A 47,273-nucleotide genomic window follows, 5' to 3' on the forward strand; every position below is an offset into this window, starting at 1 on the left:
GGCCGAACGGGCCGGTCGGCGGCGGACCGCGACGCGGGAGCTGACCCGGGCCCGCGCGGACCTGGACCGGGCCGAGAAGGAGCTGGCGACGGCCGACGCGGCCGAGCGGGACGGTGCCGCGACGCTGGACCGGATCGAGACCGAACTGGCCGAGCTGGAACGTCGCCGGGCCGTGGCCGAGCAGGAACTGAGCCGGGCCCGGCTGGCGCGCCGGGGCGCGGAACGGGCGGTCACCGCGGCCCGGCGCCGGGCCGGTGAGGTGGAGGCCGTGTTGGAGGCGCTGGACGCCGAAGAGGGGGATGCCGACACCGGTGACCACGCGGCAGACTGAGCGTGATGAATGGCTACGGTGGAGTCACGGCGACGGGCGGCCGATGACTCCGGAACAGCTCGCCGCCGCCTGCAAGCCGCTGGTGCTCGAACTCGGGGAGGCGTTCGCGCGCTGCCCGTCCACGCTGCGCCGGGCGCGGCTGCTCGGCATCTCCGGGTGGGCCTTCTACATCACCGGGCGGGCCGGTGCGCTCGGTGACGTCCGCGCCGAGACCGTCGCCGCGGCGCTCGGCTTCATCGCCCCGGAGGCGGTCACCGACGGCTGGGACGCCGCCGCGCGCACCGTCCCGCCGCTGGAGGTGGCCACCGCCAACCTCGCCGAGTGCTGCCGGTGGGGCACCGCCCGGCTGGGCGACGGCGCCGAGTCGTCCCGGCTCGCCGCGCTGCTGGGCCGGGCGGTCGACGCGGCGGACGGCAGCGGCATGCCGCTTTTCGCCGCCTGGCGGGCCATGCCGGTGCCCGACCCGTCGCCGGGTGCGCGGGCGGCTGTCGGGATGCTGCTGCTGCGTGAGCACTTCGCCGGGGCGTACCTGCTGGCGGTGCGCGCGGCCGGGCTGACACCGCTGGAGGCGGTGCTGGCCGGGCCGGAGGGCGAGGCCGGTGCCGCCGCGTGCGGCTGGGTGCCCCCGTACCCGCCGGTCGGGCCGCTGGTGCGGCGCCGGCTGTGGGCCGAGGCGGTGACCGACCGGCTGGCGTCGGCGGCGTTCCGCGTGCTGGAAGCCGCCGAGGGCGCTGAGCTGCTGGGTCTGCTCGGCGCCGCGCGGCAGCGCGCCCGCGGCGGATAAATGGGAGGCGATCCGGCCGGTGCGGCTGCCAGGATCTGGCCCGTGACGCTTCCCGCCGGCTGGTCGGCCCGCCGCCCGACCCTCGACGACGTGCCCGCGATCCTGGCGGTGGTGCACGCCGCCGACACGTTCGCCGTGGGCCACCCGGACTTCGACGACGAGGACGTGCGGTCCGCGCTGACCGCGCCGTTCGTCGACCCGGCTCGGGACTCGTGGCTGGTCGCCGACCCGGACGGCACGGCGGTGGCCTGGTCGATCCTGGCCAACCCGAGCGGTGTCGGGCGGGAGTGGGTGGACGTGCTCGTCGACCCCGACCGCGGCGCCGACCTGCGCGCGCCGCTGCTGGCCCGGCTGCTGGAACGCGTCGCCGAACGGGCCGCCGAGCGCGGCCTGCCCGCGCTGACCGCCCGCGCCGGGGTGTACGCGCCGGAGACCCGCTGGGCCGGTGAGCTGGCCGAGGCCGGGTTCACCCGGATCAAGCGCTACATCCGGATGAGCCGCTCGCTCGCCGACCTGCCCACCGAGCCGGCGCCCCCGCCCGGGGTGACGGTGCGGCCGCTGCGCGCCGACGACGAGGACGACCTGCGGCTGTTCCACCGGATCTACGACACCGCGTTCCGGGACACCCCCGACCACGACCCGCTCGACTTCGCGCAGTGGCGGGACCTGCTGCCGTCGTACGGCAAGGTCTGGGACGAGTGGTTCCTGGCCGAGGTCGACGGCGAGCCGGCCGGTGCGCTCCAGTCCTCCGACCAGGCGCTCGACCAGGACCGGGGGTGGGTGCGGACGCTGTCGGTGCTGCCCGCGTACCGGCGCCGCGGGGTGGGCGCGGCGCTGCTGCGCCGGGCCTTCGCGGTCTACGCGGCGAAGGGCCGCGCCGGGGCGGGGCTCGGCGTCGACCTGGCCAACCCGACCGCGCCGGTCACGCTCTACCGCTCCGTCGGGCTGGTGGAGGAGCACTGGGCCGACATGTACGAGCGGAGTGTGCCCGCCTCGCGGGTGTGACCCGGCACCCCTCGTACCGGGGTCGCCGAGCGCGGGTACGGCCGCCCGGCGCACACTGTGGGTGTGGGAGACGCGCTACGCCGACGCGGTGCCGGTGGGGCGGGACCGCAGCTCGGTGACGTAGTCGTCCGGCGCGCCCGCCTTCTCCGCGGCGTTCGCGAGCTCCGAGAGGTACCACGCGGTGGGCAGCCCGCCCTCGTACCCGTCGAACACGTAGACCCACGCCGTCACGTCGCCGTCGAGCGTCGAGACGCGGACGGTCAGCTTGCGGTACGTCCCGGAGGTCACGCCCTCGATCTCGTCGAGTTGCGCGGCGTCGTACGGGTGGATGTCGTAGAGCGCCACGAACACCCGGTCACCCGGGGACTCGACAACGGTGCTGACCGAGCCCTCCCAGCCGATGACGTCCTCGCCGGCGAAGGTGAGCCGCCACCCCTCAAGCCAGCCGGTGCCCACCATCGGCGAATGCGGGCAGTAGGCGCGCATGCGGGCGGGATCCAGGTTCGAGCCGTAAGCAGCGTAGAGACCCACGGCGACGACGATAGCCCGGCTGGCGGGTGGGGGAGAATACGACAGTGCGTGTCGGACGGGACGGGGAGAAGAAAGTCACTGTGAGCACTGTGAGCTTCGACGAAGGGATGGCTCGGTGAGCCAGATCGTGATCATCGGCGGTGGACCGGCCGGGTACGAGGCGGCTCTGGTCGCCGCGCAGTTGGACGCCGAGGTCACCGTCGTCGAGGCGGAAGGGGCCGGTGGCGCCTGCGTGCTCTCCGACTGTGTGCCCTCCAAGACGTTCATCGCCAGCTCCGAGGTGGTCACCGGCTACCGGGACACCGAGGAGTTCGGGGTGCACTCCGACGGCCTGGAGGCGGTCACCGTCGACGCATCGGCGGTGCACGAGCGGGTCAAGCGGCTCGCGCTGGCCCAGTCCGCCGACATCCACACCAAGCTCGTAAAGGCCGGCGTCGAGTTCGTCGCCGGCACCGCCCGGCTCGGCGAGGACACGCTCGGCCACACCCACCGGGTGATCGTCACCCCGGCCGACGGCGGCGCCGAATACTCGATCGCCGCGTCGACGGTGCTGGTCGCGACCGGCGCGACCCCCCGCCAGTTGCCCACCGCCGTACCGGACGGCGAGCGCATCCTGACCTGGCGCCAGGTGTACGACCTGCCCGACCTGCCCGAGCACCTGATCGTGGTCGGCTCCGGCGTGACCGGCGCCGAGTTCGCCAGCGCGTACCTCGCCATGGGCGTCAAGGTCACGCTCGTGTCCAGCCGGGACCGGGTCATGCCGCACGAGGACGCCGACGCCGCGATGGCGATCGAGCGGGTGTTCCGCAACCGGGGCATGAGCATCCTGAACAACTCCCGCGCCGAGGCGGTCCGCCGCGTCGGCGACGGGGTCGAGGTGGTGCTCTCCGACGGCCGGCAGGTCACCGGCTCGCACGCGCTGATCGCTGTCGGCTCGATCCCGAACACCGCCGACCTGGGCCTGGCCGAGTACGGCGTGGAACTGGCCCAGGGCGGTTACGTGACGGTGGACCGGGTCTCCCGTACCAACGTGCCGGGCATCTACGCGGCGGGTGACTGCACCGGCGTGCTGCCGCTGGCGAGCGTCGCGGCCATGCAGGGCCGGATCGCCATGTGGCACGCGCTGGGCGAGGCGGTCCGGCCGCTGCGGCTGCGTACCGTCGCGGCGAACGTCTTCACCGACCCGGAGCTGGCCACCGTCGGCGTCTCCCAGGACGAGGTGGACGCCGGCAAGACCCCGGCCCGCCAGGTGATGCTGCCGCTGTCCGGCAACGCCCGGGCGAAGATGGACGACCTGGCCGACGGCTTCGTCAAGCTGTTCTGCCGGCCGGCGAGCGGCCAGGTGATCGGCGGCGTGGTGGTGGCACCGAAGGCCAGCGAGCTGATCCTGCCGATCACGATGGCGGTGGAGAACAACCTCACCGTCAACGAGCTGGCGCACACCATCACCATCTACCCGAGCCTGTCCGGCTCCATTACGGAGGCCGCCCGCCAGCTCATGCTCCACGAGCTGGAGTAGCCCCCCCTTTGCTCGTCGATCATGGAGTTGCGGCCCCCGATCCGACCGGTACGCCCGGTCTGTGCGGGGTCACAACTGCATGATCGACGACTCTGGTCAGGGTGAGGTGCACGGCCAGGGTGGTCAGGAGGGCCGTCTCGGTCAGGATCAGCGCGCGCTCGATCAGGCCGAGCAGGGCGCGGTCGCCGGGGTAGGCGGACCAGATCATCGCGCCCGACAGCACCAGGCTGGCCACGGTCAGCCCGCGTAGCCAGGCGGCGGCTCCGGCGACCGGGTGGCGGGCCAGCAGCCAGCCGGCCACCGGCAGGGCCAGGAACGACAGCACCGAGGCGTACCGGTGCACGTACGCGGCGGTGTCCATCGGCGTACCCGGCTCGTTCGTGGGCACCACGGCGGCGGCCAGCAGCCCGGCCGACCAGGCGGTCAGCAGCGCCAGCGGCACCCGGCCCGCTCCGGCCCGGCGCAGCGACGGCAGCAGCACCAGGCTGGCCGCCGCGAGCACCGCCATCGCGGTGTCGATGACGCCGCCCCGATCGGAGACGGCGAAGTCGCTGACGGTCAGCGACCAGGGATCCAGGTCGTCGCTCACCTCGAGATGACCGACCATCGCGAGCACCGCCGCCAGGACGATCCCGCCGAGGGCCAACAGGCCGCTGCTCCGCGTTCCAGGCATACGGCCAGCCTGTCGCCGTAACCGCCCCAGACGGATCCGGGACCACCACCCACTTCGCTCCCCGGGTCGTCCCCTACCGGACCCCCGAGAACCGCGTCAGGTGAGGTCGGGTCGAGATGGATCGTCCGCCCGGTCTCCCGCCGGTTGCGCGGCGGCGATCGACGCCAGCATCTGTTCTCTGAGCTGCCCGCGCCGGGTCACGCGCTCGGCGTCATTCCATGCGGGATCGATTCGCCGAGCCCTGGCCTTGACGTCGTGCCACGCCGCCGCATCGCTCATGACCTGTTCTTCCTTCACGTCGATCAGGTGCTCGGGGGTCAACTGCCGGTCGAGTCGGCGGTGGCCTCGGCGCGGGTCTGCCGGTTGCTGCTGATCCAGGTCATCGCCCACCCGGCCAGCGCGAACCCCGCAGCGGCCACCCCGCCGATCAGCAGCAGCCGCCACGCCGAGTGGGTCAGCGCCGTACCGCCCAGATGGCCGACGAGCGCGCCGTAGCTGGACCATGCGAGCGCCGCCGCCGCCTCGTAGGGCAGGAACAGCCGGTACGGGTAGCGGCTGCGCCCGGCCGAGAAGCAGGCCGCCATGCGGCCACCTGGTACGAAACGGCAGAGCAGGATCACCATCGGCCCCGGCTCGCGCAGCCCACGGGTGACCCGGGTGACCGCCCGGCGTGCCCGTCCCGGTGTCGTGGCGCGCGCCGCGCGCCGGGTCGGCGTACTGCGGCCGATCAGGTAGCAGGCCAGGTCACCGATGAACACACCGGCAGCGCCGACCGCGATGGTGAGCGGCAGGCTGAGCCCGCCGTACACGGTCAGCGCCCCGCTGGTGATCATGACGAGCTGGGTCGGCACCACCGGGACGAAGGCGTCGGCGATCAGCAGGATCAGCAACAGCGCGTACGCCCACATGGGCGACGCGACGTCAGAGATGAGCTCGGCCACGACCGCCACCTCGCCGGAGTTCTCCGTTCGACCGGATCGAGCCTGACGCCGTGTCCGGCGTCACCACCACCGGCCCCGCCGCACGGTGACAGTCGACACCGGCAGGCCGTAGGTGTGAAACGAGGCGGCCCGCCCGCGAGTGACGGGCCACCGGCGCGTACACCACGGGGCGGGGCGGCGCATCGTCGATTCCCGGCGTACCGTTGGTCGGACGCGGCACCGGAGTCGTCGGGTCCCCCGTTCCTGACGACCGGGCCGCCGCGGGTCGCCGGCAGGTCCCGTGCCGGCGACCCGCACCCACTCTCCGAAACTCAGGTGCGCCGTCGATGCCCGCGCGCCTACGGTCGGGGCATGCGCAGCGCGGTAGTGACCACGACGCCGGGTGTTCCCGGCGCGCCGCACTGACGTTTCCGTCGACGAGGCCCCGGGGCGATCCGCTCCGGGGCCTCGCGGCGTACCGGGCCTGCTCGCCTCCGGGTCGTACCCGATCAAGGAGAGCGACATGATCGACCACCGCAGGCTCGGCCGGGACCTGGAGCTGTTCGTCTCCGACCCGCTCGCGGGCGCCGGGCTGCCGATCTGGCTGCCGGCCGGCGCCGCCGCCCGGCACGCCGTCGAGGAGTACGTCCGGGAGTTGGAGCGCCGGGCCGGCTACCGGCACGTCTACTCGCCGCCGCTCGGTAAGCGGGAGCTGTTCGAGCTGTCCGGGCATCTGGGCTACTTCGCCGACGACATGTTCCCGCCGATGCGGCTGAGCGCCGACGACGAGTTCGTGCTGCGCCCGGCGCTGTGCCCGCACCACGCGCTGGTGTTCCGCGCCCGCGGCCGTTCCTACCGGGAGCTGCCGCTGCGGGTCGCCGAGCTGGGCGGCATGTACCGGGCGGAGCGTTCCGGTGTGCTCGGCGGGCTGTCCCGGGTGCGGGCCATCTCGCTCAACGACGCGCACAACTTCTGCGCCCTGGAGCAGGTCGGTGACGAGGTCCGCGAGATCCTGCGGCTGATCGGCGAGGCGCACGCGGCGCTCGGCGTCCGTCCCGCCGGGTTGCGGCTGTCGCTGCGCGGGCCGGGCCAGCGGTACGTGGGCGACGACGCCGGCTGGGCGCGGGCCGAGGAACTGCTCCGCGCCGCGCTCGACGGGGTGGACGTCGTCGAGGCGCCGGGCGAGGCCGCGTTCTACGGCCCGAAGATCGACATTCAGATCGTGGACGCGGCCGGCCGGGAGTCGACCATCTCCACCGTCCAGCTCGACTTCGACAAGCCGGAGCGGTTCGACCTGTCGTACACCGACTCGGACGGCCGCCGGAAACGGCCGGTGATGGTGCACCGCAGCCTCGTCGGCAGCATGGAGCGGCTGTTCGCGTACCTGATCGAAGTGCATGAGGGCGCGTTCCCGGCCTGGTACGCCCCGGTGCAGTTGCTGCTGCTCCCGGTCGACGCGGCCCAGGCCGAGGCGGCCGTCGGGCTGGCCCGCCGGGCCGAGGCGGCCGGGCTGCGGGTCGAGGTGGACCACGCCGGTTCGCTGGGTGCCCGGATCCGGGACGCGTCCCGCCGCCGCGTCCCGTACACCGGGGTTCTGGGCCCCCGGGAGGCGGCCGACGGTTCGGTCTCGCTGCGCCTGCGCGACGGCCGGGTGCTCGACCCGATGCCCGCCGCCGAGGCGCTGGGCCTGGTCGGCGCGGTGGTCGCGAGCCGGTCGGCGGCGCTGCTCCCGGCCTGACCCCGGCCCGTCCGGGTGCCGGTGAGGCGCCCGGACGGGGACCGGTGTCGGACCTGTGGCCGGGTCCACGTCAGTTCCCGACCGGCGTGCCGGCACCGGCCCGCATCCCCGGCGGGCCGGCCGGGGCGGGCGCCGGCACCTCGTCTTCGATGACCGCGCCGCTGAACTGCGCCCGGTAGAGCCGGGCGTACGCGCCACCGGCGGCGACGAGCTGGTCATGGGTGCCCTGCTCGACGATCCGGCCCTGCTCCATCATCAGGATCAGGTCGGCGTCGCGGATGGTGGAGAGCCGGTGCGCGATGACGAAGCTCGTCCGGTCCGAGCGCAGCGCCGCCATGGCGCGCTGGAGCAGCACCTCGGTCCGGGTGTCCACCGAGCTGGTCGCCTCGTCCAGGATCAGCAGCGACGGCTCGGCCAGGAACGCCCGCGCGATGGTGATGAGCTGCTTCTCCCCGGCGCTGACGTTGCTGCCCTCCTCGTCGATCACCGTGTCGTAGCCGTCCGGCAGGCTGCGGACGAACCGGTCCACGAACGTCGCCCGGGCGGCGGCGAGGATCTCCTCCTCGGTGGCGTCCGGCCGGCCGTAGGCGATGTTGTCCCGGATGGTCCCGCCGAACAGCCAGGTGTCCTGCAGCACCATGCCGATCCGGCCGCGCAGGTCGTCGCGGCGCATCGTGGCGATGTCCACCCCGTCCAGCGTGATCCGCCCCGCATCGAGCTCGTAGAACCGCATGACCAGATTGACCAGCGTGGTCTTGCCGGCACCGGTGGGACCGACGATGGCGACCGTGTGACCCGGCTCGGCGACCAGCGACAGGTCGTCGATGAGCGGCTTCTCCGGGTCGTACCGGAAGGAGACGTGCTCGAACTCGACCCGCCCGTGCGGGTCGGCGACCCGGACCGGCTCGGCCGGGTCGGGGCTCTGCTCGTCCGCGTCGAGCACGGCGAAGACCCGCTCGGCCGAGGCCACCCCGGACTGCAGCAGGTTGGCCATCGACGCGACCTGGGTGAGCGGCTGGGTGAACTGCCGCGAGTACTGGATGAACGCCTGCACGTCGCCGAGGCTCATCGAGCCCGACGCCACCCGCAGGCCGCCGACCACGGCGATCGCGACGTAGCTGAGATTCCCGATGAAGAACATCGCCGGCATGATCAGCCCGGAGACGAACTGCGCGCCGAAGCCGGCCCGGAACAGCTCCTCGTTCTTGGCGTGGAAGGCGGCCTCGACCTCCTTCTGCCGGCCGAAGACCTTGACCAGCTCGTGCCCGGTGTACGCCTCCTCGATCTGGCCGTTCAGCTCGCCGGTGTGCTTCCACTGGGCGATGAACTTGCCCTGCGACCGCTTGGCGATCTGACCGGTGACCACCACCGACAGCGGCACCGCGACGAGCGCGACGACAGCCAGCAACGGCGAGATCCAGAACATCATCGCGAGTACGCCGACGACGGTGAGCAGCGACGTGAGCAACTGGCTCAGCGTCTGCTGGAGCGTCTGCGACACGTTGTCGATGTCGTTCGTGACCCGGCTGAGCAGCTCACCGCGGGGCTGCTTGTCGAAGTAGGGCAGCGGCAGCCGGTTGAGCTTGTCCTCCACGTCGGCGCGCAGCGTCAGCACCGTGCGCTGCACCACGCCGTTGAGGACCCAGCCCTGCGCCCACTGGAGCATGCTCGCGCCGACGTAGAGCACCACGGCGAACGCCAGCACCCGGCCCAGCGCGTCGAAGTCGATGCCTGCGCCGGGGATCACGTCCATCCGAGCCAGCATGTCGGCGAAGTTGCCGTTGCCCTCGGCGCGGGCCGCCTCCGCCGCCGCCTCGGTGGTGGTGCCGGGCGGGAGCTGCCGCCCGATCACCCCGCTGAAGATGATGTCGGTGGCGTGGCCGAGCACCTTCGGCCCGATGACGCTGAGCCCGACGCTGGCCAGGGCCAGCGCGAGCACGCCGGTGAGCTGGAGCCGGTACGGCCGCAGCCGCGCCAGCAGCCGCCGTGCCGAGGGCCCGAAGTTCATCGCCTTCTCGGCCGGCATGCCCATGCTCATGTGCGGCGGACCACCGCCGGGCCGCCGCCCGGCCGGAGGCAGCCGCGTCGGCTCGTTCTTCTGCTGCGGCACCGACGACGTCATGCGGCCACCTCCGCCGTCTGCTGCGACGCGACGATCTCGGCGTACGTGGGGCAGCTCTCCAGCAGTTCCTCATGTCGTCCCATGCCGACGACACCCCCGTCCTCGAGCACGATGATCTGGTCGGCGTCGACGATCGTGGAGACCCGCTGGGCCACGATCACCACCGCCGCGTCCGCGGTGACCGGCTTGAGGGCGGCCCGCAGCCGGGCGTCCGTGCCGAGGTCGAGCGCGGAGAAGGAGTCGTCGAAGAGGTAGATCTCCGGTTTGCGGACGAGCGCGCGGGCGATGGCCAGGCGTTGTCGCTGGCCGCCGGAGACGTTGGTGCCGCCCTGCGCGATCGGCGCCTCCAGCCCGCCCGGCATCTCGGCGACGAAGTCGCGCGCCTGGGCGATCTCCAGCGCGGCCCACAGGTCCGCGTCGGTGGCGTCCGGGTTGCCGTAGCGCAGGTTGCTGGCGACGGTGCCGGTGAACAGGTACGGCCGCTGGGGCACCAGCCCGATCCGCCGCCACAGCTCGTCCGGGGCCAGGTCCCGTACGTCCACGCCGTCGACCAGGACGGCGCCGGCGGTCGGGTCGACCAGCCGGGGGATGAGCGTGAGCAGCGTGGTCTTGCCGGCGCCGGTGGAACCGATGATCGCGGTGGTGCGGCCCGGCTCGGCGCGGAACGAGATGTCGTGCAGCACCGGGGCGCTCGCACCCGGGTACTGGAATCCGGCGCCGCGTAGTTCCAGTTCGCCGCGGCCGGTGACCTCGGTGACCGGGTCGGTGGCCGGCACCACCGACGAGTCGGTGTCCAGCACCTCCTCGATGCGCTCGGCGCAGACCGCGGCCCGGGGCACCATCATCAGCATGAAGGTGGCCATCATGACCGCCATCAGGATCTGCATCAGGTACTGCAGGAACGCGGTGAGCGCGCCGACCTGGATCTGACCGGAGTCGACCCGTGCCGCGCCGAACCAGAGCACCGCGACGCTGGAGACGTTCAGCACCAGCATCACGATCGGGAAGATCAGCGCCTGGAGCCGTCCGATCCGCAGTGCGGTGGTGGTCAGGTCGGTGTTGGCGACCCGGAACCGGTCGGTCTCGTACGGCTCACGGACGAACGCCCGGACCACCCGGATGCCGGTGATCTGCTCGCGCAGCACCCGGTTGACGGTGTCGATCCGGGTCTGCATGAGCCGGAAGCCCGGCACCATCCGGCGGATGATCAGACCCAGCGCGACTGCGAGCACCGGTACGCAGACCAGCATCAGCCAGGAGAGCCCGACGTCCTCGCGCAGCGCCATCACCACGCCGCCGACGCTCATGATCGGCGCGGCGACCAGCATGGTGCAGCTCAGCAGCACCAGCATCTGCACCTGCTGGACGTCGTTGGTGTTGCGGGTGATCAGCGACGGCGCCCCGAACCGGGCGACCTCGCGGGCGGAGAAGCTGTTGACGCGCCGGAAGATCGAGCCGCGTACGTCGCGGCCGAACGCCATCGCGGTCTTCGCGCCGAAGTAGACGGCGGCGATCGAGCAGGCGATCTGGAGCAGGCTGACGAGCAGCATCCACCCGCCCGTACGCAGGATCTGGTCGGTGTCGCCGACGGCGACGCCGCGGTCGATGATGTCGGCGTTCAGGCTGGGCAGGTAGAGCGAGGCGATCGTGCCGACGAACTGGAACGCCACCACGGCGGCCAGCCATCGTCGGTACGGGTGCAGATGTGTGCGGAGCAGGCGGATCAACACAGATGGCTCCCCGTTGGCGGCTCGGTGTCGGACTCGCTGTCCCGGTTCAACCGACGGAGGTCCCCGTCGGACATGCCGGTGATGATTTCGATCAGGAACTGGCGGATCACCGCCCGGTTGGCCGGGTCGGCGTCGACCGACGTCAGCGGCCGGTCGCTGTGGATCATGTCGCTGATGGCGCGGGCGTGTTCGCCGCCCTTGTCGGTCAGCGTGAGCCGGACCGTGCGGCGGTCCTCCGGGTCGCGGCGGCGGCTGACGAAGCCGTCGCGTTCGAGGGTGTCCGCGATGCCGGTGAGCGTGGCGGGCCGGACGAAGCACAGCTCGGCCATTTCCCGGTGGCTCACGTCGCCGGCCCGGAGGAGGATCATCAGGACCCGCATGCCGGCGGACGTGAGCCCGTGTTCGGCGAGGTAACGCCCCCAGTGCTGTTCGACCACGTGTCCGGCGATCGAGATCAGCCGGCCGAGTGGCGCGTGGTGCAACGCGTCGGGGAAGCGGACGAGCGGGCCCATGTTCACGAGCGTCAGGTTAGCCCCCGAACCATCAGGGCCCAAACTAATTCTGAGAATCTCCTCAGCCGCGATCGGCGCGGGTGCGTGGCGGCTCGTCCGGGGCGGTGGCGACGTACTCCCGCATCACCTCGCTGACCTCGCGCAGGAACGCCGTGGTGGCCTCGGCCTGCTCGGGGGTGAGCCGGGCGACCGCCCGGTCGACGCCGACGAGCATCGGGCGCAGCGCCTCCAGCACCTCGCCGACGGCGCTCTCTGTGACCTGGAGTCTGAGCCGGCGCCTGTCGTGCGGGTGCGGGGTCCGGGCGACGTGACCGGCCTGCACGAGCCGGTCGACAAGCGTGGTCGCCGAGGCGGACCGGATGCCGAGCCGGTTGCCCAGCTCGACCGGGCCCAGCGGCTCCGGGCTGGAGACCAGGTGGTCGATCGCGGCGGCGTCGGTCGCGTTGAGGCCCAGGCGGCGGGCCAGCGCGGCCCGCGTGTCACCGGCCAGGCCCAGCACGTCGCGCAGCGCGCGGGACGCCTCGCTGCTCGGTGGCGCGACCCGCGCGGACTCTCCGGTTGGCGGCACCCCCTCCATGGGGTAAAGCTAGCATCTCAGGTAGCTAGAAAATCTAGCTAAAGCGGGAGGATGCCATGCGCGGCGACGGGCGCGGACGCTGGTTCGGGCTGCTGGCCATCAGCCTCGGCGTAGCGATGATCATCGTGGACGCCACGATCGTGAACGTCGCGGTGCCGCAGATCATCCGGGACCTCGACATCACCTCCACCGACGCGCAGTGGGTGCAGGAGGCGTACACCCTGGTCCTCGCCGCGCTGCTGCTGGTCGCCGGACGCTTCGCCGACCGGTCCGGGCGGCGGCGGATGTTCCTCGTCGGGGTCACCGTGTTCGTGGTCGCCAGCGTGCTCGCCGCGCTCGCCGGCTCCGGCGAGACGCTGATCGCCTCCCGCGTGCTCCAGGGCGTCGGCGGGGCGATGATGCTGCCCACCTCGCTCTCCCTGCTCAACGCCAACTTCACCGGCCGGGAGAAGGGCATCGCGTTCGCCGTCTGGGGCTCCACCATCGGTGGTGCGGCGGCGCTCGGGCCGCTGCTCGGCGGCTGGCTCACCACCACGTACTCCTGGCGGTGGGCCTTCGGCATCAACGTCCCGGTCAGCCTGGCCGTGATCGTGGCGACGCTCGTGCTGGTGGCCGAGTCCCGGGACGAGCGGGCCGAGCGCGGGCTGGACCTGCTCGGCGCGCTGCTCTCGGTGATCGGCATGACCGGCGTGGTCTTCGCGCTGATCGAGGGCCGCACCTACGGCTGGTGGGAGCGGGAGCGGCCGTTCAGCCTCTTCGGGCTGGACTGGACCGCGTCGATCTCGCCGGTGCCGGTGGCCGCGCTGGTCGGCCTCGTCGCGCTCGGGATCTTCCTGGCCCAGCAGGTACGCCGCAACCGGGCCGGCCGTCCCGCGCTGCTCGACCTGTCGCTGTTCGGCATCGGCTCGTTCCGCAACGGCATCCTGGCCGCCGCGATCGTCAGCCTGGGCGAGTTCGGCCTGCTGTTCGCGCTGCCGCTGTGGTTCCAGAACGTGCTCGGCTACAGCGCCTTCCGGACCGGCCTGGCGTTGCTGCCGCTCGCCGTCGGCAGCTTCCTGGCCAGCGGCATCGGCGCGCCGCTGACCCAGCGCTTTGGTGCGGCCCGGGTGGTGCAGCTCGGCGTCGCCGCCGAACTGGTCGGCGTGGCCGGGCTCGGGCTCGTGGTCGCGCCGGACACCAGCTGGTGGGCGCCACTGGGCTTACTGTTCGTGTACGGCGTCGGCGTCGGCCTGGCCACCGCCCAGCTCACCGGCGTATCCCTGTCGCAGGTGCCGGTACGCCGCAGCGGCCAGGGCTCGGGCCTGCAGAGCACCGCCCGGCAGGTCGGCTCCGCGCTCGGCATCGCGGTGCTCGGCACCGTGCTCTTCGCCGGCCTCGGCGGGCTCCTCGGCGACCGGCTGGCCGATCAGCCCGGACTCACCCCGGCCCAGCGGGACCAGGTGGTGAGCGCGGTCAAGGAGAGCGCCGGCGCGGCGATCGGCGGGCTGGAGGCGGACCCGCGTACCGCGCCGATCGCCGAGGAGGCGAAGGCGGCGTTCTCCGAGGCCACCCGGTACGCGGCCTTCGCGGGCGCCGGATTCCTGCTGATCGGCCTGGTCGCCTGCCTGCGCCTGCCGGCCGTTCGCCACGGGGAGACCGGGGCCTCCCCGCCCGCCGAGGCGGAGCCGGCCCGCGCCTGAGCCGGGTCCCGCCGTTCTCGTCCCGCCGGCTCGGCGCGGGCGGGCCGCCGGGTCGGCGGCGGGTCATCAGCCGAGGGCCACCGCCAGCGCCGCGGCCACGAAGACGACCTGGAGCACGGTACGGACGCCGAGCGGCGTCACCGGGCGCCCGGCGAGCGTGAGCCGTCGCCGGGCGGCCGACACGTTGGCCGGGAACATGGCGAGCATCAGCAGTGCCAGCCCGGCGGCCGCCGGGCGCGCGGTGGCCGGGAACAGCAGTGCGAGCGCGCCGGCGAGTTCCAGCACGCCGGTGACGGTGACCAGCAGGGCCGGCCGGGGCAGCGCCGGCGGGACCATCGCGATCAGGTCGGCGCGGCGGGACGCGAAGTGGGCCACGCCGGTCAGCACGAACATCAGCGCCAGCCCCACCCGCAGCGCGGGGTGCCACCCGTCCAGGGCGTCCACGCCGAGCAGGCCGGCGATCCGGGCCAGCGCGGTGCCGGCGAGGAGTGCGATCAGGGGTGCCATTGTCGATCCCTCCGACGAGCATCTTGTCGCTGACAAGATTGCGTCGACGGGTGCCATCTTGTCAATGACAAGTTAGGGTGACGGCATGGCCTCGTACCACCACGGCGACCTCCGCCGCGTCCTGCTGAGCACCGCCGCCGAGGCGATCGCCGAGTCCGGTCCGGCCGCGCTGAGCCTGCGTGAGCTGGCCCGGCGCGCCGGGGTCTCGCACGCCGCGCCGGCGCACCACTTCGGCGACAAGGCCGGGCTGCTCACCGCGTTCGCCACCCAGGGCTTCGACCTGCTCGCCGACGCGTTGCGGCAGGCCGGGGACGACCTGCTCGACAGCGGCGTGGCCTACGTCGGGTTCGCGGTGCGACACCGGGCGCACTTCGACGTCATGTTCCGGCCCGAGCTGTACCGGGCCGACGACCCGGAACTGGTCGCCGCCCGCGCGCGGTCGGGGGCACTGCTGCGCGGCGGGGTCGCCCGCCACACCGGGCGGGAGCCGGACGCCGACGCGCTCGCCGCCTGGTCGATCGTGCACGGCTTCGCCACGCTCTGGCTCTCCGGCGCGCTGCCACCACGGGTGGGCGACGACCCGGAGGCCGCCGCCCGTACCGTGATCAGGCGGTTGTTCGACTGAGCCGGCCGGACGTCACCAGCTCGTCGGCAGCGGCATCCCCTCGGTGTAGCCGGCGGCGCTCTGCACGCCGACGAGCGCCCGCTCGTGGAACTCCTCCAGGCTGCGCGCCCCCGCGTACGTGAACGCGCTGCGCACCCCCGAGATGATCTCGTCGATCAGGTCCTCGACGCCGGGCCGGTTCGGGTCCAGATACATCCGGGCCGAGGAGATGCCCTCCTCGAAGATCGCCTTCCGGGCCCTGTCGAACGCGCTGTCCTCGGCCGTACGGGCGCTCACCGCGCGCGACGACGCCATGCCGAAGCTCTCCTTGTAGCGCCGCCCGTCGGCGTCGGTGTAGAGGTCGCCGGGGGACTCGTAGGTGCCGGCGAACCAGGAGCCGATCATCACGTTCGAGGCGCCCGCGGCCAGCGCCAGCGCGACGTCGCGCGGGTGGCGTACGCCGCCGTCGGCCCAGACGTGCCGCCCCAGCGAGCGGGCCGCCGCGGCGCAGTCGAGCACCGCGGAGAACTGCGGACGCCCCACGCCGGTCATCATCCGGGTGGTGCACATCGCGCCCGGCCCGACGCCCACCTTCACGATGTCCGCGCCCGCGTCGACCAGATCGCGTACGCCGTCTGCAGTCACCACGTTCCCGGCCGCCACCGGCACCGGCGGGTCCAGCCGGCGGACCGCCCGCAGGGCCTGGAGCATCCGCTCCTGGTGCCCGTGCGCGGTGTCCACGACGAGCGTGTCCACCCCGGCCTCCAGCAGCGCGGCGGCCTTGCCGGTGACGTCACCGTTGATGCCCACGGCGGCGGCGATCCGCAGCCGCCCCCGGTCGTCGGTGGCCGGCTTGTACAGCGTGGCGCGCAGCGCGCCCTGCCGGGTCAGCACGCCGACCAGGCGGCCGTCGTCGTCCACCACCGGCGCGAGCCGCCGCCGGCCCGCCGACAGCCTGTCGAATCCGGTACGCGGGTCCGCGTCCGCCGGCACGGTGTGCAGCTCGGTCGACATCACGTGCCGGAGCTGGGCGAAGCGGTCCACCCCGACGGTGTCCGCCTCGGTCACCACGCCCATCGGCCGGCCGGCCGCGTCGACCACGACCACCGCGCCGTGCGAGCGCTTCGGCAGCAGGTGGATGGCGTCACCGACGGTGTCGGTCGGGCCGAGCGTGATCGCCGTGTCGTGCACCAGGTGCCGCTGCTTGACCCAGCCGACCACGTCGGCGACGACCTCGATCGGGATGTCCTGCGGGATCACCGCCACCGCGCCGCGCCGGGCCACGGTCTCGGCCATCCGCCGGCCGGCGACGGCCGTCATGTTCGCCACCACGAGCGGGATCGTGGTGCCGGTCCCGTCGGTGGTGGCCAGGTCGACGTCGAGCCGGGAGCCCACCTCGGACCGGTTGGGCGCCATGAAGACGTCGTTGTAGGTCAGGTCGTGCGCGGGGACCGCGCCGTGAAGGAACCGCACCCGGCCATCATTCCCGCCCGGCGGCGCTCCCGCCCGCCGTGGTGGCTCAGACCACCCGCCCTCGCGCTGTCGCGCAGGGGTCCTTCCGCACTCCTCAGGCGATGGTGCAGATCGCGGCGCCGGACGTGATCACCGCGCCGACCTCGGCGGCGAGCCCGCTGACCGTGCCGGCCTTGTGCGCGTGCAGCGGCTGCTCCATCTTCATCGCCTCCAGCACCACGACCAGGTCGCCCTCGGCCACCTCGTCGCCGTCCGCGACGGCGATCTTCACGATCGTGCCCTGCATCGGGGAGGTGAGCGTGTCCCCGCTGACCGCGGCGCCCGCCTTGCCCCCGCCACCCCGGCGGGCCGGCTTCTTCGCGGCGGGCGCGGCTGCCGCCGTACCCGCGCCGAGCCCGGCGGGGAGGACGACCTCCAGCCGCTTGCCGCCCACCTCGACCACGACGGTCTCGCGCTCGGCGGGCTCGTCGGCGGCGCCGGCGGTGGCGGTGAAGGCCGGTACGGTGTTGTCCCACTCGGTCTCGATCCACCGGGTGTGCACGGCGAACGGCTCGGCGGTGAACGCCTCGTCGCGGATCACCAGGCGGTGGAAGGGCAGCGCGGTCGCCATGCCCTCGACCACCATCTCGTCGAGCGCCCGGCGGGCCCGCTCCAGCGCCTCGGTACGCGTCTCACCGACGATGATCACCTTGGCCAGCAGCGAGTCGAAGTTGCCGCCGATCACGTCGCCGGCCGAGATGCCGGTGTCCACCCGCACGCCCGGCCCGGAGGGCAGGCGCAGCGCGGTGACGGTGCCCGGCGCGGGCAGGAAGTTGCGGCCCGGGTCCTCGCCGTTGATCCGGAACTCGATGGCGTGCCCGCGCGGCGTCGGGTCCTCGGTGAAGCGCAGCTTCTCGCCGTCGGCGATGCGGAACTGCTCGCGCACCAGGTCGATGCCGGCGGTCTCCTCGGTGACCGGGTGCTCGACCTGGAGCCGGGTGTTCACCTCCAGGAAGGAGATCGTGCCGTCCGCGCCGACCAGGTATTCCACGGTGCCGGCGCCGTGGTAGCCGGCCTCCCGGCAGATGGCCTTGGCGCTGTCGTGGATCTGGGCCCGCTGGGCGTCGGTGAGGAACGGCGCGGGGGCCTCCTCGACCAGCTTCTGGTGCCGCCGCTGCAGCGAGCAGTCCCGGGTGCCCACCACGATCACGTTGCCGTGCTGGTCGGCCAGCACCTGCGCCTCGACGTGGCGCGGCTTGTCCAGGTAGCGCTCGACGAAGCACTCGCCCCGGCCGAACGCGGCGACCGCCTCGCGGGTGGCCGACTCGAACAGGTGCGGGATCTCCTCCATGGTGCGGGCGACCTTGAGGCCGCGACCGCCACCGCCGAACGCGGCCTTGATGGCGACCGGCAGGCCGTGGTCGACGGCGAACGCCATCACCTCGTCCGCGTTCGCGACCGGGTCCGGGGTGCCGGGCACCAGCGGCGCGCCCGCGCGCTGCGCGATGTGCCGGGCGGTCACCTTGTCGCCGAGGTCGCGGATCGCCTGCGGGGTGGGGCCGATCCAGGTCAGCCCGGCGTCGATGACGGCCTGGGCGAAGTCGGCGTTCTCGGAGAGGAAGCCGTAGCCGGGGTGCACCGCGTCGGCGCCGGAGCGGGCCGCCACGTCGATCAGCTTGTCGATGCGCAGGTAGCTGTCGGCGGCGGTGTCACCGCCGAGCGCGTACGCCTCGTCGGCGAGCGTGGCGTGCAGGGCGTCCCGGTCGGAGTCCGCGTAGACGGCGACGCTGGCCAGCCCGGCGTCGCGGCAGGCGCGGATGACGCGGACGGCGATCTCGCCGCGGTTGGCGATGAGAACCTTGCGCACCTTGTGGCTCCTCCCGGGAGGTCGTTGCCGGGAGTTTAGCGGCCGAGCTGCGGGGCCTAACGATCGCTCAGTGTGGGATGCGGCACTGTAGTCAAACTTGGTTATTACGCTTGTCCCGTGTCGGCAACGAGGATGATGATTCTTGGCCTGGTTCGGTGGATGCAGCCGGTGCACGGCTACGACGTGCGCCGCGAGCTGCTCAGCTGGAGCGCGGACAAGTGGGCGAACGTGCAACCGGGCTCGATCTACCACGCGCTGCGCAAACTCACCGACGAGGGCCTGCTCCGGACCGTCTCGGTGGAGCAGGTGGGCGCCCGCCCGGCGCGCACCACGTACGAGGTGACGGCGAAGGGGGAGGACGAGTTCGAGACGTTGCTGCGGGCGCAGTGGTGGCAGCTCCACGAGCCGCCGGACCCGTTCGTGGCGGCGTTCTCCTTCCTGCCGGCGATGCCGCGCGAGGAGGCCGCGGCGGCGCTGCGCAACCGGGCGAACCTGCTCCGGGCCGGGGTCGAGTCGACGCGCGCCTCGCTCGACTCGGACTGGGTGCGCACCCGCAAGCCGGTGCACGTCGGGTGGATGTTCGAGCTGTGGCTGGCCCGCGCCGAGGCGGAGTCGGCCTGGTGCGAGCGGATCGCGGAGCGGATCGAGTCGGGAGTGTCTTACCTGCCCGATGGGATGGAACGGGCCGAGGGCTGGTCGGGCTGGTCCGACGGCTCCCGGTGACACGACATAATCAACGTTGACTAAAAGAGCTATATCGCGTTAGCCTCGGCGGGAATCGCGGGGGATTCGTGCGTCCTCGCGGACGATCGGCGGCCGCTCAGGTCCGCCCGGACGACCAGGAGCAGAAATGATCGAGACCAGGGGGTTGCGGAAGTCGTACCGCTCCCGCGCGGGTCGCGAGACGAAGACAGTGGACGCGGTCCGCGGCGTCGACCTCGACGTCGCAGCAGGGGAGATCTTCGGCTTCCTCGGGCCCAACGGCGCCGGTAAGACCACCACGCTGCGGATGCTCGCCACGCTCATCGAGCCGGACGGCGGCGAGGCCACAGTGGCCGGCGCCGACCTGCGCAAGGACCCGGCCGAGGTGCGCCGCCGGATCGGCTACGTGGCCCAGGGCGGCAGCACCTGGGACGAGTCGAGCGCCCGCGAGGAGCTGGTGCTCCAGGCCCGCCTCTACGGCATCGGCAAGGCCGAGGCGCACCGACGTGCCGAGCGCGCGCTCGAAGCCTTCCAGCTCACCGAGTACGCCGACCGCAAGTGCAAGACCTACTCCGGCGGTCAGCGCCGGCGCGTCGAGATCGCGCTCGGCATCATCCACGAGCCGAAGATCGTCTTCCTGGACGAGCCGACCACCGGCCTCGACCCGCAGAGCCGCGCGCACATGTGGGACGAGATCCGGCGGCTGCGTACCGAGGGGATGACCGTCTTCATCACCACGCACTACCTCGACGAGGCGGACGCGCTCTGCGACCGCATCGCGATCATGGACCACGGCGAGGTGGTCGCCGAGGGCACACCGGCCGAGCTGAAGCGGGAGATCTCCGGCGAGGTGGTGATCGTCGGCCTGGACGCCCCGAGCACCCCGCGCGCCGCCGAACTGCTCGACACCGAGGCGTACGTGAGCAAGCTGGAGACCGTCGACGAGGGCGGTCTGCGCCTCTACGTCGACGAGGGCGCCACCGCCATCCCGCAGGTGCTGCGCCGGCTCGACCACGCCGGGCTGGACCTGCGCTCGATCGAGCTGCACCGCCCGAGCCTCGACGACGTCTTCCTCACCAAGACCGGCCGCTCGCTGCGCGAGTCCTGACCCCCGGAGAAGCTGTCATGAAACTCGCCCGCGACACCTGGCTGATCTTCCAGCGCCAGACGCAACTGCTGCTGCGCAACCCGGTGTGGATCTTCGTCGGCGTCTTCCAGCCGGTGATGTACCTGCTCCTGTTCGCCCCGCTGCTCAAGCCCGCGCTGAACGCACCCACCCAGGCCGCCGCGTACAAGATCTTCGTACCCGGCCTGCTCGTGCTGCTGGCCATCTTCGGCGGCCTGTTCCAGGGCTTCGGCCTGATCGCCGAGCTGCGCGCCGGCGTGATCGAGCGCTCCCGGGTCACCCCGGTCAGCCGGCTCGCCCTGCTCCTCGGCCGCTCGCTGCGCGACGTGGTCTCGCTGATCGCACAGGCGATCATCATCACGCTGCTGGCGCTCGCGTTCGACTTGCGCGTGTTCATCGGCAACCTGCTCCTGGCGTACCTGATGCTCGCCCTCATCGCGCTGATGACCTCGGCCGTCTCCTACGGCATCGCGCTCAAGGTCAAGAGCGAGGACGCGCTCGCCCCGCTGATGAACACCGTCGCGCAGCCGGTGCTGCTGCTCTCCGGCATCCTGCTGCCGCTCACCTTCGCCCCCGGCTGGCTCCAGGGCGTGGCCAAGTGGAACCCGTTCTCCTGGGCGGTCGAGGGCACCCGCGCGCTGTTCAACGGCGACCTCGGCAACGACCGGGTGTGGCAGGGCCTCGGCATCATCGCGGTGCTCGCCGCCGCAGGCGTTTTCTGGGCCGCCCGCCAGTTCGCCCGCAGCGTCCGCTGAGCAGGGGAGACCTACCTCTCAGCAGGGGCGGGGCACCGGCCGGTCGCGCGTAGCGTGGGCCGGTGCCCCGCCTCACCCGTGACCGGATCACCTGGCTGACCTACGCCCAGCTCGGTCTGTGGGGCTTCTTCCTCTACGGGTTCGGCCCGGTCGTCCCCCTGCTCCGCGACGAACAGGGCACCAGCGCCGCCGTCGCCGGCCTGCACAGCACCGGCATCGCGGTGGGCGCGCTCGCCGGCGGCGCGCTGTTCGCCCCGGTCGCCCGACGCCTCGGCCGTGCCCCGGCCATCTGGCTCGGCCTCGCCGGCGTCGCCGCGGGCGTGACCGCGCTCGGCCTGCTCCGCCCGCTACCGGCCACGCTCGCCGCCGTCGCGGTCATCGCCACCTTCGGCATGATGGTCGTCAGCGGCGTGAGCGTGGTGCTCACCGCCCGGCACGGCCCCACCGCCCCGGCCGCGCTCACCGAGGCCAACGCGGCCTGCGCCGGCATGGGCATCCTGGCGCCGCTGACCATCGGCGCCACCGTCGACGCCGGTCTCGGCTGGCGACCGCTGATGGCCGTCGAGGTCGGGCTGATCACGCTCGTCGCGCTGGCCGCCCTGACCTTCCGGGTACGCGGGCCGAAACGCGCCCCCGCTGACGCGGCTGCCGGCACACCCGTCCCCGTGGCCGTCGCCACCCGGGTGCCCGCCGTCCCCGCTTCCGGGGAGCCCGTCTACTCCGGTCCCGGTGCGGCGGGGCGGCTGCCGCGTGCGTACTGGATTGCCTGGGTCCTGATGTCCGTCACCGGGTCGATCGAGGTCTGCCTGTCGCTGTGGACAGCCGACGTGCTGCGGACCCACGCCGGGCTGAGCGCGGGCGGGGCGTCGGCGGCGGTCGCCGCGATCGTCTGCGGCATGTTCGCCGGCCGGATCGCCGGTGGCCGGGCCGCGCTGCGCTGGGCGCCGGTGCCGCTGCTGCTCGGCGCGCTCACCGTCTCGATGGCCGGGTTCGCGCTGTTCTGGGGCAGTACGGTCGGCTGGCTCGCGGTCACCGGGCTGGTCGTGCTCGGGCTCGGCAACGCGCTGCACTACCCGTTGGCGATCTCGATCGCGCTCGCCGTCGCCGGCCCGGCCGCCGACAAGGCGGCGGGCTGGTCCGCGTACTCGATGGGTGTGGGTTTCGGGATCGCGCCGGTGGCGCTCGGGTGGGTGGCCGACGGCGTCGGCCCGCACCCGGCGTTCCTGCTGCTGCCCGCGTTCATCGCGGTGGCGGTGCTGCTGACGGTGCGGCTGGGGCGTGCCCTGCCCGCGCCGGTCCGCGCGGCTTGATCGACTCCACTACGGCGAGGTGGCGGTATCCGGTGCTCAGGGATCCCGCCACTTCGGGGAGGTTGTGTTCGGCCGGCTAGAGCACCCGGGCGAGCGTGACGCCGTCGGCGATGGGCAGCATGACCGCCTCGACGCGGACATCAGCGATCACCGCGTCGTTGAACGCGGCGATCGCCCGGTCGTCGGCGTTGCGCGGGGCGAGCACCCGGCCGTCGCGCAACGTGTTGTCGACGGCGATCACCGCGCCGGGACGCATGCGGGGCACCAGCTCGTCCCAGTAGATCGGGTAGCCGACCTTGTCCGCGTCGATGAACGCGAAGTCCAGGTAACGCTCGCGGGGCAGCTCGCGCAACGTCTGGGCGGCCGGGCCGATGCGCAGCTCGATGCGGTCCTGCACACCGGCGCGCTGCCAGTAGCGCCGGGCCACGCCCGTGTACTCCTCGGAGATGTCGAAGCAGGTCAACCGGCCGCCCTCGGCCAGCCCCCGGGCGATAGCCAGCGAGGAGAGGCCGGTGAACGTGCCGACCTCGACCGCCTGCCGTACGCCGAGCAGCCGGGTCAGGAACGTCAGGAACGCGGCCTGTTCGGGTGCGACCTGCATGACCGCCTCGGCGGGCAGGGCCGCCCGGGTCTCCTCGGCCAGCTCCTGGACGATCTCGTCCGGGGCGGACCCGTGGGCCACCAGGTAGGCGTGCAGTTCCGGGGTGAGCGGCAGCGGCTTCGTGGTCATGTCCGGACGTTAGCCGAGATGTTCGATCTCCTGGCCCCCGGGCGCGATCTTCGTCCACAGGTCGACGATGCTCAGCTCCACCTCGGCGAGCAGCCGGCGCAGCAACGGCAGGGACAACCCCACCACCGTGCCCGGATCACCCTCGATCCCGGTCAGGAACGCCCCGCCCAGCCCGTCGATGGTGAACGCGCCGGCCACCGCCAGCGGCTCGCCCGTCGCCACGTACGCGGCGATCTCCTCGTCGCTGATGTCGGCGAAGTGCACAGTCGTAGAGGCGACGGCCTCGGCGCGGGACTCGTGGGTCACGTCGATCAGGCAGTGCCCGGTGTGCAGGACGCCGCTGTGCCCGCGCATCCGCTGCCACCGCCGGGTGGCGTCCGCCGCGTCATCGGGCTTGCCGAGGATCTCGCCGTCGAAGGCGAGCACCGAGTCACAGCCGAGCACCAGCGTGCGCTCGTCCGGCGACGGTCGCAGCCGATCACGTACCGCCTGCGCCTTCAGCCGGGCCAGCTCCAGGCACAGATCCTCGGCCCGATCGCTCACCACCTGCGACTCGTCCACGCCGCTGACCAGCACGTCCGGTTCGATCCCGGCGGCCTGGAGCAACTTGCGGCGGGCGGGGGACTGCGAGGCGAGCACGAGGCGCACCGGTACGGAGGTCGACACCCCGCCGACGCTACCGGCTGACCCTCGGCGGCGGGTCGTCGGCACGTCGGCGCCGCCGCCAGAACAGGTAGCCGCCGCCCGCCGCCACCAGCACACCGAGGGTGGCGAGCCCGCGTACGGTCGCTGCTTTGTTCCTTCCCTTCTCGGGTGCTGTCTCCGCCGATGCCGGCGGAGTCACCTGGGAGGACTCGAAGCCGAGCGGGGGGACGTCTGCGGTGAGCGCGGCGACCAGGTCGATGACGCCGTAGCCGTACTGGTCGTCGCGACCGGGTGGTCCCTTGTCGACGGCGGTGGCGGTCAGCCGGTGGGCGACTTCCTGGGCGGGCAGGTTGGGGTACTTGGAGCGGATGAGAGCAGCAGCCCCGGCAACGATCGCAGTCGCATCGGATGTACCGGTGCTCCGGCGGTATCGACCTGCGAGGCTTGTGGTGTAAATGTCGACTGCAGGTGCGAGAATATCTACATCCGCCCCCGAAGCCGAGAATCCGGTCTTGTTGCCCTGCCTATCAACGCCGCCTACGGCGATCACGCCGTGCTCGGATGCCGGATAGCTAATCGATGTTTCGCTGGGGATGTTCCCAACAGCTGCTACTACGACAATATTCGCTTCAAGTGCGGCCTTTATAGCGGATTGCAGGCGAGGGGTGGGGATGCTGGCCGCAGAGATGCTAATTACATCCACGTGTTGAGCTGTTGCATACTCAATGCTGGCTGCTAAATCGTCGGGTTGACCCAGTCCGTTGGTTGGTGTGTCGAAGATTGGGAGAATCTTGGACTGAGGTGCCACTCCGAGCGCGCCGCGAGTGCCTCCCCGCCCATGCGCCGCGATGAGGCCAGCCATGCCGGTGCCGTGGCTATTCGTGTCTCGAAGGCCGTCTCCGCTTCCTCCCGTGATCACGTCTGTTCCTGGAAGCAAGTTCTTCTGTAGGTCAGGGTGAGCCTCTACTCCAGTATCTGGAACTGCTACAACGATCCCCTTGCCCTGGCTAATTTTGTGGGCTTCTGCAGCCCTCAAGAAGCCTAGATGCCACTGGTCGCCTCTCACCCGCTCCGACCCGTCCGAGGCGGGCAGCGAAGCTGCTGCCGCCAGGCCAGTGAGTGAGATTGCGAGTGACGCGGCTAAGCTCCGCGCCACCAAAAGCGCGCAGGGAATCACCGATTGAAGCCTATGGCAGGCCCTGGATCGACCGGTCCCTCGTCAGGTGGCTCCAATATTGGATTCACGCCGCGTTCGACCTCCCAGGGGTTGTCCGGATCCCAGCGTCGCTCCGAGTCTGTATCCAGACCTTTGCTGTTCTGCCGCCCGTGGGTGGGAGACAGCCCGGGAGCGCCGCCGAGAGGGGTCAACCCAGGTGTGCCGATTTGTGGACCTCTCCCCGTGTTCGGTCGAGATCCTGCAGCGCCTGCCGGAGCAGTGCCGGCCGCGCCTCCCCCGATAACTCCACCTGGGGGATTAACGCGCCTAGTCGGGCCGCCCATGCCGGGCTGGCCAAGGGGAACTCCCGGAATCATCCCGTTCGTTCCGGTCGCACGCGGCGGAAGCGGCCGGTTAGTGCTCTTTCCAGCAGCTGGATCGTTCCCGAGCGGGCCCAAACTGGTGCCGCGATTGAGTGCCGGGGGAAGGGGGACGCCGGGAGTGCCAGAGGGTGTATTGGGAGTAGCAGGGGATGCGGTTCCAGGCGGCATCGCTTGGACGGGCGTTCCTGGACCGGCATTGCCTAGGATCGGACCTCCGCCTATGACGCCGCTTGTAGAAGGGCTGCCTGGATGAACTGGCGGGCTCGTTGCGACGCTCGGTCGACGCCGGTTAATCGACGTGGGTGGCGTAATCGGGACTGCGACGATAGAAGGGATTACTGGTGCCGGATCTGATCCAAGATACGGGTCAGACGAATGTGGGTCGGCCCGTGGCGCCGGCCGGACTGGTGCTGGTGGGCGCTGGAGCATGACCTGGGCGTGCTGGAGTTCGCCGCTCAGCCCCGTCATCAACCCGCGCGCCCGTACGTTCAACTGCTCCAAGTCGTCGTCCGTCACCGGGGGCCGTTCCGGCAACCGGCTGCCCGCAACCGCCTTCGGGTCGGCGATCGTCGCCTCGTACGCCTGCTTCTGCCGCAGCTTCTTCGCGTACTCCTCGTGCAGTGGTTGCAGCTCGGCCCGCGCGCTGCCGATGGCACGTGCGGCGGCCGCCAGCGCGTCGTAGTTCGCGGCGGCGGCGTCGTGGGTGCGCTGCACGCGGTCGATGAGCTGGTCGAGTTCGGCGATGTACGCCCGCGCGGCGGCGTTGGTCTCCGGCGGCCACGCCTCGGCCAGACCGCGCCGGTATTCGCGCAGGCGGCTCAGGTGGGCCAGGGCGAGGTCGCAGACCTTGCGCCAACCGGCGACCTGCTTCCACTGGCCGGCGGTGTCCTGGTCCTGCACGCACGCCCACATGCTGAGGACGTCCATCAGCCGCCAGTCGGTCAGCCCGGAGGTGCGTCCGCTGCCCCGTTCGATCACGGCAGGATCACCCGGCTCTGTTCGGGGGCGGTGGGGTCGGCCAGTGGCGGCATCGGGCGGGCGACGGTGGCGGAGGGGCCCGCTAGCGCCCGTTCCACGTCGGCCACGCGGGCGGAGGAGAACGCGTCGGCGTCGCCGTAGCGGGCGGCGATCCGCCCGGCGGCGTCGGCGAGGCGGCCGGTCGCCGGTGCGAGGTCCCAGACCGCGCTCACCGCGGCGGTCTGGGTGTCGTGGTGGGCCTGAAGGAACTGGACCAGCTCGATGAAGGCGTCGGCCGGGTTGGGCACCGGGGCCTTCATGTCGTCGGCGATGTAGGACAGGTGCGGCGAGTAGTTGCGCGTCACCTCGTCCTGGAGGCGGTCGGCGAACTCCCGCATCTGTCGGATGTCGGCCTCGATGCCGCCGTAGCCGCGCAGCCAGCCGGCTGGCTGGTTGTCCTCCGGGATCATCGGAGCCTCCTGCCCGTCACCACACGGTTTCCCTGAGTGAGGTTAATGGCTCGACGCTGATCCCGGCAGCCCCGCCCCGCCGCCGCGAGCGGGAGGTGAGGTCAGCGGGGGAGTCCGGAGGCCCGCCACGCGCCGGGGCCCGCGATCGGCCCGGCCAGGGCGGGGCGTGCGCTGCGCGCCCACTGCGACACGGGGGCCGGCGCGGCGGCCTGGGCCGGGCGGGTGCGCACCACGATCGCGCCGACCAGAGCGGCCAGCTCCTCGGCGGTGGGCACGCCACGGACGATCCGGAACAGGGGCTCCTCGGCAGACATGACCCAAGGGTACGCGTCGCGAATTCGACCTTCGCCGTACAGTGGCGTGCCGACGGTGTGGGCGTCGCAGCGGCCGGGTACGGTTTCTGCGATGTCGAACGCGCTCCCCCAACTCGTCGCCGACCGGTACCGGCTTATCACGCCGCTCGGTCAAGGCGGCATGGGCCGCGTCTGGAAGGCGCGGGACGAGGTGCTGCACCGGGACGTGGCCATCAAGGAACTGGTCCCGCCCCCCGGCCTCACTCCGGAGGAGCGCCGCGAGATGCGCGAGCGCTCGCTGCGTGAGGCGCGGGCGATCGCCCGCCTCAACAACATCAACGTGGTCCGCATCTTCGACGTGCTGCGCACCGACGGCGATCCGTGGATCGTCATGGAGTACGTGGCGTCGAAGTCGTTGCAGGACACCATCGCCGAGGACGGCCCGGTCACCCCGGCCAAGGCGGTCGAGATCGGCCTCGGCGTGCTGAACGCGCTGAAGGCCGCGCACAAGGCCGGCATCATGCACCGCGACGTCAAGCCGGGCAACGTGCTGCTCGGCGAGGATGGCCGCGTGGTGCTCACCGACTTCGGCCTGGCCACCATTCCCGGCGACCCGAACGTGACGCGCACCGGCATGGTGCTGGGCTCGCCCGCGTACATCTCTCCGGAGCGTGCCCGCGAGGGCACCGCCGGCCCGGAGGCGGACCTCTGGTCGCTCGGCGCCACGCTCTACGCGGCGGTCGAGGGCAAGTCGCCGTACGCGCGCCCGTCGGCGATCGCCACGCTCGCCGCGCTCGCCACCGAGCCGATGCCGCCGCCGCGCAACGCCGGGCCGCTCAAGCCGGTGCTCCAGGGCCTGCTCCGCAAGGACCCGGACGAGCGGATCACCGCCGAGGTGGCCGAGCGCATGCTGCGCAAGGCCGCCGGTCGGCGGGCCAAGAGCATCTCGCTGCTCGACGGCGTACGCCGGCCCGGGCCGAACGGTCCGCGCGTGCCGCGTCCGCCGCTGGTGCCCGCGCCGCGCCCGGCCGACCAGGCCGAACGCGCCGCGTCCGGGGTCGCCGCAACCGGGGGTACGGCGGCAGCCGCCGACCCGACGGCGAAGGTGCCGGCATCCACCTCGGACGCCGGGCCCACCGCGGTGACCCCGCCGCCCGCCGACCCGACGGCGAAGCTCGACCCGGCGCCCTCGGCCGACGAGACCCTTGTGGACGACGAGGCGCGGGTGGACGGCGTCGACCCGGCGCTGGACGAGACGCGGCTCGACGGCGACCCGGTCACCGACACCCCGGCGCCGGTCAGCCCGGCCGTGACCGGCTCCGCGCCGGTCAGCCCGGCTCCGGTGCAGGAGGCACCGTCGACCGGCCGGGCGACGGTGCTGCCGGTCGAGAAGTCCGCGCCGAACCGGCGCAACCTGCTGATCGGTGCGCTTGTAGTGCTGCTGCTCGTCGGCCTGGTGGTGGCCGTGCCGCTGCTGACCAACGGTGACGACGGCGACGGCGGTGAGCCGACGGCCGGCACCTCGGCGTCGGCGGCGCCGCCCGCGCCGAGCGAGAGCGCGTCGCCGAGCGCCCCGGCCACTAGTGCGTCGGCCAGCCCTTCTCCCTCGGCCAGCCCGTCTGCGTCCGGGGCCGTGTTGCCGGCCGGCTGGCGCCTCTACACCGGCCCGAACGGCTTCAAGGTGCCGATCCCGAACGGTTTCGAGGCTCGGGTCCGCAGCGACAACGTCGTGCTCTACGAGGTCGGTGGCGCTCGGCGGGTGCTGTTCATCCAGTGGACGCCGAACCCGAAGCCGGACGCGTACGCCGACTGGCAGGGCCAGGAGAAGTACCGCGCTTCCCGCGTCCGGAACTACAAGCTGGTCGGCATCACCAAGTGCGACCCCTACTTCCGCACCTGCGCCGACTGGGACTGGCTGGAGACGCGCGACGACGGCACCCGGTTCCACGTGCGTAACCGGGGTGTGGCGACCGCCAGCAACAGGGGCTTCGCGCTGCGCTGGGAGGTGCCCGCGAAGGACTGGGACGCCAACCTGGCCAACTGGGAGATCATCACCAAGGGCTTCGTGCCGGACCGTCAGAACTGACCGGGAATCCCGCGGTCACGAAACTCGCTCGCATGGCTTTCCGTCCTCGGGGGTATGAATCCCTCCGACGACGGAAGGAGGCGCGACATGGGTTACCGACGGAGGTACACCGGCCCGCGGCTGGCACTGTGGATGCTCGTTGCGCTCGGCGACGTCGTACTGCTCCTCATCAGTGCCGGCCTGTCCGCGCCGGTCGCGGTCCTCGGCGTGCTGACGCTCACTGTCGCCGGTGTGGCGGCGTGGCGCCTGACGCGCCGGACGCCGGTGCCCGTCCCGGCCACCGCGCGCCGCAGAGCCTGACCTCGGGGTACGACGACAGCGGGACCGCCTCGTGACGAGGCGGTCCCACTTGTGTCGCACGTATGTCAGGCGGTGTTGTTCGCCAGCGCGATCAGCCGGCTGCGGTCACCGTTCCAGTAGTTGCGGTCGACGTTGCCGCTGATCCCGGAGACGGCGCCGGTGCTGGTGTACTGCCAGAAGCTCCACACCGGGGCGCCGGCCGGCAGCGTGCCGGGCGCGCTGGCCCAGCGGGCGAGCCACAGCGGGTGGTTGGCCCACGGGCCGGTCCAGCTGCCCGTGCACTGGTTCCACCAGCTCGTGGTGGTGTAGATGACCGCGTACCGGCCGGTGCGGGAGCGGTAGGTGTTCAGGAAGTCCTGGATCCAGTTGCGCATGCCGGTGGTGCTCAGGCCGTAGCAGTAGCCGCCGCTGTACGGGTTGCCCTCGATGTCCAGCGCGGCGGGGAGCGTACGGCTGTCCGCCGACCAGGCGCCACCGTTGCTGGCCAGGTAGTTGGCCTGGGTGGAACCGGCGGAGATGTTCGGCCGGGCGAAGTGGTACGCCCCGCGGATCACCCCGGCGTTGTACGCGTTGACGTAGTTCGCGTTGAAGTTCGGGTCCTTGTAGCTCGTACCCTCGGTGGCCTTGATGAAGGCGAACTGGATGCCCGAGTTGCGCACGCTGGTCCAGTTGATGCTGCCCTGGTAGCGGGAGACGTCGATCCCGGGCGTGGTCGCGGCGGCGGCCGGTCCGGCGGTCGCCACGAGGGCCGCGGCCGCGGTGGCGGCGGCGGCCAGGCCGGCGGCGAGAAGCCGGCGCACGGAGAGTCTGGTACGGGCCATGGTTGCCTCCAGAGGGACGTCCGTTGATTGATGCCCATCTTTGGAGGTTAGTGCCCTAGATCGCAATAGGAAGAAAGGAAATTTTCATAGACGATCGTCGTTCGCCCAGGTGGCGCGACAGTTGCGGATCAGCGCAGGTCGCTCGGGTCCATCGCCCAGCGGAACGGCTCGGTGACACTGAGCGTCTCACCCGCCTTGGCGACGGCATCCTCGACGTAGTGCGCGCCGTCGAGCCGGTGCAGCCGCAGCGAGTGGCTGTCGCCGTCCTGCTCGACGAGCAGGTACCACGGGATTCGGGCGATCGCGTAGAGCTGCATCTTCAACACCCGGTCGACGCCCGCGTTCCAAGGCGAGACGACCTCGCCGACAAGCGCCACGCGTTCCGCGTCCAGGATCGCGCCCTCGCCGTCGGCATCTGTGACGACGAGGTCGGGGATCATGACCCGGTCGACGCCGAGCCGAACGTTGACGCCGTGGTGAACGAGGAGACCGGCCGGCGCGACCGTCGACTCGACGGCGTTCGCCAATCGGCGCACCACCCGCTGATGCCGCAGGTCCGGGGCGGGGCTGATGATCAGTCCCCGGTCGAACAGTTCGACGCGGTGGCGGCCGTCGCCCATCGCGAGGTAATCGGCCTCGGTCAGCGGGGTCACGGACGCAGCCGTTACCGGATCCACTCGACATCATCTCCGTTCCAGTTACTGCCCGGCCAAGTCTGACCGGCTGCGGGAGCACGCCGGTCGAGCGACACGGCTCGGGGCGGTAGGCTCCCCGCCCATGCCCCTGATCGACGGTCTCACCACGCTCTGGGACACGCTGACCAGCGCCCAGCCGGACCCGCCGCCGCTGCTCGTGGTGGTCACCGCCGTGGTCGCGCTCGCGGTGGTCGTGGCCCGGTTGCCCTGGCGGATCGCCCGCAACGCGGTGACCATCGCGCACGAGGGCGGCCACGCGCTCGTCGCGCTGCTCACCGGCCGCCGGCTGCACGGCATCCGGCTGCACTCGGACACCTCCGGGCTCACGCTCTCCGCCGGCCGTCCCACCGGGCCCGGCATGATCCTCACGCTGCTCGCCGGGTACGTCGCGCCGTCGCTGCTCGGCCTCGGCGGCGCGTGGCTGCTGGCCGGGAACCGGATCACGCTGCTGCTCTGGCTCGCGGTGGCGCTGCTGCTGGCCATGCTGGTGATGATCCGCAACCTGTTCGGCGTGCTGTCGCTGCTTGTCACCAGCGGCGTGGTGCTCGCCGTCTCCTGGTACACCTCGCCCGAGGTGCAGGCCGCGTTCGCCTGGACGTCGGTCTGGTTCCTGCTGATCGGCGGCGTACGGCCGGTGTTCGAGCTGCACCGGCAACGCGCCCGGGGCCGGATGCCGCAGTCCGACGCCGACCAGCTCGCCCGGATCACGCCGTTCCCGGCGCTGTTCTGGGTGGGCGTGTTCCTGCTGGTGAGCGTGGGCGCGCTGGCCGCCGGGGCGCTGCTGCTGGCCGGCCCGATCCTGGCCGACGCGGGGCTCACCGGCTGACCGGGCCGAGCCGCACCGCTGCGCGCCGCGCCAAGTCGGCCCGCAGCGCGCCGTATCGCGTCGCGGAGCGGGCCGCTACGCGGCAGGGCAGAATCGGACCCGTGCGATACGTGATCATCGGAGCGGGCGCGGTCGGCGGCACCATCGGCGTACTCCTGGCCGACGCCGGCCACGACGTGACGCTCGTGGCCCGTGGCGCGCACCTGGACGCGCTGCGGGAGCGGGGTCTGACGCTGCGCACGCCGGACCGTGACGTGACGAGCCGGCTCCCGGCGGTGGCCGGGCCGGACGGGCCGCCGCTGCCGGCGGACACCGTGCTGGTCCTCACCGTGAAGTCGCAGGACACCGTGGCGGCGCTCGACGTCTGGGCGGACGCCCCGGTCGAGGGCGGCGGGACGGCGGGCGAGCGGCTGCCGGTCGTGCCGGCCCAGAACGGCGTGGCGAACGAGCCGGCCGCGCTGCGGCGCTTCGCCCGCGTACACCCGGTGTGCGTGTGGCTGCCCGCCACCCACCTGGAGCCGGGCGTGGTGGTCGCCAACGGCCATCCACATCCGGGCATGCTGCACATCGGCCGCTACCCGACCGGCGCCGACGACACCAGCCGGGCGGTCGCCGCCGACCTGACCGCGGCCGGGTTCGTCGCGCCGGTCCGCGACGACGTGATGCGCTGGAAGTACGGCAAGCTGCTCGCCAACCTCGGCAACGGCCTCCAGGCGCTGCTCGGCCGGGACGTGCCGGAAACCCTGTCGAAGCGGGTACGCGCCGAGGGCGAGGCGGCGCTCGCCGCAGCCGGCATCGCCCACACCACCGTCGAGGAGGAGGCCGCCGAACGCGGCGACCGGGTGTCGCACCGGCCGGTGGGCGGCGAGGAGCGCTCCGGCGGCTCCACCTGGCAGAGCCTGGCCCGTGGTGCGGGCTCGGTCGAGACCGACCACCTCAACGGTGAGATCGTGCTCCTCGGGCGCCTGCACGGCGTGCCGACCCCGGCCAACGCGGCGGTGCAGACGGCGGTCCGCCGGGCGGTCCGGGGCCGGATCCCGGCCGGCGGCTTCCCGCTCGGCGAGTTGGAGAAATTGCTCGGCTGAGCGGGCAACCCGCACCGCGCCGCCAGGCGTGTCCCCTCACGAACACGGGGAGGTGGCAGGTGCCCGACAGCGACGGCTTCGACGAGTTCTACCGGGGCAGCCGGCAACGGCTGCTCGGCTTCGTCTACGTGCTCACCGGTGACCTCGCCGAGGCGCAGGACGCCGTGCAGGAGGCGTACATCAGGGCCTGGCAGCGGTGGTCCACAGTGCGCGGGTACGACGACCCGGAGTCCTGGGTGCGGGTGGTGGCGAGCCGGATCGCGGTGAGCCGCTGGCGCAGCCTGCGCAGCCGGGCGCGCGCCTACCTGCGGCACGGCGCGGTGGCGGACGTGCCGGCGCCGAGCACCGAGACGCTGGACGTGGTCGCCGCGCTGCGCCGGCTGCCCGAGGCCCAGCGCACCGCGATCGCCATGCACTACCTGCTCGGCATGCCGGTCGCCGAGGTGGCGCGGGAGACCGAGGCGCCGATCGGCACCGTCAAGGCCCGGCTCTCCCGGGGGCGGACCGCGCTCGCCGGGCTGCTCGCCGTGGTGGACCTGGAGGAGGAGGCGGCAGATGCCTGACGACGTCGCACTCGTGGAGTTGCTGCACCGGGATCTGCGCAACGTCACCTGGCCGGAGCCGGAGGCGATCCGGGCCACCGCCCGGCGGCGCAGCCGGCGCTCCGCCGCGCTCGCCGCGGCCTCGGTGGTGGTCGTCGCGGCGCTCACCGCGTCACTCGTGGACCGGGCCGGCGCGCCGCCACCGCCCGCCGCCGGTGCCGTCGACGGGCGGGGGGAGATCGTGGCCGAGGCGATGCTGGAACCGGCCGACGTCCCCGTACCGACCGGGGAACGGCTCGGCGAGACCGGCCTCGGCGAGCCGGTCCGGGTCGACGACCTGCTTCAGGTCTGCGCCCGGGAACAGGGGCGGCCGGCCGAGGAACCGCGCTCGCGCTACTCACGGGGGCAGACCCTGATGGAACCGCCGACCGAGCCCGCTACGACCATCGGATCGGTTCTCACCCAGGACGTCTACCGGATGGCGCCAGGCGAGGCGGGCCGGTTCGTCACCGACCTGGAGGGCACAGTCGCGGCCTGCGGCGCGTGGCGGACGACCGGCCAGGTCTACACCGAGCGGGGGACGGTCAGCGCCGAGGTCGTGCACCGCTGGTACGTCGCGGCGAGCGGTTTCGCCGGAGATCAGGCGCTGCTGCTGCGCCACGAGGCGACGGTGGCGCCGGACGAGGCGACCGGCCGGCCGCCCGGCTACCCGCCGTTGTTCGAGGACCGGCTGGTCGTACGGGTGGGTGATCTGGTGACGGTGCTGCTCCCGTCCGGCCGGCTGCGGACCGACCTGCCCATGGGTCAGGCGCCCGAGGCCAGGGTGACCGAGGAACAGGTGCGGCAGATGGCCCGGGTCGCGGCCGAGCGGATGTGCGTGGCCGCGAACCCCGGCTGCTGACGCCGGTGCCCCCGCCGTCTCAGCGGCGGGGGCACCAGGGTCGGCTACAGCGGGATGTTGCCGTGCTTCTTCGGCGGCAGCGTCTCGCGCTTGGTGCGCAGCACCCGCAGCGCCCGCACGATCTGGGTACGTGTCTCGTGCGGCGGGATCACCCCGTCGACGTAGCCGCGCTCGGCGGCGATGTACGGGTTGGCGAGCGTGTCCTCGTACTCGGCGATCTTCTCGGCGCGGACCGCGGCCGGGTCCTCGGCGTTCGCCAGTTCCGAGCGGTAGAGGATGTTCACCGCGCCCTGCGCGCCCATCACCGCGATCTGCGCGGTCGGCCAGGCGAAGTTCAGGTCCGCGCCCAGGTGCTTGGAGCCCATCACGTCGTAGGCCCCGCCGTACGCCTTGCGGGTGATGACGGTGACCTTGGGGACGGTGGCCTCGGCGTACGCGTAGATGAGCTTCGCGCCGCGGCGGATGATGCCGTCCCACTCCTGGCCGGTGCCGGGCAGGAAGCCGGGCACGTCGACGAAGGTGAGCACCGGGACGTTGAACGCGTCGCAGGTGCGCACGAACCGGGCCGCCTTCTCCGACGCGGCGATGTCGAGCGTGCCGGCGAACTGCATCGGCTGGTTCGCCACCACGCCTACCGGGCGCCCCTCGACGCGGCCGAAACCGACCACCATGTTCTGCGCGTACAGCGGCTGCACCTCGAGGAACTCGCCGTCGTCGAGCACGTGCTCGATGACCCGGTGCATGTCGTACGGCTGGTTCGCCGAGTCCGGGATCAGCGTGTCCAGCTCGCGGTCCTCGTCGGTGACGTCGAGGATCGCGGGCGCGTCGAAGACCGGCGGCTCGTCCAGGTTGTTCGACGGCAGGTACGACAGCAGCGCCTTGACGTACTCGATCGCGTCCTCCTCGTCGGTGCCGAGGTAGTGCGCGTTGCCGCTGCGGGTGTTGTGGGTACGGGCGCCGCCCAGCTCCTCCATGCCCACGTCCTCGCCGGTGACCGTCTTGATCACGTCGGGGCCGGTGATGAACATGTGCGAGGTCTGGTCGACCATGACGGTGAAGTCGGTGACCGCCGGGGAGTAGACGGCGCCGCCCGCGCACGGGCCCATGATGAGCGAGATCTGCGGGATGACGCCGCTGGCCCGGACGTTTCGGAAGAAGATCTCGCCGTAGAGGCCGAGGGACGTGACGCCCTCCTGGATCCGCGCGCCGCCGGAGTCGTTGATGCCGACGACCGGGCAGCCGATCTTCATGGCGAGGTCCATCAGCTTGACGATCTTCTCGCCGAAGACCTCGCCGAGGGAGCCGCCGAAGACGGTGAAGTCCTGCGAGAAGACGCAGACCTGCCGGCCGTCGACGGTGCCGTAGCCGGTCACCACGCCGTCCCCGTACGGGCGGGTCTTCTCCAGCCCGAAGTTGGTCGAGCGGTGCCGGGCGAACTCGTCCAGCTCGACGAACGAGCCCTCGTCGAGGAGCATCTCGATCCGCTCGCGGGCGGTCTTCTTGCCCCGCGCGTGCTGCTTCTCGACCGCGCGTGCCGACCCGGCGTGCACCGCCTCGTCGAGCCGTCGCTCCAGGTCCGCCAGCTTGCCGGCGGTCGTGTGGATGTTGAACCCGGTCTCGGTAGTCACCCGTGGAATATAACGATGGTTCAGGTGTCTGAGGCTGTGCAGTGCGCCTCATCCGGGCCGTAGGCTGGCGGGATGCCCGGCTCGCCGTACACCGATCTGGACCGACCGCCGCTGTCGGCGGCCCGGCTGCGGCGCGCGCTGGTCGCGCCGCACGGGCCCTGGCGCCGCCTGGAACTGCTGGCCGAGACCGGCTCGACGAACGCCGACGCGGTGGCCGCGGCGCGCGCCGGCGAGCCGGAGGGCCTGGTGGTGGTCGCCGAGCGGCAGACCTCCGGCCGGGGCCGTCGGGGCCGCGTCTGGCAGTCGCCGCCGCGCGCCGGTCTCGCCACGAGCGTGCTGCTGCGGCCCGGCGAGGCGGACGCCGAGCGCGGCTGGACGCCGGTGCCGGTCACCGGGTACGGCTGGCTGCCGTTGCTCGCCGGTGTCGCGCTGGCCGAGGCGGTACGCCTGCTGGCCGAGCTGGACGCGCGGCTGAAGTGGCCGAACGACCTGCTGGTGGACGGCGCGAAGTGCGCCGGGGTGCTGGCCGAGGCGGTGCCGGGGGAGAACGACAGGCCGCCGGCGATCGTGGTCGGTGTCGGGCTGAACGTGACGCTGCGCGCCGACGAGCTGCCGGAGAACCCGACCGGGCTGCCGGCCACCTCGCTCCAGCTCGCGGGCGCCACCGCCACCGACCGGGATCCGCTGCTGCGGGCGCTGCTTCGCGCGCTCGCCGACTGGTACGAGCGCTGGCGTGACGCCGGCGGGGACGCGGAGGCCAGCGGGCTGCGCGAGGCGTACCTGGCCGGGTGCGCCACCATCGGCCGTCAGGTGCGGGTGCTGCTGCCCGACGGCAGCGAGGCGCACGGCACCGCCACCGGCGTGGACGCCGACGGGCAGCTCCTGGTGGAGACGGGCGCCGAGACGCTGCGGCTGGCGGCAGGCGACGTGCTGCACCTGCGGTGAAGGAAGGGCCTCTGTCGACGAACCACGGGTAGCCGTCCGCGCGGCCGATGCCGGCCGGGCGCGCCGACCGGTTACGGTCAGCGCGTCCTGTTCTGCGAGGAGGTTCCCCCGTGGCGTTCCCCGAAGACGTGCTCACCGAGGACGAGCACGTCGTGTTGCACCTGCACCCGCACTGGAAGGCCCTGATCCGGCCGGTCCTGGTGCTCGTGCTCGCCGTCGCGGCGGTCGTCGCCGGCTGGCTCCTGCTGCCCGACGGCACCGGCGGCACGATCGCGCTCTACGCGATCGCCGTGGTCGCCCTGGCGCTGGTGCTGTGGCTGGGCCTGTGGCCGTTTCTGGTCTGGCGCACCACGCACTACCTGTTCACGAACGAGCGGGTGCTCCTCCAGCAGGGGGTGCTGTCGCGTAACCGGCGGGACCTGCCGCTGACCCGGATCAACGACCACGCCATGCACCAGCGTTTCGTGGAGCGGCCGCTCGGCTGCGGCACGCTGACCATCGAGTCGGCGGGTGAGCGCGGCCAGTCGGTGCTGCACGACGTGCCGGGCGTGGACAGGGTGCAGACGAAGCTCTACGAGCTGGTCGAGGCGCACCACGACAAGCACAGCCTGGGTGACGGCGAGATGCGCGAGATCCTGGCCGACATGAGCGAGGGGAAGTCCCTGCGCGAGCAGCCCTGACCCGTTCGACGGAGAAGGCCGGCACCCCGGGTCAGGGGTGCCGGCCTTTCTCGTCGTTCAGCGGCGGGCGCGGCGGGGCTGGAGTTCCGCGGCGAGTTCGGCGTCCAGGTCGGCACCGAGCGCGCCACCCAGTCCGGCGTCCGCCGGTGCGGGGCGGCCACGCGGTGGCGGGAAGTCGGCCGCCCGGCCGGTGCCCGGAGGCGGTTCCTCCTCCTCCAGCTCGCTGACCGACTCGGCCAGCTCGGCCACCGGGTCCATCTCGGCGACGTTGTCCCACTCGTCACGCGGCACCGAGTGCCAGGTCTCCTCGGCGTGCCTGGGGACGGGCTGGAAGACGAACGTCCGGTAGGACCAGAAGCGGAACAGCGTGGCCAGCAGGACACCGATGGTCTTGGCGACGTTCAGCGCGAGCAGGCCGTGGACGCCGAGGCCGTACTTGGCCAGGGCCAGGACGCCGAGCTCGATGAGCAGACCCGCGCCGTTGAAGAGGAAGAACAGGACGTATTCGCGCCGGAGTGCCGATTTCGGTCGATCACGGTACGTCCAGTGACGATTCATCAGATACGACGTGATCGTGGCGACGATCGTCGCGATCACTGTCGCCTTCAGCTGACCGTCACGGAAAACCGTGAGTGCCAGCGCATTGAACACCGCGTAATTGATGACGGTGTTGATGCCGCCGACGATGCCGAATTTGAGCGCCTCGTGGATGAACTTCTGCCAGCGCTCGGGCAGCAGACGGACTCCAGGCATGCGGAACACCTTAGGCAGTTGGCTGGGCCGGCTGGGCCCGGCGGGTCGGGATGGGCGGTTCGTCACGCCCCGGACTCTCGGTCGTGGCTCGTTGCCGGAACGGGAGGTGTTCCCGCCTCGACGAAGACGAACCGTCGGTACGACCAGAACCGGAAGAGCGTTCCCAGGCCGGTGCCGACGATGAAGCTGGCGAGGTTGTCGGCCAGGGGGGTCTGGAACACCGCGGGCCAGATCGCGCCGAGCCCGTAGTGGCTGATCGCCAGGCAGGCCACCGCGATGCCGAGGCCGACCGCGTTTAAGAAGAAGAACAGGGCGTACTCGCGGGCCGGGTTCGACCGCTGCCGGTGCCGCCACGTCCAGAACCGGTTGCCGAGGAAGGCGACTGTCGCGGCGATCACCGTGGAGATGGTCTTCGCGGCCAGCGGCGGCATGTCCCGGCCGCTGGACAGGTAGTTGAAGAGGACGAAGTCCACGACGAAGGCGAGCCCGCCGACGGTGGCGAACTTGCTCAGCTCGTGGATGAGATGACCGAAACGGTCGAGCAGTGCTCCGATCGGACCCCGGCGGGTCTGCGGAGCCCCCGGTTGGTCTCCGGTCATCGTCGCGGCCACCCGCCGAGAGTACCGGTTGTGCGGTAACCGGGCGGACTCCAACGGCGAGTCGGCCACGACGGCTTCGCCGCGGCCGTCTCGCGCGGGCCGCCCGGGTCGGAGAGGCGTCGCCCGTTCTCGATGTCCGTGAGCAGAGCGTAACGCGCTGTGCGAATCTGTGGAGCGCATCACGGAATCGTCTTTCGCGACATGTTCGTACGCTTCCCCGCGATCGGACGTCCGTGTCACTCCGGTGCCGGACCCGGCCGTCGAAGGTTCACCGCAGGATTTGCGTGAAACTGCGCGCGAAAGCGGGTATCAGATCGTGATGCCGCAGCGTGGCCGTACCTTGTGCAGTTCTTCACAACCAGTCCCACTGACTGACGAGGCAGTCCGGTTTACGCTGAGCCCAATCCCAGGTTTCCACGAGGCGGCGTACCAGCCCGCCGGAACTCGTGCACCCCATAGATCGGTCAGCGTCGACCACAAGGAGAAGTGACATGGTTGCTCCGGCTGCTGTTCGGGGAATCGATCAGGCCCCGACGTCCCACCCCAAGCTGCTGGCCTGGGTACGTGAGGTCGCGGAACTGACCACCCCCGACCGCGTGGTCTGGGTGGACGGGTCTGATGAGGAGTGGCGCCGCCTCACCGACGAACTCGTCGAGAACGGCACCCTGATCCGACTGAATCCCGAGAAGAAGCCCAACTCGTTCTACGCGCGTACCGACCCCACGGACGTCGCCCGGGTGGAGGAGCGCACCTTCATCTGCTCCGCCGACGAGGCGGACGCCGGCCCCACCAACAACTGGATGGCGCCGGCCGAGATGAAGCGGACGATGACGGAGCTGTACCGCGGCAGCATGCGCGGGCGCACCATGTACGTCATCCCGTTCTGCATGGGCCCGGTCGAGGCCGAGAGCCCCATGTTCGGCGTGGAGATCACCGACAGCCCGTACGTCGTCGCCTCGATGCGGATCATGACCCGGATGGGGTCTTCGGTCCTGGAGGCGATGGGCGACGACGCCGACTTCGTGCACGCGCTGCACTCCATCGGCGCCCCGCTCGCGCCGGGCGAGCAGGACGTGGCGTGGCCGTGCAACGAGACCAAGTACATCTCCCACTTCCCGGAGACCCGGGAGATCTGGTCGTACGGGTCCGGCTACGGCGGCAACTCGCTGCTCGGCAAGAAGTGCTACTCGCTGCGTATCGCCAGCGTGATGGGGCGCGACGAGGGCTGGCTGGCCGAGCACATGCTGATCCTCAAGATCACCTCGCCGGAGGGCAAGGTCTACCACATCGCGGGCGCCTTCCCGTCGGCCTGCGGCAAGACCAACCTCGCCATGCTGGAGCCGACCATCCCGGGCTGGAAGGTCGAGACCATCGGCGACGACATCGCCTGGATGCGGTTCGGCGCGGACGGCCGCCTCTACGCGGTCAACCCCGAGTACGGCCTGTTCGGCGTCGCGCCCGGCACCGACTGGAAGACCAACGCCAACGCCATGCGGACGCTGGACCGGGGCAACTCCATCTTCACCAACGTGGCGCTGACCGACGACGGCGACATCTGGTGGGAGGGCATGGGTGAGCCGCCGGCGCACCTGATCGACTGGAAGGGCAACGACTGGACGCCGGAGAGCGAGAACCTCTCCTCGCACGCGAACAGCCGTTTCTGCACGCCGATCACGCAGTGCCCGATCCTGGCCGACGACTACTACGACCCGAACGGCGTGCCGATCGACGCGATCCTGTTCGGTGGCCGCCGCCGGGACACCATCCCGCTGGTCACCGAGGCCCGCGACTGGGTGCACGGCGTCTACATGGGCGCCACGCTCTCCTCGGAGACGACCGCCGCCGCCTCCGGCGCGGTCGGCGTGGTCCGCCGCGACCCGATGGCCATGCTGCCGTTCATCGGCTACAACGCCGGCGACTACTTCCGGCACTGGATCGAGATGGGCAAGGGCGCGGACGGCGACGAGGCCAAGCTGCCCAAGATCTACTACGTGAACTGGTTCCGCAAGGACGCCGAGGGCAACTTCCTCTGGCCGGGCTTCGGCGAGAACTCCCGCGTGCTCAAGTGGGTCATCGAGCGGCTGGAGGGCCGGGCCGAGGCCGTGGAGACGCCGATCGGCATGGTGCCGGCGCAGGACGCGCTCGACGTCGAGGGTCTGGACATGACCCCGGAGGACGTCCGGATCGCCCTGAAGGTCGACGCGGACGAGTGGCGCAACGAGCTGCCGCTGGTCACCGAGTGGTTCGAGAAGTTCGGGGACAAGCTCCCCGGCGTGCTCTGGGCCGAGCTGGACGCGCTGCGCGCCCGGCTGGACGCGGAGCCGCAGAAGTAACAGGTGTGCCTGTTGCCCGCGCCGGGCAACATCGGATGCCATGAGGACGGCCGCTGAACCTGTCGAGGTCCGGCGGCCGTCCGCCGTCCGGGCGCTCACCACGCTGCTCGCCGTGACCGCGGCGGCCACCGTCGTGGTCGAGCTGCTCAACTACTGGTACGCCCCGGAGCAGGAGTTCGGTCTGGCCGTACGCACCGGCTGGGCGATGCTCCGGTCGCTCGGCTTCCTGCTGCTGATCGGCCACGTGAACAAGGGACGGGTGGGTGCCCGGCCGTTCGGGCTGATCCTGGCGGTGACCACGATCTTCGCGGTCGGGCGGCTGATCGTGCCCCGGCAAGGGGTGCCCGCGCTGCCCGGCCTGGTCGGGTTCGCCGTGCTCACCGCGCTCTGCGTCGCCGTCGTGGTGCTGCTCTACCGCTCCGAGGCGATCCGCGCCCATCTGGTCCGGCACCGCAAGGGCCTGGTCGTCGAGGGCGGGACGATCGCCTGGCGGGAGGTGGCGCCGAAGCGCCCGCAGGCGAACGGCTGGCTGCTCACCGCCCGCGTCGCGGCGTTCACCTACAGTCCGCTGATGCTCGTGCCCGCGCTGGTGGCGACGGGTGCCGTGCTGGACGGGCGGCTGGCCGCCGTACCGGCATTGATCTTCTGGTTCGGCGCCGGCATCGCGGTCAGCTACGCCGTGCTGTTCTGCACCGCCTTCCTGCTGCGTGACAAGGCGTGGGCGCGGAAGGGCCTGGTGGCCGTCACCCTCGGCGTACTCGCGATCGACCTGCCCCTGTGCTGGTGGCTGCTCGGCATCGACGGCCTGATCCGCGACGGCGCCCCCCTGGTGACGGCCGCCGCCCTGACCCTCTGGTCCCTGACCCGAGCCACCCGCACCCGCACCCTCACCCCACCCCGTTGATCATGAAGTTGGCGGCGATTTCGATCCGTTGATGCCGCCAACCTCATGATCGTCGCCCGGGGCGGGGTGCGGCGGGGCAGGATGAGGGGGTGTGGGACGTCGTGGTGGTGGGGGCGGGGCCCGCTGGGGCCGCCGCGGCGCTCGGCGCGCGGCGGGCCGGGGCGGCGCGGGTGCTGCTGCTCGACCGGTCCGACTTCCCTCGCGACAAGGCGTGCGGGGACGGCATCGCCGCGCACGCGCTGGACGTCCTCGCCGAGCTGGGCGTGACCGGCGCTGTCGACGGCTACCCGCCACTGCCCGCGCTGCGCCTCGTGGGGCCCGGTGGCGGCACCGTCGCCCGGACGCTGCCCCGGCCCGCGTACACGGTGCCCCGCGAGGTGTTCGACGCACGCCTGGTCGCGGCGGCGGTCGCCGCCGGTGCGGAGCTGCGGCGGCACACCGTACGCCGGGTGGAGATCGCCGCCGACCGGGTGCTGCTCGACGGCGAGCTGTCCGCGCGGGCGGTGGTCGGCGCGGACGGCGCCGGATCGGTGGTACGGCGCGCGCTCGGTCACCCGGTCAACCCGGACCGGCACCTGGCGCTCGCCATCCGGGGCTACGCGCCGGCGCCGGCCGGGCCGCCGGAACAGCTCATCGTGACCTCGGCGGCGCGCTGGCCCGCGTACGCCTGGGCCTTTCCGATCGGCGACGGTCGCGCGAACGTCGGGTACGGGGAGGTGCTGCGCGGCGAACCGCTCAGCCGCGCGCACCTGCTGGACCGGATGGCCGTGCTGCTCCCGGGCGTCGACCCGGCCACGGTGACCGGGCTGCGGGCGCACCACCTGCCGCTGTCCACCCACCGGCCGGCGCCCGGCCGCGGACGGGTGGTGCTGGCCGGGGACGCGCTGTCGCTGATCAACCCGTTCACCGGCGAGGGCATCTTCTACGCGCTGCGCTCCGGGGCGCTCGCCGGCGCGGCGGCGGCCGGCTCCCCGGCCGAGGCCGCCCGGGCGTACGCCGCCGCGCTGCGCGCCCGGCTCGGCACCCACCTGCGGCACAGCTCGGTGGCGGCGTGGCTGGCCCGGCGGCGCCGGGTGGTCGACGCGGTGGTCGGCGCGGCCCGGCGGGACGAACGCGTCTACCGCACCGTGGTGGAGCTGGGACTCGGCGACGGCCGGCTGGACGCGCGCACCCTGATGGCGATCGGGGCGGACCTGCCGCGACCGCGCCGGACCGTCTCACCGTCAGGTGATATGCCACCGAGACACTGATCTCTCCCGCGGGTCGCTACCCTGCAAGGTGATGACTCTGCGGAAACTCCTCTACTCCGTGTACGAGCGCCGGCTGACGGCGAAGCTCGCGGGCAAGCCCGTACCCGCACACGTCGGCGTGATGTGCGACGGCAACCGCAGATGGGCCCGGGAAATGGGCTTCGTCGACCCGAACGACGGCCACCGGATGGGCGCCGAACGGATCAAGGAGCTGCTCCGCTGGTGCGACGCGGCAGGCGTCGGGCACGTCACACTCTGGCTGCTCTCCACCGACAACCTCTCCCGCCCGGCCGCCGAGCTGGACCCGCTGCTCCAGATCATCGAGGACCTCACCACCGAGCTGGCCGAGGAGGGCAACCCCTGGCGGCTGCGGATGGTCGGCGCGCTCGACGTGCTGCCGGCGCAGCACGCCGCCGCGCTCAAGGCCGCCGAGGAACGCACCCGCGACCGCGACGGCGGGGCTCAGGTCAACATCGCGGTCGGGTACGGCGGGCGGCGCGAGATCGCCGACGCGGTCCGCTCGCTGCTGGTGGAGCACGCGGCGAACGGCGGCACGATCGAGGAGCTGGCCACCTCGATCAACGTCGACCACATCTCCGAGCACCTCTACACGAAGGGGCTGCCGGACCCGGATCTGATCATCCGGACCAGTGGCGAGCAGCGGCTCTCCGGCTTCATGCTCTGGCAGAGCGCGCACTCGGAGTTCTACTTCTGCGAACTGAACTGGCCCGACTTCCGCAAGGTCGACTTCCTGCGGGCCCTGCGCTCCTACGCCACCCGCCAGCGCCGCTTCGGCACCTGACCCACCCTCGCCCCCGCCCGCGCCGCCCCAGCCCCGTCGCCCCCGCCCGCCCGCCTCGGCGATCTTGCACTTGCTGCCCCGACAAAGGGGGCATAAGCCGCGCCCTCGGGGCAGGAAGTGCAAGATCGCGGGGGAGAGACCGGGCCGCGCGGAGACCGGGGTCAGCGGAGGTGGGGCAGGGCTGAGGTGAGGAAGTCGGCCAGGGCGGCGGGGGAGTCCAGGGTCAGGTCGGCGGCGTCGGCCACCTCGTGACCGGTCTCCGGGTTGGCGACGGCGACGCAGACGCCGAGGAAGTCGGGATCGTCGGCGGCGCGGGCGCGCAGCGCGGCGAACGCCTTGATGTCGGAGACGTCGTCACCGAAGTACCAGGCGCCACCGGCGTCCCGGACCGTCTCGCCGATCACCATGCCCTTGTCCCGGTCGACCGGAGGCTTCAGTTCCAGCACCATCCGGCCCGGCTGGGCGCGCAGCCCCAGCCGCTCGGCCTGGGCCCGGCCCCACTCCTGCACCAGGTCGCCGAGCTGCGGGGCGGTACGCCAGTGCAGCGCGACGGAGAGCCGCTTGTACTCGACGAGCGCGCCGGGCGGCAGTTCGGCGCGGGCCTGCTCGGCCAGCTCCGACATGGTCGGCACCCACGGCAGGGCGGCCGGCTCGGTGACCGTCTCGCCGCCGGAGTGGCTGTGCTCCAGGCCGTAGAGCCCGTACAGGTCGATGCCGGTGAGGCCGCCGAGGTGGTCGCGGAGGAAGTCCACCGGGCGGGCGGAGACGATGGCGATCCGGCGGACGTGCGGGGCGAGCGCCTCCAGCGCGGTGAGCACGTTGGGCGCGGGCCGTACGGCCGTGGGATCGTCGTCGACGGGCGCCAGGGTGCCGTCGAAGTCGAAGAAGAGGACGACGTCACCCGCGCGGTCGGCGGTGGCACGCCAGGCGTGCTCCGCGTTCAACGGGGTCTTCGGCTGCTGGTTGCCCAGATTCAACGGCGGCACGCGCGTCAGCGTACCCCGCGCCGGGCGGCGTATTCGTGGCCGAGATGTGACGTCGGAACGACGTGGTGATCAGCGTTCGGCGGCTCCTCGTCCCCGGCGACCGAACGGCACCACTGCTGCCTCCTGCCCGTGGCTGAGCAGGTAGCCCTCCACGAAGCCGGTGTTGCGGTCGCCGGTGTGCGCCTCGATCTCGTTGAGCCGCGCCACCAGGAACTCGGTGAGCGCGCTGACCCGGTCGTTTAGCCGATCGTGCAGCTCGGCGACGACGGCGAGGATCACCGCGGTGCCGGCTGTGGTGAGCGCGAAGAGGTTGACGACCAGGGGAAGCTGCCCGCCGTCCAGTACGCCGACCACCACGTTGCCGGTCACGCACGATGTCAGCGACACCACCGCGACCACGACTGCCAACCATTTCAGGGTCATGGACAGACCCCTCCTTCTGTCCCGCAGGGCTGGGTTCGGCTGTGTCCCGTCCCCCCGCCGATGACGAGCCCCTAGCAGTACAAACGTGGACGCTAGCGGGTCCGATCCGTCCCCGCGGCGAAACGATCGGGTCCGACCTTCCGTTCTTTCGCCATCTGAGGAACTACCCGGCCTGTTTCCCCCTATTTCGGACACCGCCCGGCAGTGTCGGGCGATATGCGAGGTAACGAATGGTTTCTCGAATGTGGAACTTCTCCGCGTCGGACACGGTCGGGTCGACCAGCCGGCGCAGCAGCGCCTCCACGTCCGGGTCCATCGGGGGCGGGGCCGGCGCGGGACGCGGCCCGGCGGCCCGGTCCCAGCCGAGCGCGGTGAACGCGGCGGCCGGATCGAGCCCCAGCCCCTCGCAGAAGGCGACCACCCGCTCGGCCTCCGGGTCGCTGGCCCAGTCGCCGCGTACCCATCGGTTGATGGTCTGGCGGGAGACGCCGGTGCGCCGGGAGACCTCGGTGCCGCTCCAGGCCCGCAGCGCGCGGGCGTCGTCGAGCGCGCGCCGGACGAAGGTGGCGAACGCGATCTTCCGTGCGTTGGTCGTCTCGGTCACCCCGTGACGGTACGGCCAGTCGGTCCCGGGAGGGCGGCTCGGCACGCTGCTGTCACGCCGACGTGACGCTGATCGCGGATTTCCGGTAAACGATCCAGTGCTGCTCCTGAGGGGTGTCACCCGGGCAGAATAGATGGACGCCAGTACGGCGGCAAAGGCCTGAAAAGCTGATACTGTCACGCTCATGAGACAACTTACGTTGTGTCACGTGCTTGAGACGACGAGTGCTCACATGCGTCACTCCGCGGGTGCCGAGGGGGTCTCGTGACCGAACTCGCGACCCGTGCCCAGGCCTTCGGGCTGATCGCGGACGGAGTGTCCGCCGGGCTGAGCGCCCCCTGGCGTCTCTATCTCGCCCGCGGGTGCCGGTACCTCTCACTCAGCGTCGGCGACCGGGGGGAGTGGGACGCGTGGCGGACCCACCTCGGCTGCCCCGAGCTGAGCGTGCGGGTCTACGACTCCGGCGGCGAGATCCGCCGGGCGTCGGTGGCCGAGGTGATCCTCGACGGATGCCGGATCAGTGTCGAGCTGGTCGAGGAGGTCAGCACCGACGACCTGGAACGGCTGCTGGTGGTCGACCCACTTACCGGGACGGACGAGCGATGACCCCCTTTCTCGCCGTGGTGCTCGTCCTCGTGCTCGGCTCCACCTGCTACGCGGCCGGCCGCCTGCACGGCCAGCTCAGCTACCGCATCGGCTACCGGTTCGGTTACCGCCAGGGCTACTTCGACGGTGACCGGGGCGCCTGGAACCGCCGCCGGCGCGACGCCCAGGCGGCCATCGCCTCCGCGCTGTCCGGTCCCGGTCCCACGGTGGTGACGTCGGCCGGGCGCTCGGCCGTGCCGTTCGCCGGCACCTCAGTACCCGCGGCGGTCGCCGCCCGGCCCGGCTCCGCCCCGGCCGTCCGTGTCACCGCCACCGGCCGGCTCGGCGCCGTCGGGCGGGTGGGCACCACGTACACCGGATCGTCGTTCGGCGCGGCCGGCGCCGGACCGCGGGCCGGCACGCTGGTGCGCCGCCAGGGCTGAGGCC

The 47,273-nt window shown here is 72.2% G+C and carries 49 protein-coding genes and 1 pseudogene; 26 read left to right on the plus strand and 24 right to left on the minus strand.

All coding sequences use genetic code 11. From position 1 onward, the window contains the following. From AC2CHG_RS08115 to AC2CHG_RS08125, 3 genes and pseudogenes are all read left to right on the plus strand, one after another. Nucleotides 1-331 (plus strand): annotated as a pseudogene (locus AC2CHG_RS08115) (hypothetical protein); the annotation flags it as partial. 43 nt (nt 332-374) lie between these two features. After that, nucleotides 375-1,115 (plus strand): SCO6745 family protein, encoded by a 741-nt coding sequence (locus AC2CHG_RS08120; RefSeq protein WP_484524469.1) that lies wholly within the window; start codon nt 375-377, stop codon nt 1,113-1,115. A 42-nt stretch (nt 1,116-1,157) separates the two neighbouring features. After that, on the plus strand, nt 1,158-2,120 hold the full coding sequence (locus tag AC2CHG_RS08125) for a GNAT family N-acetyltransferase (RefSeq protein ID WP_484524470.1): 963 nt from the start codon (nt 1,158-1,160) through the stop codon (nt 2,118-2,120). A gap of 75 nt (nt 2,121-2,195) precedes the next feature. Here the strand turns inward: AC2CHG_RS08125 and AC2CHG_RS08130 are convergent, their stop codons facing one another. Continuing rightward, nucleotides 2,196-2,651, minus strand: coding sequence for a gamma-glutamylcyclotransferase family protein (locus AC2CHG_RS08130; RefSeq protein WP_262012572.1), 456 nt, complete (start codon nt 2,649-2,651; stop codon nt 2,196-2,198). Between the two features lie 115 nt (nt 2,652-2,766). Between AC2CHG_RS08130 and AC2CHG_RS08135 the strand changes: the two genes are divergently transcribed. Further along, nucleotides 2,767-4,170: an NAD(P)H-quinone dehydrogenase gene (locus tag AC2CHG_RS08135; RefSeq protein WP_484524471.1), complete on the plus strand. Its 1,404-nt coding sequence runs from the start codon at nt 2,767-2,769 to the stop codon at nt 4,168-4,170. 19 nt (nt 4,171-4,189) lie between these two features. Here AC2CHG_RS08135 and AC2CHG_RS08140 read toward each other — a convergent pair whose 3' ends face one another. From AC2CHG_RS08140 to AC2CHG_RS08150, 3 genes are all read right to left on the minus strand, one after another. Further along, nucleotides 4,190-4,843, minus strand: a complete 654-nt coding sequence (locus AC2CHG_RS08140; RefSeq protein ID WP_484524472.1) for a DUF998 domain-containing protein — start codon at nt 4,841-4,843, stop codon at nt 4,190-4,192. Nucleotides 4,844-4,939: 96 nt separating this feature from the next. Further along, a complete protein-coding gene (locus tag AC2CHG_RS08145) occupies nt 4,940-5,164 on the minus strand; it encodes a hypothetical protein (RefSeq protein WP_355506709.1) in 225 nt (74 codons plus the stop codon). Further along, nucleotides 5,161-5,784, minus strand: coding sequence for a DedA family protein (locus AC2CHG_RS08150; protein ID WP_366622728.1), 624 nt, complete (start codon nt 5,782-5,784; stop codon nt 5,161-5,163). The genes AC2CHG_RS08145 and AC2CHG_RS08150 overlap by 4 nt, the downstream gene beginning before the upstream one ends. 502 nt (nt 5,785-6,286) lie before the next feature. On the opposite strand from AC2CHG_RS08150, the gene thrS reads away from it, so the two are divergent. Further along, nucleotides 6,287-7,501 carry a threonine--tRNA ligase gene (gene thrS / locus AC2CHG_RS08155; protein WP_355506705.1) on the plus strand — a complete coding sequence of 405 codons (1,215 nt, stop codon included), beginning with the start codon at nt 6,287-6,289 and terminating at the stop codon, nt 7,499-7,501. A gap of 70 nt (nt 7,502-7,571) precedes the next feature. Here thrS and AC2CHG_RS08160 read toward each other — a convergent pair whose 3' ends face one another. The 4 genes from AC2CHG_RS08160 to AC2CHG_RS08175 form a co-directional block, all read right to left on the minus strand. Then, a complete protein-coding gene (locus AC2CHG_RS08160; RefSeq protein WP_315985910.1) occupies nt 7,572-9,623 on the minus strand; it encodes an ABC transporter ATP-binding protein in 2,052 nt (683 codons plus the stop codon). Continuing rightward, nucleotides 9,620-11,353: an ABC transporter ATP-binding protein gene (locus AC2CHG_RS08165; protein ID WP_262012566.1), complete on the minus strand. Its 1,734-nt coding sequence runs from the start codon at nt 11,351-11,353 to the stop codon at nt 9,620-9,622. Before AC2CHG_RS08165 ends, AC2CHG_RS08160 begins: the two co-directional genes overlap by 4 nt. Then, a complete protein-coding gene (locus AC2CHG_RS08170) occupies nt 11,347-11,865 on the minus strand; it encodes a MarR family winged helix-turn-helix transcriptional regulator (protein ID WP_262012753.1) in 519 nt (172 codons plus the stop codon). The genes AC2CHG_RS08165 and AC2CHG_RS08170 overlap by 7 nt, the downstream gene beginning before the upstream one ends. Before the next feature lie 61 nt (nt 11,866-11,926). Further along, the gene (locus tag AC2CHG_RS08175) at nt 11,927-12,442 is read right to left on the minus strand and encodes a MarR family winged helix-turn-helix transcriptional regulator (protein WP_484524473.1); all 516 of its coding nucleotides are present in this window, start codon (nt 12,440-12,442) and stop codon (nt 11,927-11,929) included. 56 nt (nt 12,443-12,498) lie between these two features. On the opposite strand from AC2CHG_RS08175, the gene AC2CHG_RS08180 reads away from it, so the two are divergent. Continuing rightward, the gene (locus AC2CHG_RS08180; RefSeq protein WP_355506702.1) at nt 12,499-14,121 is read left to right on the plus strand and encodes a DHA2 family efflux MFS transporter permease subunit; all 1,623 of its coding nucleotides are present in this window, start codon (nt 12,499-12,501) and stop codon (nt 14,119-14,121) included. Nucleotides 14,122-14,187: 66 nt separating this feature from the next. On the opposite strand, the gene AC2CHG_RS08185 is transcribed toward AC2CHG_RS08180, so the two are convergent. After that, nucleotides 14,188-14,628, minus strand: coding sequence for a DoxX family protein (locus tag AC2CHG_RS08185; protein ID WP_484524474.1), 441 nt, complete (start codon nt 14,626-14,628; stop codon nt 14,188-14,190). Nucleotides 14,629-14,713: 85 nt separating this feature from the next. Here AC2CHG_RS08185 and AC2CHG_RS08190 point away from each other — a divergent pair, with 85 nt between their 5' ends. After that, a complete protein-coding gene (locus tag AC2CHG_RS08190) occupies nt 14,714-15,253 on the plus strand; it encodes a TetR/AcrR family transcriptional regulator (RefSeq protein ID WP_262012562.1) in 540 nt (179 codons plus the stop codon). Nucleotides 15,254-15,265: 12 nt separating this feature from the next. On the opposite strand, the gene AC2CHG_RS08195 is transcribed toward AC2CHG_RS08190, so the two are convergent. Together AC2CHG_RS08195 and AC2CHG_RS08200 are read right to left on the minus strand one after the other, a co-directional pair. Next, entirely contained in the window at nt 15,266-16,705 is a 1,440-nt protein-coding gene (locus AC2CHG_RS08195) for a GuaB1 family IMP dehydrogenase-related protein (protein ID WP_262012561.1), read from the minus strand. 94 nt (nt 16,706-16,799) lie between these two features. Further along, a complete protein-coding gene (locus tag AC2CHG_RS08200; RefSeq protein ID WP_355506697.1) occupies nt 16,800-18,551 on the minus strand; it encodes an acetyl/propionyl/methylcrotonyl-CoA carboxylase subunit alpha in 1,752 nt (583 codons plus the stop codon). Between the two features lie 132 nt (nt 18,552-18,683). Here AC2CHG_RS08200 and AC2CHG_RS08205 point away from each other — a divergent pair, with 132 nt between their 5' ends. The 4 genes from AC2CHG_RS08205 to AC2CHG_RS08220 all read left to right on the plus strand — a co-directional run bounded on the left by AC2CHG_RS08205 (nt 18,684) and on the right by AC2CHG_RS08220 (nt 22,444). Next, nucleotides 18,684-19,274 carry a PadR family transcriptional regulator gene (locus tag AC2CHG_RS08205; protein WP_120571651.1) on the plus strand — a complete coding sequence of 197 codons (591 nt, stop codon included), beginning with the start codon at nt 18,684-18,686 and terminating at the stop codon, nt 19,272-19,274. Between the two features lie 127 nt (nt 19,275-19,401). Then, complete coding sequence (locus AC2CHG_RS08210) at nt 19,402-20,361, plus strand: ATP-binding cassette domain-containing protein (protein ID WP_135243316.1); 960 nt, start codon at nt 19,402-19,404, stop codon at nt 20,359-20,361. A gap of 17 nt (nt 20,362-20,378) precedes the next feature. Continuing rightward, a complete protein-coding gene (locus AC2CHG_RS08215) occupies nt 20,379-21,134 on the plus strand; it encodes an ABC transporter permease (protein ID WP_013284036.1) in 756 nt (251 codons plus the stop codon). Nucleotides 21,135-21,196: 62 nt separating this feature from the next. Continuing rightward, complete coding sequence (locus AC2CHG_RS08220; RefSeq protein WP_262012558.1) at nt 21,197-22,444, plus strand: MFS transporter; 1,248 nt, start codon at nt 21,197-21,199, stop codon at nt 22,442-22,444. 76 nt (nt 22,445-22,520) lie between these two features. Here the strand turns inward: AC2CHG_RS08220 and AC2CHG_RS08225 are convergent, their stop codons facing one another. From AC2CHG_RS08225 to AC2CHG_RS08235, 3 genes are read right to left on the minus strand one after another with little or no spacing between them, the layout of a single operon-like run. Then, nucleotides 22,521-23,174, minus strand: a complete 654-nt coding sequence (locus tag AC2CHG_RS08225) for an O-methyltransferase (RefSeq protein ID WP_355506694.1) — start codon at nt 23,172-23,174, stop codon at nt 22,521-22,523. A gap of 9 nt (nt 23,175-23,183) precedes the next feature. Next, nucleotides 23,184-23,840, minus strand: a complete 657-nt coding sequence (locus AC2CHG_RS08230) for a Maf family protein (protein ID WP_262012556.1) — start codon at nt 23,838-23,840, stop codon at nt 23,184-23,186. 10 nt (nt 23,841-23,850) lie between these two features. Next, on the minus strand, nt 23,851-24,975 hold the full coding sequence (locus AC2CHG_RS08235) for a S8 family serine peptidase (protein WP_484524482.1): 1,125 nt from the start codon (nt 24,973-24,975) through the stop codon (nt 23,851-23,853). Nucleotides 24,976-25,785: 810 nt separating this feature from the next. Between AC2CHG_RS08235 and AC2CHG_RS08240 the strand changes: the two genes are divergently transcribed. Next, complete coding sequence (locus AC2CHG_RS08240; RefSeq protein ID WP_484524475.1) at nt 25,786-26,040, plus strand: hypothetical protein; 255 nt, start codon at nt 25,786-25,788, stop codon at nt 26,038-26,040. A 292-nt stretch (nt 26,041-26,332) separates the two neighbouring features. Here AC2CHG_RS08240 and AC2CHG_RS08245 read toward each other — a convergent pair whose 3' ends face one another. Next, nucleotides 26,333-26,785: a hypothetical protein gene (locus tag AC2CHG_RS08245; RefSeq protein WP_121684324.1), complete on the minus strand. Its 453-nt coding sequence runs from the start codon at nt 26,783-26,785 to the stop codon at nt 26,333-26,335. A gap of 101 nt (nt 26,786-26,886) precedes the next feature. After that, complete coding sequence (locus AC2CHG_RS08250; RefSeq protein WP_120571644.1) at nt 26,887-27,099, minus strand: acyl-CoA carboxylase subunit epsilon; 213 nt, start codon at nt 27,097-27,099, stop codon at nt 26,887-26,889. Between the two features lie 91 nt (nt 27,100-27,190). On the opposite strand from AC2CHG_RS08250, the gene AC2CHG_RS08255 reads away from it, so the two are divergent. Then, on the plus strand, nt 27,191-29,164 hold the full coding sequence (locus tag AC2CHG_RS08255; protein WP_484524476.1) for a serine/threonine-protein kinase: 1,974 nt from the start codon (nt 27,191-27,193) through the stop codon (nt 29,162-29,164). A gap of 87 nt (nt 29,165-29,251) precedes the next feature. Continuing rightward, nucleotides 29,252-29,464, plus strand: a complete 213-nt coding sequence (locus AC2CHG_RS08260) for a hypothetical protein (RefSeq protein WP_091047495.1) — start codon at nt 29,252-29,254, stop codon at nt 29,462-29,464. A 65-nt stretch (nt 29,465-29,529) separates the two neighbouring features. Here AC2CHG_RS08260 and AC2CHG_RS08265 read toward each other — a convergent pair whose 3' ends face one another. Together AC2CHG_RS08265 and AC2CHG_RS08270 are read right to left on the minus strand one after the other, a co-directional pair. After that, nucleotides 29,530-30,285, minus strand: coding sequence for a GH25 family lysozyme (locus tag AC2CHG_RS08265; protein ID WP_262012553.1), 756 nt, complete (start codon nt 30,283-30,285; stop codon nt 29,530-29,532). Between the two features lie 128 nt (nt 30,286-30,413). After that, on the minus strand, nt 30,414-30,962 hold the full coding sequence (locus AC2CHG_RS08270; RefSeq protein WP_262012552.1) for a Uma2 family endonuclease: 549 nt from the start codon (nt 30,960-30,962) through the stop codon (nt 30,414-30,416). 100 nt (nt 30,963-31,062) lie between these two features. On the opposite strand from AC2CHG_RS08270, the gene AC2CHG_RS08275 reads away from it, so the two are divergent. The 4 genes from AC2CHG_RS08275 to AC2CHG_RS08290 all read left to right on the plus strand — a co-directional run bounded on the left by AC2CHG_RS08275 (nt 31,063) and on the right by AC2CHG_RS08290 (nt 34,334). Then, the gene (locus AC2CHG_RS08275; protein WP_484524477.1) at nt 31,063-31,806 is read left to right on the plus strand and encodes a M50 family metallopeptidase; all 744 of its coding nucleotides are present in this window, start codon (nt 31,063-31,065) and stop codon (nt 31,804-31,806) included. A 101-nt stretch (nt 31,807-31,907) separates the two neighbouring features. Further along, nucleotides 31,908-32,891: a ketopantoate reductase family protein gene (locus tag AC2CHG_RS08280; RefSeq protein ID WP_484524478.1), complete on the plus strand. Its 984-nt coding sequence runs from the start codon at nt 31,908-31,910 to the stop codon at nt 32,889-32,891. A 59-nt stretch (nt 32,892-32,950) separates the two neighbouring features. After that, nucleotides 32,951-33,454, plus strand: coding sequence for a SigE family RNA polymerase sigma factor (locus AC2CHG_RS08285; protein WP_194798594.1), 504 nt, complete (start codon nt 32,951-32,953; stop codon nt 33,452-33,454). Continuing rightward, entirely contained in the window at nt 33,447-34,334 is an 888-nt protein-coding gene (locus AC2CHG_RS08290; RefSeq protein WP_262012550.1) for a hypothetical protein, read from the plus strand. The genes AC2CHG_RS08285 and AC2CHG_RS08290 overlap by 8 nt, the downstream gene beginning before the upstream one ends. Nucleotides 34,335-34,378: 44 nt before the next feature. Here the strand turns inward: AC2CHG_RS08290 and AC2CHG_RS08295 are convergent, their stop codons facing one another. Next, complete coding sequence (locus AC2CHG_RS08295) at nt 34,379-35,962, minus strand: acyl-CoA carboxylase subunit beta (RefSeq protein WP_013284052.1); 1,584 nt, start codon at nt 35,960-35,962, stop codon at nt 34,379-34,381. 72 nt (nt 35,963-36,034) lie between these two features. On the opposite strand from AC2CHG_RS08295, the gene AC2CHG_RS08300 reads away from it, so the two are divergent. Together AC2CHG_RS08300 and AC2CHG_RS08305 are read left to right on the plus strand one after the other, a co-directional pair. Continuing rightward, on the plus strand, nt 36,035-36,907 hold the full coding sequence (locus tag AC2CHG_RS08300; RefSeq protein WP_262012549.1) for a biotin--[acetyl-CoA-carboxylase] ligase: 873 nt from the start codon (nt 36,035-36,037) through the stop codon (nt 36,905-36,907). Nucleotides 36,908-37,017: 110 nt separating this feature from the next. After that, nucleotides 37,018-37,587, plus strand: coding sequence for a PH domain-containing protein (locus AC2CHG_RS08305; protein WP_484524479.1), 570 nt, complete (start codon nt 37,018-37,020; stop codon nt 37,585-37,587). 57 nt (nt 37,588-37,644) lie between these two features. On the opposite strand, the gene AC2CHG_RS08310 is transcribed toward AC2CHG_RS08305, so the two are convergent. Further along, nucleotides 37,645-38,340 (minus strand): GtrA family protein, encoded by a 696-nt coding sequence (locus AC2CHG_RS08310; RefSeq protein WP_262012547.1) that lies wholly within the window; start codon nt 38,338-38,340, stop codon nt 37,645-37,647. 62 nt (nt 38,341-38,402) lie between these two features. Beyond that, the gene (locus AC2CHG_RS08315) at nt 38,403-38,939 is read right to left on the minus strand and encodes a GtrA family protein (RefSeq protein ID WP_484524483.1); all 537 of its coding nucleotides are present in this window, start codon (nt 38,937-38,939) and stop codon (nt 38,403-38,405) included. A 491-nt stretch (nt 38,940-39,430) separates the two neighbouring features. Here AC2CHG_RS08315 and AC2CHG_RS08320 point away from each other — a divergent pair, with 491 nt between their 5' ends. From AC2CHG_RS08320 to AC2CHG_RS08335, 4 genes are all read left to right on the plus strand, one after another. Beyond that, nucleotides 39,431-41,272 (plus strand): phosphoenolpyruvate carboxykinase (GTP), encoded by a 1,842-nt coding sequence (locus AC2CHG_RS08320; protein WP_402809726.1) that lies wholly within the window; start codon nt 39,431-39,433, stop codon nt 41,270-41,272. 40 nt (nt 41,273-41,312) lie between these two features. Beyond that, nucleotides 41,313-42,176, plus strand: coding sequence for a hypothetical protein (locus tag AC2CHG_RS08325; RefSeq protein WP_484524480.1), 864 nt, complete (start codon nt 41,313-41,315; stop codon nt 42,174-42,176). An 89-nt stretch (nt 42,177-42,265) separates the two neighbouring features. Continuing rightward, entirely contained in the window at nt 42,266-43,426 is a 1,161-nt protein-coding gene (locus AC2CHG_RS08330; RefSeq protein WP_484524481.1) for a geranylgeranyl reductase family protein, read from the plus strand. Nucleotides 43,427-43,457: 31 nt separating this feature from the next. Next, nucleotides 43,458-44,228 (plus strand): isoprenyl transferase, encoded by a 771-nt coding sequence (locus tag AC2CHG_RS08335; protein WP_013284060.1) that lies wholly within the window; start codon nt 43,458-43,460, stop codon nt 44,226-44,228. A 161-nt stretch (nt 44,229-44,389) separates the two neighbouring features. Here the strand turns inward: AC2CHG_RS08335 and otsB are convergent, their stop codons facing one another. The 3 genes from otsB to AC2CHG_RS08350 form a co-directional block, all read right to left on the minus strand. Beyond that, nucleotides 44,390-45,214, minus strand: a complete 825-nt coding sequence (gene otsB / locus AC2CHG_RS08340) for a trehalose-phosphatase (RefSeq protein WP_262012542.1) — start codon at nt 45,212-45,214, stop codon at nt 44,390-44,392. Nucleotides 45,215-45,283: 69 nt separating this feature from the next. Next, nucleotides 45,284-45,637: a hypothetical protein gene (locus tag AC2CHG_RS08345; RefSeq protein ID WP_013284062.1), complete on the minus strand. Its 354-nt coding sequence runs from the start codon at nt 45,635-45,637 to the stop codon at nt 45,284-45,286. A gap of 163 nt (nt 45,638-45,800) precedes the next feature. Continuing rightward, nucleotides 45,801-46,241 carry a helix-turn-helix domain-containing protein gene (locus AC2CHG_RS08350; protein WP_355506670.1) on the minus strand — a complete coding sequence of 147 codons (441 nt, stop codon included), beginning with the start codon at nt 46,239-46,241 and terminating at the stop codon, nt 45,801-45,803. A gap of 264 nt (nt 46,242-46,505) precedes the next feature. Between AC2CHG_RS08350 and AC2CHG_RS08355 the strand changes: the two genes are divergently transcribed. Beyond that, on the plus strand, nt 46,506-46,847 hold the full coding sequence (locus AC2CHG_RS08355) for a hypothetical protein (RefSeq protein WP_262012540.1): 342 nt from the start codon (nt 46,506-46,508) through the stop codon (nt 46,845-46,847). Next, nucleotides 46,844-47,269, plus strand: coding sequence for a hypothetical protein (locus AC2CHG_RS08360; protein ID WP_120571626.1), 426 nt, complete (start codon nt 46,844-46,846; stop codon nt 47,267-47,269). The genes AC2CHG_RS08355 and AC2CHG_RS08360 overlap by 4 nt, the downstream gene beginning before the upstream one ends. Nucleotides 47,270-47,273: the final 4 nt, after the last annotated feature.

The sequence above is a fragment of the Micromonospora sp. ATLC20 genome, assembly GCF_057196585.1.

Excerpts from the sequence above, each read along its gene's own strand:
- AC2CHG_RS08120 (WP_484524469.1), top strand. The coding sequence starts at position 375 with ATGACTCCGGAACAGCTCGCCGCCGCCTGCAAGCCGCTGGTGCTCGAA.
- AC2CHG_RS08140 (WP_484524472.1), bottom strand. The coding sequence starts at position 4,843 with ATGCCTGGAACGCGGAGCAGCGGCCTGTTGGCCCTCGGCGGGATCGTC.
- thrS (WP_355506705.1), top strand. The coding sequence starts at position 6,287 with ATGATCGACCACCGCAGGCTCGGCCGGGACCTGGAGCTGTTCGTCTCC.
- AC2CHG_RS08160 (WP_315985910.1), bottom strand. The coding sequence starts at position 9,623 with ATGACGTCGTCGGTGCCGCAGCAGAAGAACGAGCCGACGCGGCTGCCT.
- AC2CHG_RS08170 (WP_262012753.1), bottom strand. The coding sequence starts at position 11,865 with ATGGGCCCGCTCGTCCGCTTCCCCGACGCGTTGCACCACGCGCCACTC.
- AC2CHG_RS08175 (WP_484524473.1), bottom strand. The coding sequence starts at position 12,442 with ATGGAGGGGGTGCCGCCAACCGGAGAGTCCGCGCGGGTCGCGCCACCG.
- AC2CHG_RS08180 (WP_355506702.1), top strand. The coding sequence starts at position 12,499 with ATGCGCGGCGACGGGCGCGGACGCTGGTTCGGGCTGCTGGCCATCAGC.
- AC2CHG_RS08185 (WP_484524474.1), bottom strand. The coding sequence starts at position 14,628 with ATGGCACCCCTGATCGCACTCCTCGCCGGCACCGCGCTGGCCCGGATC.
- AC2CHG_RS08190 (WP_262012562.1), top strand. The coding sequence starts at position 14,714 with ATGGCCTCGTACCACCACGGCGACCTCCGCCGCGTCCTGCTGAGCACC.
- AC2CHG_RS08205 (WP_120571651.1), top strand. The coding sequence starts at position 18,684 with ATGATGATTCTTGGCCTGGTTCGGTGGATGCAGCCGGTGCACGGCTAC.
- AC2CHG_RS08210 (WP_135243316.1), top strand. The coding sequence starts at position 19,402 with ATGATCGAGACCAGGGGGTTGCGGAAGTCGTACCGCTCCCGCGCGGGT.
- AC2CHG_RS08215 (WP_013284036.1), top strand. The coding sequence starts at position 20,379 with ATGAAACTCGCCCGCGACACCTGGCTGATCTTCCAGCGCCAGACGCAA.
- AC2CHG_RS08225 (WP_355506694.1), bottom strand. The coding sequence starts at position 23,174 with ATGACCACGAAGCCGCTGCCGCTCACCCCGGAACTGCACGCCTACCTG.
- AC2CHG_RS08240 (WP_484524475.1), top strand. The coding sequence starts at position 25,786 with ATGACCTGGGCGTGCTGGAGTTCGCCGCTCAGCCCCGTCATCAACCCG.
- AC2CHG_RS08245 (WP_121684324.1), bottom strand. The coding sequence starts at position 26,785 with ATGATCCCGGAGGACAACCAGCCAGCCGGCTGGCTGCGCGGCTACGGC.
- AC2CHG_RS08250 (WP_120571644.1), bottom strand. The coding sequence starts at position 27,099 with ATGTCTGCCGAGGAGCCCCTGTTCCGGATCGTCCGTGGCGTGCCCACC.
- AC2CHG_RS08255 (WP_484524476.1), top strand. The coding sequence starts at position 27,191 with ATGTCGAACGCGCTCCCCCAACTCGTCGCCGACCGGTACCGGCTTATC.
- AC2CHG_RS08260 (WP_091047495.1), top strand. The coding sequence starts at position 29,252 with ATGGGTTACCGACGGAGGTACACCGGCCCGCGGCTGGCACTGTGGATG.
- AC2CHG_RS08265 (WP_262012553.1), bottom strand. The coding sequence starts at position 30,285 with ATGGCCCGTACCAGACTCTCCGTGCGCCGGCTTCTCGCCGCCGGCCTG.
- AC2CHG_RS08275 (WP_484524477.1), top strand. The coding sequence starts at position 31,063 with ATGCCCCTGATCGACGGTCTCACCACGCTCTGGGACACGCTGACCAGC.
- AC2CHG_RS08290 (WP_262012550.1), top strand. The coding sequence starts at position 33,447 with ATGCCTGACGACGTCGCACTCGTGGAGTTGCTGCACCGGGATCTGCGC.
- AC2CHG_RS08300 (WP_262012549.1), top strand. The coding sequence starts at position 36,035 with ATGCCCGGCTCGCCGTACACCGATCTGGACCGACCGCCGCTGTCGGCG.
- AC2CHG_RS08310 (WP_262012547.1), bottom strand. The coding sequence starts at position 38,340 with ATGCCTGGAGTCCGTCTGCTGCCCGAGCGCTGGCAGAAGTTCATCCAC.
- AC2CHG_RS08315 (WP_484524483.1), bottom strand. The coding sequence starts at position 38,939 with ATGACCGGAGACCAACCGGGGGCTCCGCAGACCCGCCGGGGTCCGATC.
- AC2CHG_RS08320 (WP_402809726.1), top strand. The coding sequence starts at position 39,431 with ATGGTTGCTCCGGCTGCTGTTCGGGGAATCGATCAGGCCCCGACGTCC.
- AC2CHG_RS08325 (WP_484524480.1), top strand. The coding sequence starts at position 41,313 with ATGAGGACGGCCGCTGAACCTGTCGAGGTCCGGCGGCCGTCCGCCGTC.
- AC2CHG_RS08335 (WP_013284060.1), top strand. The coding sequence starts at position 43,458 with ATGACTCTGCGGAAACTCCTCTACTCCGTGTACGAGCGCCGGCTGACG.
- AC2CHG_RS08345 (WP_013284062.1), bottom strand. The coding sequence starts at position 45,637 with ATGACCCTGAAATGGTTGGCAGTCGTGGTCGCGGTGGTGTCGCTGACA.
- AC2CHG_RS08360 (WP_120571626.1), top strand. The coding sequence starts at position 46,844 with ATGACCCCCTTTCTCGCCGTGGTGCTCGTCCTCGTGCTCGGCTCCACC.